General features: G+C 53.2%; 50 protein-coding genes and 1 pseudogene (2 of these 51 cut by a window edge). 23 read left to right on the top strand and 28 right to left on the bottom strand.

Translation table 11 applies throughout. The features are described 5' to 3' along the window. Together tal and tkt are read left to right on the top strand one after the other, a co-directional pair. Nucleotides 1-374, top strand: partial view of a transaldolase gene (gene tal / locus AC6EMZ_RS06665; protein ID WP_498401651.1) — the end only. It extends 577 nt beyond the left edge of the window; only the last 374 of its 951 coding nucleotides appear in the window; its start codon lies off the left edge, out of view; the stop codon is at nucleotides 372-374. A gap of 20 nt (nucleotides 375-394) precedes the next feature. Next, a complete protein-coding gene (gene tkt / locus AC6EMZ_RS06660) occupies nucleotides 395-2,383 on the top strand; it encodes a transketolase (RefSeq protein WP_498401650.1) in 1,989 nt (662 codons plus the stop codon). Here the strand turns inward: tkt and AC6EMZ_RS06655 are convergent. From AC6EMZ_RS06655 to aegA, 3 genes are all read right to left on the bottom strand, one after another. Continuing rightward, the gene (locus AC6EMZ_RS06655) at nucleotides 2,380-3,423 is read right to left on the bottom strand and encodes a DUF1176 domain-containing protein (protein WP_498401649.1); all 1,044 of its coding nucleotides are present in this window, start codon (nucleotides 3,421-3,423) and stop codon (nucleotides 2,380-2,382) included. The two genes, tkt and AC6EMZ_RS06655, sit on opposite strands and share 4 nt — an antisense overlap. Nucleotides 3,424-3,546: 123 nt before the next feature. Then, nucleotides 3,547-4,122, bottom strand: coding sequence for a GDP-mannose pyrophosphatase NudK (gene nudK, locus AC6EMZ_RS06650; RefSeq protein ID WP_498401648.1), 576 nt, complete (start codon nucleotides 4,120-4,122; stop codon nucleotides 3,547-3,549). A 66-nt stretch (nucleotides 4,123-4,188) separates the two neighbouring features. Then, nucleotides 4,189-6,168, bottom strand: coding sequence for a formate-dependent uric acid utilization protein AegA (aegA, locus tag AC6EMZ_RS06645; protein WP_498401647.1), 1,980 nt, complete (start codon nucleotides 6,166-6,168; stop codon nucleotides 4,189-4,191). Between the two features lie 184 nt (nucleotides 6,169-6,352). Between aegA and narQ the strand changes: the two genes are divergently transcribed. Both narQ and acrD read left to right on the top strand, forming a co-directional pair. Next, nucleotides 6,353-8,047, top strand: a complete 1,695-nt coding sequence (gene narQ, locus AC6EMZ_RS06640; RefSeq protein ID WP_498401646.1) for a nitrate/nitrite two-component system sensor histidine kinase NarQ — start codon at nucleotides 6,353-6,355, stop codon at nucleotides 8,045-8,047. A 108-nt stretch (nucleotides 8,048-8,155) separates the two neighbouring features. Continuing rightward, the gene (acrD, locus tag AC6EMZ_RS06635; RefSeq protein ID WP_498401645.1) at nucleotides 8,156-11,269 is read left to right on the top strand and encodes a multidrug efflux RND transporter permease AcrD; all 3,114 of its coding nucleotides are present in this window, start codon (nucleotides 8,156-8,158) and stop codon (nucleotides 11,267-11,269) included. A 103-nt stretch (nucleotides 11,270-11,372) separates the two neighbouring features. Here the strand turns inward: acrD and ypfM are convergent, their stop codons facing one another. After that, the gene (ypfM, locus tag AC6EMZ_RS06630) at nucleotides 11,373-11,432 is read right to left on the bottom strand and encodes a protein YpfM (protein ID WP_100780840.1); all 60 of its coding nucleotides are present in this window, start codon (nucleotides 11,430-11,432) and stop codon (nucleotides 11,373-11,375) included. A gap of 388 nt (nucleotides 11,433-11,820) precedes the next feature. Between ypfM and AC6EMZ_RS06625 the strand changes: the two genes are divergently transcribed. The 3 genes from AC6EMZ_RS06625 to AC6EMZ_RS06615 are packed head-to-tail and all read left to right on the top strand — an operon-like array spanning nucleotide 11,821 to nucleotide 13,529. Then, complete coding sequence (locus tag AC6EMZ_RS06625) at nucleotides 11,821-12,168, top strand: ArsC family reductase (RefSeq protein ID WP_498401644.1); 348 nt, start codon at nucleotides 11,821-11,823, stop codon at nucleotides 12,166-12,168. 10 nt (nucleotides 12,169-12,178) lie between these two features. After that, nucleotides 12,179-13,306 carry a succinyl-diaminopimelate desuccinylase gene (gene dapE, locus AC6EMZ_RS06620; protein WP_498401643.1) on the top strand — a complete coding sequence of 376 codons (1,128 nt, stop codon included), beginning with the start codon at nucleotides 12,179-12,181 and terminating at the stop codon, nucleotides 13,304-13,306. Between the two features lie 25 nt (nucleotides 13,307-13,331). Then, nucleotides 13,332-13,529 (top strand): YpfN family protein, encoded by a 198-nt coding sequence (locus AC6EMZ_RS06615; protein WP_498401642.1) that lies wholly within the window; start codon nucleotides 13,332-13,334, stop codon nucleotides 13,527-13,529. A gap of 39 nt (nucleotides 13,530-13,568) precedes the next feature. Here the strand turns inward: AC6EMZ_RS06615 and ypfH are convergent, their stop codons facing one another. The 6 genes from ypfH to dapA all read right to left on the bottom strand — a co-directional run bounded on the left by ypfH (nucleotide 13,569) and on the right by dapA (nucleotide 20,030). Continuing rightward, nucleotides 13,569-14,264, bottom strand: a complete 696-nt coding sequence (gene ypfH, locus AC6EMZ_RS06610) for an esterase (RefSeq protein WP_498401640.1) — start codon at nucleotides 14,262-14,264, stop codon at nucleotides 13,569-13,571. A gap of 73 nt (nucleotides 14,265-14,337) precedes the next feature. Next, on the bottom strand, nucleotides 14,338-16,284 hold the full coding sequence (locus tag AC6EMZ_RS06605) for a tRNA(Met) cytidine acetyltransferase TmcA (protein WP_498401639.1): 1,947 nt from the start codon (nucleotides 16,282-16,284) through the stop codon (nucleotides 14,338-14,340). Continuing rightward, nucleotides 16,284-17,156 carry a KPN_02809 family neutral zinc metallopeptidase gene (ypfJ, locus tag AC6EMZ_RS06600; protein WP_498401637.1) on the bottom strand — a complete coding sequence of 291 codons (873 nt, stop codon included), beginning with the start codon at nucleotides 17,154-17,156 and terminating at the stop codon, nucleotides 16,284-16,286. The genes AC6EMZ_RS06605 and ypfJ overlap by 1 nt, the downstream gene beginning before the upstream one ends. Nucleotides 17,157-17,277: 121 nt before the next feature. Further along, nucleotides 17,278-17,991, bottom strand: coding sequence for a phosphoribosylaminoimidazolesuccinocarboxamide synthase (gene purC / locus AC6EMZ_RS06595; RefSeq protein WP_498401636.1), 714 nt, complete (start codon nucleotides 17,989-17,991; stop codon nucleotides 17,278-17,280). A 109-nt stretch (nucleotides 17,992-18,100) separates the two neighbouring features. After that, nucleotides 18,101-19,135, bottom strand: a complete 1,035-nt coding sequence (bamC, locus tag AC6EMZ_RS06590; protein WP_498401635.1) for an outer membrane protein assembly factor BamC — start codon at nucleotides 19,133-19,135, stop codon at nucleotides 18,101-18,103. A 16-nt stretch (nucleotides 19,136-19,151) separates the two neighbouring features. After that, a complete protein-coding gene (gene dapA, locus AC6EMZ_RS06585) occupies nucleotides 19,152-20,030 on the bottom strand; it encodes a 4-hydroxy-tetrahydrodipicolinate synthase (protein WP_498401634.1) in 879 nt (292 codons plus the stop codon). A gap of 144 nt (nucleotides 20,031-20,174) precedes the next feature. On the opposite strand from dapA, the gene AC6EMZ_RS06580 reads away from it, so the two are divergent. Then, a complete protein-coding gene (locus AC6EMZ_RS06580; protein ID WP_498401633.1) occupies nucleotides 20,175-20,744 on the top strand; it encodes a glycine cleavage system transcriptional repressor in 570 nt (189 codons plus the stop codon). Next, the gene (bcp, locus tag AC6EMZ_RS06575) at nucleotides 20,744-21,214 is read left to right on the top strand and encodes a thioredoxin-dependent thiol peroxidase (RefSeq protein WP_498401631.1); all 471 of its coding nucleotides are present in this window, start codon (nucleotides 20,744-20,746) and stop codon (nucleotides 21,212-21,214) included. Before AC6EMZ_RS06580 ends, bcp begins: the two co-directional genes overlap by 1 nt. 87 nt (nucleotides 21,215-21,301) lie before the next feature. Here the strand turns inward: bcp and AC6EMZ_RS06570 are convergent, their stop codons facing one another. Next, nucleotides 21,302-22,366: an AI-2E family transporter gene (locus AC6EMZ_RS06570; RefSeq protein ID WP_498401630.1), complete on the bottom strand. Its 1,065-nt coding sequence runs from the start codon at nucleotides 22,364-22,366 to the stop codon at nucleotides 21,302-21,304. A 222-nt stretch (nucleotides 22,367-22,588) separates the two neighbouring features. On the opposite strand from AC6EMZ_RS06570, the gene bepA reads away from it, so the two are divergent. Continuing rightward, nucleotides 22,589-24,052, top strand: a complete 1,464-nt coding sequence (gene bepA, locus AC6EMZ_RS06565; RefSeq protein ID WP_498401629.1) for a beta-barrel assembly-enhancing protease — start codon at nucleotides 22,589-22,591, stop codon at nucleotides 24,050-24,052. Between the two features lie 13 nt (nucleotides 24,053-24,065). Beyond that, a complete protein-coding gene (gene arsC, locus AC6EMZ_RS06560) occupies nucleotides 24,066-24,425 on the top strand; it encodes an arsenate reductase (glutaredoxin) (RefSeq protein WP_498401628.1) in 360 nt (119 codons plus the stop codon). Here the strand turns inward: arsC and AC6EMZ_RS06555 are convergent. Then, nucleotides 24,422-25,246, bottom strand: a complete 825-nt coding sequence (locus AC6EMZ_RS06555) for a transposase family protein (protein WP_498401627.1) — start codon at nucleotides 25,244-25,246, stop codon at nucleotides 24,422-24,424. The genes arsC and AC6EMZ_RS06555 overlap by 4 nt on opposite strands. Before the next feature lie 159 nt (nucleotides 25,247-25,405). Here AC6EMZ_RS06555 and celB point away from each other — a divergent pair. The 3 genes and pseudogenes from celB to AC6EMZ_RS06540 all read left to right on the top strand — a co-directional run bounded on the left by celB (nucleotide 25,406) and on the right by AC6EMZ_RS06540 (nucleotide 29,112). Then, nucleotides 25,406-26,725, top strand: a pseudogene (gene celB, locus AC6EMZ_RS06550) (PTS cellobiose transporter subunit IIC). Nucleotides 26,726-26,728: 3 nt separating this feature from the next. Next, the gene (locus tag AC6EMZ_RS06545; protein WP_498401626.1) at nucleotides 26,729-27,685 is read left to right on the top strand and encodes a glycosylasparaginase; all 957 of its coding nucleotides are present in this window, start codon (nucleotides 26,729-26,731) and stop codon (nucleotides 27,683-27,685) included. Further along, nucleotides 27,685-29,112 (top strand): leucyl aminopeptidase family protein, encoded by a 1,428-nt coding sequence (locus tag AC6EMZ_RS06540; RefSeq protein ID WP_498401625.1) that lies wholly within the window; start codon nucleotides 27,685-27,687, stop codon nucleotides 29,110-29,112. Before AC6EMZ_RS06545 ends, AC6EMZ_RS06540 begins: the two co-directional genes overlap by 1 nt. 33 nt (nucleotides 29,113-29,145) lie before the next feature. Here AC6EMZ_RS06540 and AC6EMZ_RS06535 read toward each other — a convergent pair whose 3' ends face one another. From AC6EMZ_RS06535 to AC6EMZ_RS06520, 4 genes are all read right to left on the bottom strand, one after another. Next, complete coding sequence (locus tag AC6EMZ_RS06535) at nucleotides 29,146-29,847, bottom strand: DnaA inactivator Hda (RefSeq protein WP_498402291.1); 702 nt, start codon at nucleotides 29,845-29,847, stop codon at nucleotides 29,146-29,148. A gap of 95 nt (nucleotides 29,848-29,942) precedes the next feature. Further along, on the bottom strand, nucleotides 29,943-31,232 hold the full coding sequence (uraA, locus tag AC6EMZ_RS06530; protein ID WP_498401624.1) for a uracil permease: 1,290 nt from the start codon (nucleotides 31,230-31,232) through the stop codon (nucleotides 29,943-29,945). Between the two features lie 87 nt (nucleotides 31,233-31,319). Then, complete coding sequence (gene upp / locus AC6EMZ_RS06525) at nucleotides 31,320-31,946, bottom strand: uracil phosphoribosyltransferase (RefSeq protein WP_015959982.1); 627 nt, start codon at nucleotides 31,944-31,946, stop codon at nucleotides 31,320-31,322. Between the two features lie 227 nt (nucleotides 31,947-32,173). Beyond that, nucleotides 32,174-33,604 carry a 6-phospho-beta-glucosidase gene (locus AC6EMZ_RS06520; protein WP_498401623.1) on the bottom strand — a complete coding sequence of 477 codons (1,431 nt, stop codon included), beginning with the start codon at nucleotides 33,602-33,604 and terminating at the stop codon, nucleotides 32,174-32,176. A gap of 277 nt (nucleotides 33,605-33,881) precedes the next feature. Here AC6EMZ_RS06520 and purM point away from each other — a divergent pair, with 277 nt between their 5' ends. The 4 genes from purM to ppx all read left to right on the top strand — a co-directional run bounded on the left by purM (nucleotide 33,882) and on the right by ppx (nucleotide 39,367). Further along, entirely contained in the window at nucleotides 33,882-34,919 is a 1,038-nt protein-coding gene (purM, locus tag AC6EMZ_RS06515; protein WP_498401622.1) for a phosphoribosylformylglycinamidine cyclo-ligase, read from the top strand. Next, nucleotides 34,916-35,557 carry a phosphoribosylglycinamide formyltransferase gene (purN, locus tag AC6EMZ_RS06510; RefSeq protein WP_498401621.1) on the top strand — a complete coding sequence of 214 codons (642 nt, stop codon included), beginning with the start codon at nucleotides 34,916-34,918 and terminating at the stop codon, nucleotides 35,555-35,557. Before purM ends, purN begins: the two co-directional genes overlap by 4 nt. A gap of 207 nt (nucleotides 35,558-35,764) precedes the next feature. Further along, nucleotides 35,765-37,825, top strand: a complete 2,061-nt coding sequence (gene ppk1, locus AC6EMZ_RS06505) for a polyphosphate kinase 1 (RefSeq protein WP_498401620.1) — start codon at nucleotides 35,765-35,767, stop codon at nucleotides 37,823-37,825. 3 nt (nucleotides 37,826-37,828) lie between these two features. After that, nucleotides 37,829-39,367, top strand: coding sequence for an exopolyphosphatase (gene ppx / locus AC6EMZ_RS06500; RefSeq protein WP_498401619.1), 1,539 nt, complete (start codon nucleotides 37,829-37,831; stop codon nucleotides 39,365-39,367). Nucleotides 39,368-39,375: 8 nt separating this feature from the next. On the opposite strand, the gene AC6EMZ_RS06495 is transcribed toward ppx, so the two are convergent. Further along, nucleotides 39,376-41,616 (bottom strand): bifunctional diguanylate cyclase/phosphodiesterase, encoded by a 2,241-nt coding sequence (locus tag AC6EMZ_RS06495; RefSeq protein WP_498401618.1) that lies wholly within the window; start codon nucleotides 41,614-41,616, stop codon nucleotides 39,376-39,378. A 350-nt stretch (nucleotides 41,617-41,966) separates the two neighbouring features. Between AC6EMZ_RS06495 and AC6EMZ_RS06490 the strand changes: the two genes are divergently transcribed. Continuing rightward, nucleotides 41,967-42,155, top strand: coding sequence for a YfgG family protein (locus AC6EMZ_RS06490; RefSeq protein ID WP_498401617.1), 189 nt, complete (start codon nucleotides 41,967-41,969; stop codon nucleotides 42,153-42,155). Between the two features lie 4 nt (nucleotides 42,156-42,159). Here the strand turns inward: AC6EMZ_RS06490 and AC6EMZ_RS06485 are convergent, their stop codons facing one another. Then, nucleotides 42,160-43,041 carry a LysR family transcriptional regulator gene (locus AC6EMZ_RS06485; RefSeq protein ID WP_498401616.1) on the bottom strand — a complete coding sequence of 294 codons (882 nt, stop codon included), beginning with the start codon at nucleotides 43,039-43,041 and terminating at the stop codon, nucleotides 42,160-42,162. Between the two features lie 96 nt (nucleotides 43,042-43,137). Here AC6EMZ_RS06485 and AC6EMZ_RS06480 point away from each other — a divergent pair, with 96 nt between their 5' ends. Next, on the top strand, nucleotides 43,138-44,310 hold the full coding sequence (locus AC6EMZ_RS06480; protein ID WP_498401615.1) for an MFS transporter: 1,173 nt from the start codon (nucleotides 43,138-43,140) through the stop codon (nucleotides 44,308-44,310). A gap of 135 nt (nucleotides 44,311-44,445) precedes the next feature. Here AC6EMZ_RS06480 and AC6EMZ_RS06475 read toward each other — a convergent pair whose 3' ends face one another. From AC6EMZ_RS06475 to AC6EMZ_RS06460, 4 genes are read right to left on the bottom strand one after another with little or no spacing between them, the layout of a single operon-like run. After that, a complete protein-coding gene (locus AC6EMZ_RS06475; protein ID WP_498401614.1) occupies nucleotides 44,446-44,928 on the bottom strand; it encodes a DUF2514 family protein in 483 nt (160 codons plus the stop codon). Continuing rightward, nucleotides 44,925-45,551 (bottom strand): glycoside hydrolase family 19 protein, encoded by a 627-nt coding sequence (locus AC6EMZ_RS06470; RefSeq protein WP_498401613.1) that lies wholly within the window; start codon nucleotides 45,549-45,551, stop codon nucleotides 44,925-44,927. The genes AC6EMZ_RS06475 and AC6EMZ_RS06470 overlap by 4 nt, the downstream gene beginning before the upstream one ends. Further along, nucleotides 45,541-45,834, bottom strand: coding sequence for a phage holin family protein (locus tag AC6EMZ_RS06465; protein WP_024203029.1), 294 nt, complete (start codon nucleotides 45,832-45,834; stop codon nucleotides 45,541-45,543). Before AC6EMZ_RS06465 ends, AC6EMZ_RS06470 begins: the two co-directional genes overlap by 11 nt. Next, nucleotides 45,821-46,225: a putative holin gene (locus AC6EMZ_RS06460; RefSeq protein ID WP_047344980.1), complete on the bottom strand. Its 405-nt coding sequence runs from the start codon at nucleotides 46,223-46,225 to the stop codon at nucleotides 45,821-45,823. Before AC6EMZ_RS06460 ends, AC6EMZ_RS06465 begins: the two co-directional genes overlap by 14 nt. Nucleotides 46,226-46,385: 160 nt before the next feature. Here AC6EMZ_RS06460 and AC6EMZ_RS06455 point away from each other — a divergent pair, with 160 nt between their 5' ends. Continuing rightward, nucleotides 46,386-47,510 carry an acyltransferase family protein gene (locus AC6EMZ_RS06455; protein WP_498401612.1) on the top strand — a complete coding sequence of 375 codons (1,125 nt, stop codon included), beginning with the start codon at nucleotides 46,386-46,388 and terminating at the stop codon, nucleotides 47,508-47,510. Between the two features lie 24 nt (nucleotides 47,511-47,534). On the opposite strand, the gene AC6EMZ_RS06450 is transcribed toward AC6EMZ_RS06455, so the two are convergent. Continuing rightward, the gene (locus AC6EMZ_RS06450; protein WP_498401611.1) at nucleotides 47,535-49,760 is read right to left on the bottom strand and encodes a sialidase family protein; all 2,226 of its coding nucleotides are present in this window, start codon (nucleotides 49,758-49,760) and stop codon (nucleotides 47,535-47,537) included. 195 nt (nucleotides 49,761-49,955) lie between these two features. Here AC6EMZ_RS06450 and AC6EMZ_RS06445 point away from each other — a divergent pair, with 195 nt between their 5' ends. After that, a complete protein-coding gene (locus AC6EMZ_RS06445) occupies nucleotides 49,956-50,216 on the top strand; it encodes a hypothetical protein (RefSeq protein WP_498401610.1) in 261 nt (86 codons plus the stop codon). A 108-nt stretch (nucleotides 50,217-50,324) separates the two neighbouring features. Then, entirely contained in the window at nucleotides 50,325-50,462 is a 138-nt protein-coding gene (locus tag AC6EMZ_RS06440) for a hypothetical protein (RefSeq protein WP_498401609.1), read from the top strand. Between the two features lie 4 nt (nucleotides 50,463-50,466). Here AC6EMZ_RS06440 and AC6EMZ_RS06435 read toward each other — a convergent pair whose 3' ends face one another. The 5 genes in view from AC6EMZ_RS06435 to AC6EMZ_RS06415 are tightly spaced (at most 12 nt apart) and all read right to left on the bottom strand, a layout consistent with a single transcriptional unit that may run on beyond the window. Continuing rightward, nucleotides 50,467-50,658: a hypothetical protein gene (locus AC6EMZ_RS06435; RefSeq protein WP_498401608.1), complete on the bottom strand. Its 192-nt coding sequence runs from the start codon at nucleotides 50,656-50,658 to the stop codon at nucleotides 50,467-50,469. Next, nucleotides 50,658-53,414 carry a hypothetical protein gene (locus AC6EMZ_RS06430; RefSeq protein WP_498401607.1) on the bottom strand — a complete coding sequence of 919 codons (2,757 nt, stop codon included), beginning with the start codon at nucleotides 53,412-53,414 and terminating at the stop codon, nucleotides 50,658-50,660. The genes AC6EMZ_RS06435 and AC6EMZ_RS06430 overlap by 1 nt, the downstream gene beginning before the upstream one ends. Next, on the bottom strand, nucleotides 53,414-54,973 hold the full coding sequence (locus AC6EMZ_RS06425; protein ID WP_498401606.1) for a hypothetical protein: 1,560 nt from the start codon (nucleotides 54,971-54,973) through the stop codon (nucleotides 53,414-53,416). The genes AC6EMZ_RS06430 and AC6EMZ_RS06425 overlap by 1 nt, the downstream gene beginning before the upstream one ends. Further along, the gene (locus AC6EMZ_RS06420; protein ID WP_498401605.1) at nucleotides 54,973-57,498 is read right to left on the bottom strand and encodes a hypothetical protein; all 2,526 of its coding nucleotides are present in this window, start codon (nucleotides 57,496-57,498) and stop codon (nucleotides 54,973-54,975) included. Before AC6EMZ_RS06420 ends, AC6EMZ_RS06425 begins: the two co-directional genes overlap by 1 nt. Nucleotides 57,499-57,510: 12 nt before the next feature. Next, on the bottom strand, nucleotides 57,511-57,671 hold the 3' end of the coding sequence (locus AC6EMZ_RS06415; protein ID WP_498401604.1) for a virion core protein, T7 gp14 family. Its footprint extends 379 nt past the window's final position; only the last 161 of its 540 coding nucleotides appear in the window; its start codon lies beyond the right edge, outside the window — the gene reads right to left on this strand; its stop codon occupies nucleotides 57,511-57,513.

The following is a 57,671-nucleotide window of genomic DNA, read 5'->3' as shown; positions in this document are numbered from 1 at the left end:
CCTATGTGGTTGATGAGGATCCGGGCGTGAAATCAGTGCGTAATATCTTTGATTACTATAAGCAGCACCGCTACGACACCATCGTGATGGGGGCGAGCTTCCGCCGTATAGAGCAGATCCTGGCGCTGGCAGGCTGCGATCGTCTGACCATCTCTCCTAACCTGCTGAAAGAGCTACAGGAAAAAGAAGAGCCGGTGATGCGTAAGCTGGTTCCGACCTCCACCGTGTTGCCAAAACCCAAACCGCTCACGGAAGCCGAATTCCGCTGGGAGCACAATCAGGACCCAATGGCCGTGGATAAACTGGCTGATGGTATTCGCCTCTTCGCCGTCGACCAGCGCAAGCTTGAAGACCTGCTCGCCGCAAAACTGTAAACCTCGCCATGGAGTGAATTATGTCCCGTAAAGAACTCGCCAATGCCATTCGCGCCCTCAGCATGGATGCCGTGCAAAAAGCCAATTCCGGCCATCCTGGCGCACCGATGGGCATGGCTGATATTGCCGAAGTGCTGTGGAATGATTTCCTGAAACACAACCCGACCGATCCAACGTGGTATGACCGCGATCGTTTTATTCTCTCGAATGGCCACGCCTCGATGCTGCTGTACAGCCTGCTGCATTTGTCCGGCTATGACCTGCCGCTCTCTGAGATTAAAAACTTCCGTCAGCTGCATTCCAAAACCCCGGGACACCCGGAACTGGGCTATACGCCTGGCGTCGAAACCACTACCGGGCCGCTCGGCCAGGGGTTGGCGAACGCCGTTGGTCTGGCGATTGCCGAACGCACTTTAGGTGCGCAGTTCAACCAGCCCAATCATGACATCGTCGATCACTTCACCTACGTGTTTATGGGCGACGGCTGTCTGATGGAGGGGATTTCGCACGAGGTATGTTCGCTGGCGGGAACCCTGGGGCTTGGCAAGCTGATTGGTTTTTACGATCACAACGGCATTTCCATCGACGGTGAAACGAAGGGCTGGTTTACCGACGACACGGCGAAGCGCTTTGAGGCCTATCACTGGCACGTCGTGCATGAAATCGACGGCCACGATCCGCAAGCGATAAAACAGGCGATTGAAGAAGCGCAGAGCGTGACGGATAAACCGTCGCTGATTATCTGCCGCACCACTATCGGCTTTGGCTCCCCGAATAAAGCGGGCAAAGAAGAGGCGCACGGCGCGGCGTTAGGTGAAGAAGAAGTGGCGCTCACTCGTCAAAAACTGGGCTGGAAGTATCCCGCATTTGAGATCCCAAAAGAGATCTACAAGGCCTGGGATGCCCGCGAAGAGGGCGAAAAAGCGCAGCAGAGCTGGAATGAAAAATTCGCCGCCTATAAAAAGGATTACCCGGAACGGGCTGCGGAGTTCTCTCGCCGCATGAGCGGTGACCTGCCGGACGACTGGGAGCAAAAAACCCAGGCGCTGATCGAAAACTTGCAGGCTAATCCGGCAAAAATCGCCACCCGTAAAGCATCGCAAAATACGCTCAACGTGATTGGCCCCCTTCTGCCGGAGCTGCTGGGCGGCTCTGCGGATCTAGCCCCCAGCAACCTGACTATCTGGTCTGGATCCACGTCCCTGAAAGAAGATATCGCCGGGAATTACATCCACTACGGCGTGCGCGAGTTCGGTATGACGGCCATTGCCAACGGGCTCGCCCATCACGGTGGATTTGTGCCTTACACCGCCACCTTCCTGATGTTTGTGGAATACGCGCGTAACGCCGCACGCATGGCGGCACTGATGAAAGCGCGCCAAATCATGGTCTATACCCATGATTCGATCGGGCTTGGCGAAGATGGGCCAACGCACCAGGCGGTAGAACAGCTCGCCAGCCTGCGTCTGACGCCGAACTTCAGCACCTGGCGGCCGTGCGATCAGGTAGAAGCCGCAGTGGGCTGGAAGCTGGCAGTTGAGCGCCACACCGGCCCGACAGCGCTTATCCTGTCACGCCAGAATCTTTTGCAAATCGAGCGCAGCCCCGAGCAGGTTAAAAACATCGCTCGCGGGGGTTATATCCTGAAAGACAGCGGTGGCAAGCCCGATGTGATTCTGATTGCAACAGGTTCAGAGGTCGAGATAACCGTGCTGGCGGCAGAGAAACTGACCGCTGAAGGACACGCGGTGCGCGTGGTTTCCCTGCCTTCAACGGATATATTTGATGCACAGGACGAGGCGTATCGTGAATCGGTTCTGCCATCCGACATCGCTGCCCGTGTGGCGGTAGAAGCGGGGATTGCCGACTACTGGTACAAATATGTCGGACTGAAAGGCGCCATCGTCGGGATGACCAGCTATGGCGAATCCGCCCCAGCCGATAAGTTGTTCCCGTACTTTGGTTTCACCGTTGAGAATGTGGTCGAAAAAGCTCAAAGCGTGATTTAGCGGGTGATCCACAGCGTGGGCCAGGCGTCTGGCCCATGCCAGCTATCGCAACTGGGTTCTTCAGCATAGCGCACCAGACGAAAATGCTGACCGTCAAAACGCCAGCGCGTCTGGATGCCGCAATCTCCCAGTCCACGTCCTAATGCCAGTGTGGTCAATTCACGCGTTTTCTCATCGAAACGCGCGTTCATCAGTTCCATATCCCTGCTTTCACTGCCCGGAACAAACGGCAAGCGTAGCGTTATCAGGCGCGCGGCAAACGGCTTACTGCGTGACACCAGCCAGGCTAAATCCACGGTGTTGTAGGCCCCCGCTTCGCAGCTAACAATCAGCAACGCTTTATCATCCGTTAAGGCTGTCACCCGCACTTCGCGGCGATTAGGGTCAAGTGAACACTGGCTGTTGTTCATCCGCCAGGTGCCGTAATCCAGCAGATCGTCGAGTTCGTTATGAGTAAGCGGCGTTGGGGTGGGATTGACGACCGCCACCTTTTTGATAGCGGGCGCAGGAGGGACGCTGAGCGGCGGATCGTCACCTTTTTGAATCCACGCTGTTTCGCTGCCCACGCGTTTTTGCTGAGCGTCGATAAACAACAGAGCGGCCTTAAGGCCCGCCAGGGAAATCGTCTGGTTACCGCCACCCAGCGTGAGCGATTCCCCTTCCTGAATCGTATTCAGGAAGGTCGCAATCACCGCCGCATCGTCAGTCATCAGATGCCACGGCGTAATTTTCCAGCGCGGCGTATCCAGTGCAAGCGGCGCGTTGTCGAGCCTGAGTCGTGGGGCAAGCGGAGCTTCTTTTGCGGAAATTGACGACAGGCCGCCAAGGTCGATGCGCAACGAGGCATCCGTTTTGGCCCCTGCGCTACGGCTGAGGGTCATCACCAGACCGCCATGTTCCCCGGTATTGCGCGCAACGCAGAAGTTCTGGTTGTTACAGGTGACCTGCCAGTCGGTGAACGACTGCTGCGCAGGAGCCGCCCATACCAGAGGCACAGGCAGCACGCTGAGAAAGAGAATAAGTAAAACGCTATGGCGCATGAAAGGCACAATCCCGGAAGCAGAAACTCAAAACTGGCAGTATCTTCGTTTCCTCGCCGGGGTTGCTCAATCGGATTTATCGGATAGCTTTATTTAAAATGCAATTTATTAACGTCATTAAGATCAAGCCATTAGTCCAGACGCTAATAAATACTGTAGCAGTATCACTGATTTACCGTCGCGGATTTCTCCCGACTTGACCATGTCTAGCGCCTGTGTGAAGGGAATTTCCAGGACTTCGATATCCTCGTCTTCAACCCCACCACCCGCATTTGCACGATGCGCATCGGTATATTCCGCGATAAAGAAATGGATAAGTTCCGTTACTCCACCGGGTGACATATACAGCTCAAAGATTTTTTTGACTTCGCCTACGGCAAATCCGGTCTCTTCGACGGCTTCTTTACGGATACAGACTTCGGGCTCGTCGTCATCCAGCAGTCCCGCACAGGTTTCAATGAGGCGTCCGTCCGCATTGCCATTCACCCACGTCGCCACACGGAACTGGCGAATGAGCACCACGGTTTGTTTTTCAGGGCTATACAGCAGAATAGTCGCGCCATTGCCGCGATCGTACACTTCTCGCTTGTGACGGATGACTTCACCATTGCTGCGCGTTAAGTCGTAAGTGATGTTGCGAAGAACGAAGTAGTTTTCAGAGAGGATTTTATCTTTGATGACGTCGATTTTCAGGCTCATACGGGCTCCAGAACGTAATGAGTTATTCATAGTACGCCGTGGAACCCGCTTTGTCGCCCCGCTAATTTAATGCTTTTGCGGCTTTTTTATTTCGAGCCAATCCATCATACCTTGCGCTGCGTGACGGCCTTCTGCCATGGCGGTCACCACCAAATCGGCCCCGCGCACGGCATCTCCACCAGCAAAGATTTTCGGGTTGCTGGTCTGATAACGATAACGGGTATCGACGCTGGCAGTAATGCGCCCCCAGTCGTCGACGTTTACGCCCTGAGCCTGTAGCCACGGCATCGCATGCGGATTAAAGCCAAATGCCATAATCACCGCGTCGGCGGGCATTACAAACTCACTCCCCTCAATGGGTACCGGACGCCGCCGCCCCTGCGCGTCGGGTTCTCCCATCTGCGTTCGCAGCAGACGAATGCCGTTTACTTTGCCTTCTTCGTCAAGTGCCAACTCAACAGGCTGCACGTTAAATTCAAACTGCGCGCCCTCCTCTCTGGCATTGCTGACCTCTTTTTTTGACCCCGGCATGTTGGCTTCATCGCGACGATATGCGCAGGTCACCTTTGCAGCGCCGTGACGTAAAGCGGTGCGCACGCAATCCATCGCCGTGTCGCCCCCGCCCAGCACCACCACGTTTAACCCAGCGGTATCGATATAAGGCTCGGCGGTCGACGGCGCAATACCCATTACGTGCCGCGTATTCGCCACCAGGAACGGCAGTGCGTCATAAACGCCAGGTGCCTCTTCATGCGGGATTCCTGCCTTCATGGAACGATAAGTCCCCACGCCGATAAATACCGCATCATAGTCGGCGAGCACGGTCGACATTGGAATATCGTGGCCAATTTCGCAGTTAAGCTCAAAGCGAATGCCCATGGCGGTGAAGATTTCTCGGCGGCGCGCCAGCAATGATTTATCCAGCTTAAACGCCGGAATGCCGAAGGTCAGCAGCCCGCCGATTTCGGGATGCCGGTCGTATACCGTGACGCTTACGCCATGGCGAATAAGCACATCGGCACACGCCAGTCCTGCCGGGCCTGCGCCAATAATCGCAATATGCTTATCGACCGGATTAACTCCGCTGATATCAGGTCGCCAGCCTTTTGCCAGCGCCTGGTCAGAAATATAGCGCTCAATATTACCGATCGTCACCGATCCGGATTCGTCGCGCACCGTGCAGGCGCCTTCACACAAACGATCCTGCGGACAAACGCGCCCGGTTATCTCTGGCAGACAATTGGTCTCATGCGATAACGCCGCAGCGCCTTCGATATCTCCAGCCTTAACAAGCTCAATCCACTGCGGAATGTGGTTGTGCAATGGACAGGTCCATTCGCAAATAGAATGCTCGCCGCACTTCAGACAGCGAGACGCTTCGCGATGCGCCTGCTCCGCCCGGAAGGGTAAATAGATTTCGTCGAAGTTCTTCGCACGATCGGCAGGTTTGAGCTTGTCCGGTTCGCCACGCCCAGCCAGCGCCTGCAGCTGTTGCAGCTTGCGAGGTGCGGCGTCTTCCTGCGCGACATCGCTACTGTGCCACGGTTGGGCCTCCAGTCGGGCGGTACGCTGGCGACGTGATTTTGCCAGTTGCGTCAGGTAGTTTGGCGTCACTAGCGTTAGTGCATCGGCAGGACAGTTTTCGACACAGGCAGGACCTTGTGGCCTGTCGCGGCACAAGTCACATTTATGCGCTGTCGCTTTTGCATGCCCGTCTGCCAGCGGCGTGACGACAATCTCCATGGTGCCAAACGGGCAGGCCACCACGCAGGCTTTACAACCGATGCATTTTTGCTGATTCACCTGTACGCTGTCGTTGCTTTTCGCGATGGCACCATTTGGGCAGCTTTGTGCGCAAGGGGCATTTTCGCAATGGTGACACGTCACCGCGCTGCGTCGCTTTCCTTCTTTGAGCACGGTAATGCGGGGAATAAAACGCTGCTGATTCAGGACATGTTGCTCATTATTGTGCGCCATGACGCAAGCGACTTCGCAGGCATGGCATCCAATACATTGCAGGTTATCGGCCATAATAAAACGATTCATATAGACACCTGTTCTGGTTGCATTAACCTTATTTTTTATAAGAATATTGTATTTACCTACCCTTGTGGCCCCAGGCAATGTGCATTTGCTTAAAGATGGGGACTATTTACGACTTACCTGTGGCAGATCAATTTATTTCAGCACAGGTGAAACTGCGTTTCATTAACGCTCTGGAAGCCGCGCTGTGATCGTTAAACGTCCCGTATCAGGAAGCCTCGCCCGGGCTTTTATCTCGATTATTTTGCTCTCCGTTCTGACGAGTGGTATCGCGTTAATGACGCTTGCCAGCAGCCTGCGCGACGCCGAAGCCATTAATATCGCAGGCTCGCTGCGCATGCAGAGCTACCGTCTTGGTTACGACCTGGAACGCAACAGCGACAACTTTTCCGCACATCGCCTGCACTGGCAAAGCACCCTGAATTCGCCGGTATTGAAAGAGCTGGATCGGTGGTACGTGCCTGAATCGGTTAAAAGCGGCTATCAGCAGCTCCAGCTCGCCTGGCACGAAATGGATAGCCATCTCGAAACGGGAGATAAAGCCTGGTACCAGGATCATATTCAGCAGTATGTGGAACGTATCGACGCCTTCGTGCTGGCTCTTCAGCACTATGCCGAACACAAAATGCAGCTAGTGGTGGCCATTTCGCTGGCGGGGGGCGTGGGCATTTTATTGCTGGTGGTAATGACCTTGCGTCGTATTCGTCGCCAGGTGGTCGCGCCGCTTAACCATCTGGTGAATGCCAGTTTGCAAATGGAGCAAGGCAATTTTGATATTCACGCTGAAGGGGCTCATTTGCCAAATGAGCTGGGATTGTTGTCTCGCACCTTTAACCACATGTCATCCGAGCTGGATAAGCTGTATCGTTCGCTGGAGACAACGGTCGCAGAAAAAACTCATCATCTGAACGAAGCTCACCAGCAGCTCGAAATGCTATTTAAATGTTCCCAGGCCTTGAACACCAGTCAGATAGATGCGCACTGCTTCCGCCATATTCTCCAGATTGTTCAGGAATATTCCGGGATGAGCTATCTGGAACTCCAGGCCAGCGATAACTGGAAACTGTGCGAAGGGATAAAAAAAGAGGGCCGCCAGACAATCACACTGCCGGTCATTATGCAGGATACCCGCTTTGGCGAATTGCGTTGGCAGAGTGAAAATACCCCCGTTTCTGAACCGCTCATGAAAAGCGTCGCCACGATGCTGGGGCGCGGCCTCTACTTCAATCAGGCGCAAAAACACTACCAACAGTTGTTATTAATGGAAGAGCGCGCCACTATCGCCCGTGAATTGCACGATTCACTGGCGCAGGTGTTGTCCTATCTGCGCATTCAACTGGCGCTACTCAAGCGCGCCGTGCCGGAGGATAACCTCCCGGCACAGACCATCATTGCTGATTTTTCTCGGGAGCTAAACAACGCCTGGCGTCAGCTGCGGGAACTGCTCACGACCTTCCGGCTAACGTTGAATCATTCCAATCTACCTGCCGCGTTACAGGAGGCGCTGCAAGGGCTACAAAGTCAAACCAGCGCAACGCTCAGCCTGGACTGCCGTCTCTCGTCTCTGGCGCTTGATGCGCAAAAACAGGTGCATTTGCTGCAAATCGTTCGTGAAGCGGTGCTGAACGCCATTAAGCATGCGCAGGCGACCGAGATTATCGTCAGCTGTATCACCGCGCCGGACGGTATGCACTCGGTCTATATTCGCGACAACGGCGTTGGCATCGGTGACGCCAGCGAACCACCGGGACACTACGGGCTGAATATTATGCGCGAGCGCGCGGGACGATTGGGCGGGACGTTGAGCTTCTCACAGCCGCAAAATGGCGGAACGCAGGTGTGTATTCACTTTCGCTCAACGGGCGGTGAAGAAAGCGCATGATAATTTACACTATCTTCTTATTTTCTCCACGTTTGACATCCGCCTTGCCGCTAGAGTGATGCGGGCAATGTACAATAATGATGCGCAGCAAAACGAGGTCCTATTTTCATGGCGAATTTTTTCATCGATCGCCCCATTTTTGCCTGGGTGCTGGCAATTATTTTATGTCTGACAGGCACTCTCGCTATTCTGTCACTTCCCGTTGAGCAATACCCCGATCTGGCTCCGCCGAACGTTCGTATTACCGCCAACTATCCTGGGGCATCAGCGCAAACGCTGGAAAACACCGTCACCCAGGTTATTGAGCAAAATATGACCGGACTCGATAACCTGATGTATATGTCTTCGCAAAGCAGCGCGACAGGCCAGGCGACCGTCACCTTGAGTTTCACCGCCGGTTCCGATCCCGATGAAGCGGTACAGCAGGTGCAAAACCAGCTGCAATCAGCGATGAGAAAGCTACCTCAGGCGGTGCAGAATCAGGGCGTTACGGTGCGTAAGACTGGGGATTCCAATATCCTGACCATCGCCTTTGTCTCAACCGATGGTTCGATGGATAAGCAGGATATCTCGGATTACGTCGCCAGTAACATTCAGGACCCGCTTAGCCGTATCAACGGCGTGGGTGATATTGACGCCTATGGTTCGCAGTATTCCATGCGCATCTGGCTGGATCCGGCGAAGCTCAACGCCGTTCAGATGACGGCAACCGACGTTACCGATGCCATTAAATCCCAGAACGCGCAAATCGCCGTGGGCCAGCTTGGCGGCACGCCGTCCGTCGATAAACAGGCGCTGAATGCCACGATCAATTCGCAGTCGCTCCTTCAGACCCCGGAACAATTTCGCGATATTACGTTGCGCGTGAATCAGGACGGTTCCGAAGTCCGTCTGGGCGATGTCGCCAAAGTGGAGATGGGTGCTGAGAAATATGACTATCTAAGCCGCTTTAACGGCGATCAGGCATCTGGCCTCGGGGTGAAACTTGCCTCCGGAGCGAACGAAATGGCGACCGCAAAACTGGTCATCGACCGGCTGGACGAATTATCGCAATATTTCCCACACGGCCTGGAATATAAAGTCGCCTACGAAACCACTTCGTTCGTGAAGGCATCCATTGAAGACGTTGTGAAAACCCTGCTCGAAGCTATCGCGCTGGTGTTCCTCGTGATGTACCTGTTCCTGCAAAACTTCCGCGCGACGCTCATTCCCACTATCGCCGTTCCGGTGGTATTGCTGGGGACCTTCGCGGTGCTATACGCCTTTGGATACAGCATCAATACGCTCACCATGTTCGCAATGGTGCTGGCGATCGGCCTGCTGGTGGACGATGCCATCGTGGTGGTCGAGAACGTCGAGCGCATCATGAGCGAAGAAGGGCTCTCTCCGCGTGACGCTACGCGTAAGTCGATGGGACAAATTCAGGGGGCGCTGGTGGGGATTGCCATGGTGCTCTCGGCAGTGTTCGTGCCGATGGCCTTCTTCGGTGGCACAACCGGTGCGATTTATCGTCAGTTCTCAATCACCATTGTTTCAGCGATGGTGCTGTCAGTGCTGGTGGCGATGATCCTCACTCCCGCGCTGTGTTCAACGCTTCTTAAGCCATTACACAAGGGCGAGCAGCACGGACAGAAAGGGTTCTTCGGCTGGTTTAACCGCATGTTTAACCGCAACGCGGCGCGCTACGAAGCCGGGGTCGCAAAGATATTACACCGCAGCCTGCGCTGGATTTTAGTCTACGTGTTACTGCTCGGTGGTATGGTCTTTCTCTTCCTTCGCTTGCCTACCTCGTTCTTGCCGCTAGAAGACAGGGGCATGTTCATCACCTCGGTACAGCTACCGAGTGGCGCGACGCAACAGCAAACGCTCAAAGTCGTCGAGAATGTCGAACAGTACTTTTTCACCCAAGAAAAAGACAATATTGTGTCGGTGTTTTCTACCGTCGGCTCTGGCCCCGGCGGTAACGGCCAGAACGTCGCGCGTATGTTTGTCCGCCTGAAAGGCTGGGACGAGCGCGACAGCAAGACGGGCTCCTCATTTGCCATTATCGAACGCGCCACCAAAGCCTTTAGCCACATCAAAGAGGCGCGCGTGTTCGCCAGCAGCCCGGCGGCCATTAGCGGGCTAGGCAGTTCTGCCGGTTTTGATATGGAGCTTCAGGATCATGCGGGCGTTGGACATGATGCACTCATGGCAGCGCGCGATAAACTGCTGGAACTGGCTGGCAAAGATCCCGCGCTGACCCGTGTGCGACATAACGGCCTGGACGATAGCCCGCAGCTTCAGGTGGATATCGATCAGCGCAAAGCGCAGGCATTGGGCGTCTCCATTGACGATATCAACGATACGCTGCAAACCGCGTGGGGTTCCAGCTACGTCAATGACTTTATGGACCGGGGCCGCGTGAAGAAAGTGTATGTTCAGGCAGCAGCGCCCTATCGCATGCTGCCGGACGATATCAATCTGTGGTACGTGCGTAACAACGCGGGTGGCATGGTGCCGTTCTCGGCGTTCGCCACCTCCCATTGGGAGAGTGGTTCACCTCGTCTGGAACGCTACAATGGCTATTCCGCACTCGAAATCGTGGGTGAAGCCGCACCGGGCGTCAGTACCGGGACCGCGATGGATGTGATGGAAAAGCTGGTGCAGCAACTGCCCGCCGGTTTCGGACTGGAGTGGACGGCGATGTCCTATCAGGAACGCCTGTCGGGTGCTCAGGCCCCTGCGCTTTACGCCCTCTCGTTGCTGGTAGTCTTCCTGTGTCTGGCGGCACTGTATGAAAGCTGGTCCGTGCCGTTCTCGGTGATGCTGGTGGTTCCACTCGGCGTCATGGGTGCCCTGCTTGCCACCTGGATGCGCGGGCTTGAGAATGACGTTTACTTCCAGGTTGGCTTGCTAACCGTTATTGGATTGTCGGCAAAGAACGCCATTCTGATCGTCGAGTTTGCCAATGAGATGAATTCGAAGGGCCATGATTTGCTTTCATCAACGCTGCATGCCTGTCGTCAGCGACTGCGCCCCATTCTGATGACCTCACTGGCATTTGTCTTCGGCGTATTGCCAATGGCAACCAGTTCCGGCGCGGGCTCCAGCAGCCAGCATGCGGTGGGTACGGGGGTGATGGGCGGCATGATTTCGGCCACTATTCTGGCTATCTATTTCGTTCCGCTGTTCTTCGTACTGGTGCGTCGTCGATTCCCGTTAAAAGAACGGCCTGAATAAAAACAGCAATAAAAAAGGCGGCTCCGATGGCCGCCTTTTCATTGTGTGATTTATCACACGATTTTTTTACTTATTTATGTGCTCTTGCCATTCTTCCAGAATTTCATTTACGAAGCATGTCTTCGATAAAATCTTTCCAGTTCCCCAGTTCACGTTCAATCATAACAACCTCTCTTATTATTATGCGTATTCTATGAGAATATATCGGTAATGTGAAGATATTTTAATCAATGATGATAACCACCTGCGCCTTGCTGTAACAGGCGTGACTTAAATATGAACCTTGAACGATAAATTTTATGTGACCAATAGCAATATTTCGAAACAACCATACAAGAGGGTGATGATCTTATTATGTACTGACTTTCATAGACATTATCTTTGCTGGACATTTATGCGTAAAAAATGAAAGAATATTCAGCGTACATCTGTAGGTTGAATTAACCTGCTTATCTAATTCAGTTATAAATTGCAGGTGTTAAATTTTGCTAACGCTTATAACATCGAAAAAATTGAACATTTATCGTTAAATAACCGCAAAAGGATTCAACATGATTGTGATGTACGGCATTAAAAACTGCGACACTATCAAGAAAGCACGCCGCTTCCTTGAGGCGAATAACGTTGATTATCGCTTTCATGACTACCGCGCAGATGGCCTTGATGCCGAGTTCCTTGATTCCGCCATCGCTGAACTGGGATGGGAAGCGTTGCTCAACACCCGTGGCACGACCTGGCGCAAACTCGATGAGTCACGCCGTGACAGCATCACCGATGCCGACAGCGCGGCAAAATTAATGCTTGAAATGCCCGCTATTATCAAACGCCCATTGCTCTGCGCGCCCGGGCAGCCTATGCTGCTGGGCTTTAGTGAATCCAGTTATCAGACTTATATTTGAGGTGTAGTTTATGTCATGCCCGGTCATTGAGCTGACTCAGCAGCTTATTCGCCGTCCTTCCCTTAGCCCGGACGATGCAGGTTGTCAGGCATTAATGATTGAGCGCCTGCGCGCAATTGGCTTTACCGTTGAACGCATGGATATTGGCGATACTCAGAACTTCTGGGCATGGCGCGGTCAGGGTGAAACGTTAGCCTTTGCCGGCCATACCGACGTAGTGCCGGCTGGCGATGCCGACCGCTGGATTAACCCACCGTTTGAACCCACGATTCGTGACGGTATGCTGTTTGGCCGTGGTGCCGCAGATATGAAAGGTTCGCTGGCGGCCATGGTCGTCGCGGCAGAACGTTTCGTTGCACAGCATCCCAACCACCGCAATCGTCTCGCGTTCCTGATTACCTCCGATGAAGAAGCCAGTGCGAAAAATGGCACGGTGAAAGTCGTCGAAACGCTGATGGCGCGTCACGAACGTCTGCACTACTGCCTGGTGGGTGAACCTTCCAGCACGGAAGTGGTTGGCGATGTGGTGAAAAACGGTCGTCGCGGCTCGCTGACCTGTAACCTGACGATTCACGGCGTGCAGGGCCACGTGGCTTATCCGCATCTGGCGGACAACCCGGTACACCGTGCCGCACCGATGCTGAATGAACTGGTCAATATTGAGTGGGACAAAGGCAACGAATTCTTCCCGCCAACCAGCATGCAGATTGCTAACCTTCAGGCGGGTACCGGCAGCAACAACGTTATTCCGGGTGATTTCTCCATGCAGTTCAACTTCCGCTTTAGTACGGAATTGACTGACGAGATGATTAAAGCGCGCGTCATCGCTCTGCTGGATAAATACGAACTGCGCTACACCCTGGACTGGTGGCTTTCCGGCCAGCCGTTCCTGACCCAGCGCGGAAAACTGGTTGATGCGGTGGTTAACGCTATCGCGCACTATAATGAGATTAAACCGCAGCTGTTGACGACCGGAGGGACATCTGACGGACGCTTTATTGCCCGCATGGGCGCGCAGGTTGTCGAACTGGGACCAGTAAACGCCACCATTCATAAAATCAATGAATGTGTGAACGCGGCTGATTTGCAGCTACTGGCTCGTATGTATCAACGTATCATGGAGCAACTCGTCGCCTGACGACTGCTCTGAGAAGGAAAAGCGAATGGATTGGCTGGCTAGATATTGGTGGATTTTGGTATTGGTGTTTCTGGTAGGCGTGTTGCTTAACGTCATCAAAGATCTTAAGCGCGTTGACCACAAGAAGTTCCTTGCCAATAAGCCCGAACTTCCTCCACATCGTGACTTTAACGATAAGTGGGACGATGACGACAACTGGCCGAATAAAGACCAGAAGAAGTGATCGTCCGGTTCCCTCTCTCGCCACGAGAGAGGGACTAACTCACATAAACTCTACAATATCATCGTCGTTTGGCTTAGCGCCGCTCAGTGCCTCGTCAAAATAATGCTTCGGCACGGTAAAGCGCAGATGATCCAACGCAAGCTGCATACTGCGATCGTCAATCGCATGACCTAACTCGTCGACGATATCCAGCGTCACATCCCCACCTGCCTGAATCAACGCTTCCTGCGCGGCTACAGCATGCGAAAGCTCAATAACTCGATCCTCACCGCCGTGAATCAGATGAACCGTCGTCGCGGTGGTTGCAGCCTGCGGCAGCGTCGCAAAACGCCCGTTAAACGCAACAACGCGCGAGACCAGTCCCGGCTGCGCTTTTACGCTTTCAAGCGACATAATTGCCCCTTGAGAAAAACCAATCAACGCGGTGGCACCTGCCCCAACGCCGCTTTGCTTCTGCCAGTAGCGGACCGTTTCAATGAAGGTCGGCATAATGGCATCGATACGCGCCTGGCGATTCTCTTCCGTCACGCCCTGCACCGAGAACCATTGTCTCCCAGCGGGACCGCAAGGTTCGACGCCACCCACGCTTACGATCAGCGCGTCCGGGAAAACAGGCGCAAACCAGCTACCAATTTGTCCCATGTTGGCGGCGTTGTCGCCTACACCATGAAAGAGCAGCAGCAGTTGTTGCGCGGGTTTTTCGGGGCTTTGAACAACAAAACTTTCGTGTTTCATGGCGGTCTCCTTAATTGATGTTCAGGATTTTACGCCTGTGCCAGGTAATGACCATGCCACTTTATTGAAGAAGTCATTGAAAAAATTGCCATTGCAAAATGGCGTCTTTCAACTGCTGGCAGCGCGAATGATCAAGACGTTCAAGCGCTTGTGCCGTTTCACTGCGAAGCTTTGCCAGCAAGGATTTTCGTCCAGTGCTATCCGTTGCACCTGCCATTTTTGCGCGCAGTGCCGGAAGCGGCATGTCCACGGATAATAGCAAACGGGTTAACGCAGCAACGGAGGTCGAAAACGCCCGGTGGGCAAAGGCAAAACCCGCCAGTTCCAGCCAGTCGTCATCATTCAGGGTGGCTTCCCAGCGATCGATAACAGGGATCTTTTCGTCGTTCCATGCCGATAACACGCGCGCATCCCGGCATAAGCGCTGGTGCGCCTGTTCACAAAGCGTATGCCCCGCCTCACTGAGCGGCAACAACGCCATCGCGGTGAAGCAACCGCTGCTCGCTTCGCGGTGGCTGCCCATCCGCACCAACACAAAACCGCACTGCTGCCAGAAACGCCACAGCTCATCGGTATAGCCGAAACTCACCGACAGATAATCTTCACCGCGTGCATTGCGGATGAGCGCCTGCCCGATACCTTCCCGCTGGCGATGAGGATGTACGGCAATGCGGGTTACCCGTCGACCTTTCAGCGTCGCCGCCAGAGGCGATCCGCCGTGTGCCGCAAGAGATTGCGCCACCAGATTGCCGCGTGGACGCCTGAAGCCCGCCCAGACAGCCTGGCTGAGCGCCGCGCTTAATCCGCCCTCATCCACCAGCCAAAGTGCCCCCGCAATATCGGAGCCTGCCAGTGCGACAGAAAAGTGCTGACCGGGTGCGTCCATCATGCGGCGTAAATCGAGTGGTGAAGTGCGGTAGTGCGCGGCACACAACAATTCATATACGCCTGCCACCCGTGTCGGGTCGCTTTCCCACGCCTGCGGCTCAAGCGACGTTAAACACACGTCACCTTCGGGTTTGCGATCGATAAGCGCATCGTCAAACAGAAGGGCATTCGCTACCAGCCGCTCAAGTGGACACCCGATGGCCCAACGAACGGGCGTTGATAAGGTATAACGCTGCAACCCGGTAAACCGGGCGCAGAACTTCAGCAGAAAACCCCGCCCCGTGCCTTCATAGCCCTGCACGGTAGTGGTCAGCAGCACGCGAGGAAAGCGCTGAACCAGCCTTTCCAGTAGCGGGCCAGGGATGGCTGCCGCTTCATCGACAATCAGCCATTCCGCCCGCTGCGTTGACGCCAGCAGTACGTCCGGAGCCATAAAATGGAAATGCGCCCCGGCAAAACGGGCAATAACATCCGTTGCCCCTTTCGCAGGCGCAGTCACTATGGCGTTTTGTGAAAACGTATTGAGCAACATTCCCGCCAGCGCGGACTTTCCGCGTCCGCGCGGCGCCGTCACGGCGGCCACGCCATGTTTCATGGACAAAAGGGATACAAGAATATCGGCTTGTTCGCGTTGCGGCTCACCGTTTGCTGGCTGCCAGTCAGGCGCATCCGAAAGACAAGGAACTGAGAGAGGAACAGATTGCTGCCAGACAATCACATCAGGATCGGCGGCAATCGTCCGGCAAAAATGGCGAATAAAGTGCGGAGTGGCAATCGGTTCGGGACTGTCGCTCCAGCGTACGGAATCAAAGTCAGGTTTTTCTGCCCATTCTGAGAGTGACGGAACCCGCAGCACCAGCAGGCTACCGGCACGCAACGTCCCACTCAGTGCAGCAAAGGCCGAAACGTCAAATCCGTGCTGGGCATCGAAGATGGCATGCAGGAACTCACGACCCAGCAGACCACTGATGGCCTGTGAGTGATTATCCTGTAGCCACAGCCAGTCTCCGGTAAAGGCATCACGCAGGGCTGTCGCCTGCGTCAATGTCCATTGTTCATCACCGCTGAGGACAACCAGCCGACGATGGCCTTGACGCTGGAGCTGGCTAATCAGATGTGCAAACGGCAACATCACATGGCTTTGCCGAAGGTATTACACTGCGCCGGATCGCCGCTGGTGAAGCCGCGTTTAAACCAGCTGTAGCGTTCTTCTGACGTGCCGTGCGTAAAGCTATCGGGTACGACGCGCCCCTGGCTTTGCTGCTGAAGGCGATCGTCACCAATAGCCTGGGCCGCGTTTAACGCCTCTTCCAGGTCACCGGCTTCCAGTACGCCCTGCTGCTGCATGCTGTGGCCCCAGACGCCTGCGAAGCAATCCGCCTGAAGCTCCATGCGCACGGACAGACGGTTCACTTCCGTCTGGCTGGCGTTTTGCTGGAGCTGACGCACTTTGGGTTCGATACCGAGCAGTTTTTGCACGTGATGACCCACTTCATGGGCAATGACGTAGCCCTGGGCAAAATCGCCGTCGGCGCCGAGCTTACGCTTCATGTCATCATAGAAAGAGAGATCGATATAAACGGTGCTATCGGCCGGGCAATAAAATGGCCCCATAACCGATTGGCCTGTGCCGCATCCGGTGCGGGTTGCACCACGATACATGACGAGTTTGGGCTGCTGATAGGTGCGTCCCATTTTATCGAAAAGCTGACCCCAGGTATCTTCAGTGGTGGCGAGTATCACGGAGGTGAATTTTGCGGCTTCATCTTCGTTCGGGCTGATGGAGCGCTGAGATTGCTGCTGCTGTTGTTGTACAGGTTCACCGGTCATTAACCCGGTCAGATCGACACCGTAGTAGCCAGCCACCAGAACGATAATCAGCAGAACGATTCCGCCTTTACCACGCGGGAGCCGCATGCCAGGACCGCCCATAGAGGGCCCACCGCCGCCACTGCTGCGTCTGTCATCTACATTGTCACTTTCACGACGCCCTTGCCAGCGCATAACCACCTCGAATCAATACCATCAGTAATAGATAGATCGTAGGCGGTTAGCGTCAGGATTACCATAAGAAACAAGGGTAAGAAGCCAAAGGATGTCCTCATCCTCTGGCAAAGGTGCGAAATTAGTCGAGTTTTACGCCAAGACGATGTGCAACGGCTTCATAGGCTTCGATCAGGCCACCCAGACTCTGGCGGAAACGGTCTTTATCCATTTTATCCAGCGTTTCTTTATCCCACAGGCGGCTACCGTCCGGTGAGAACTCATCGCCCAGCACCACTTCACCCTTGTAAAGACCGAACTCAAGCTTGAAATCGACCAGAATCAGACCCGCGTCATCAAACAGCTTTTTCAGGACGTCGTTCGCTTTGTAGGTCAGTTCCTGCATGCGCGCCAGATTCTCTTTGCTAACCCAGTTGAAGGTTTCACAGTAAGATTCATTGATCATCGGGTCGTGCATTTCGTCGTTTTTCAGGAACAGATCAAACAGCGGCGGGTTGAGTTCAATGCCTTCTTCAATGCCAAGACGCTTCACCAGGGAGCCTGCTGCACGGTTACGGATCACGCATTCAACCGGAACCATATCCAGTTTTTTCACCAGACATTCCGTATCAGACAACAACGCTTCCATCTGAGTCGGGATACCCGCTTCTGCCAGCTTGCTCATAATGAAGTGGTTGAACTTATTGTTCACCATGCCTTTACGATCGAACTGCTCAATGCGTGCGCCATCCCCTGCTGACGTATCATTGCGGAACTCGAGCACCAACAGATCCGGGTTTTCGGTGCTGTATACGGTCTTCGCTTTGCCACGATACAACTCAGCTTGCTTCTGCATCTTCATTACTCCTGGTGTGATGATTTGTGTTCAAAACTAGGGATATTATGCCACGCACACGTTTGCGTAGCACGAAAATAAAAAGGGCTGGATTTACCAGCCCTCTTATTTATTTGCTGAATGCAGCCTGGAAGACCGCGACCAGCGCATCGTTCTGCGACTGGGTCAGCGTGTGACCTTTAGGATCGATAAACTGCAGACTGCTGCGGTTATCGAGGTCACCGACCTGAATTTTATAATCGCCCGAGGTCAGACCCGGGTCAGCAGCACCCAGTTCTTGCCATGCACTATCAGACAGCGGTTTGTAGGTGGCCGTGATGCTGCCCGTAGAACGGGTGCTGTCGGTCACTTTCATGCCCGCTTTTTCAAGCGTTGCTGGCAAACGCTGCCAGGTCTGGTTGAACGGTGCGCGCACCACCAGCATTGGCAAACCGGTATCGTCAGCGGCGGTTTGTACGTCAAAGGTGACGCCGCTACGATTTTGGGTGGCATTCGCCGCGTCGGTCGCATTTTTATCGAGACCCGCTGCCAGCACGTTCAGCATTTCGGTGCTGTAGCGCTGTAACGAGGAAGCATCCGCGACAGGCTTGCCAGCTTGTTCCAGGTTCAGCAGTTTAACGCTCACCGCCTGCTGATAACCCTGCGGTTTCACAGAGACTTGATAACGACCACGGTACTGCTGATCTTCATCCAGACGGTTCCATTCAATCCAGTCGGTTGTTAACGTCTGGCTAGCGTCGTCGCGCTTATCAATCGTGTAATTCTTAGACTGAATCACGCTCACGACCTGTGGCCACAGGGTATTGTTGCGGCCGTTTTCAACCAGCAGCGTTGCAGTGTCACCCGTGAACTGAGTACGAGCACCGCTAACCAGCGCCAGAGGCTGAGCCGGTGGGCGAATATCAAGTGCCTTACCCACGGAGCCACTGCCATTGGTGACAGGAATGTTGTAATCGCCGTTTTGAATCGGCAGGATCATGCCAGCTGGCGCATGAAGTTCAGCAAGCGGGGTGGCATCCAGATAGGATTCATCACCGCTCACCTGGCGCTTGTAGCGCGAGTCTGAACTACAGGCAGCGAGCATCATAATAAGCGAAACACCCGCAACCTTCGCCAGGTGCGACTTCTGTACTGAGTAAGCCATCAAATCTCCCTAAACTCTACAGCAAACCGGCATGCTTCAGCGCCCCGGCAACCACATCACGACCATGGTCGGTAATCGGGGTCATCGGCAGACGCAGCGTATCGGTTGCTACAAGTCCCAACTCCATACATGCCCATTTCACTGGGATCGGATTGGGTTCGACAAATAATTTATTGTGCAGCGGCATCAGACGCTGGTTAATCACGCGAGCTTCGTCGAAATGACCCGCCGCCGCCAGTTTGCACATTTCAGCCATATCACGCGCCGCAACGTTTGAGGTGACGGAAATCACCCCATGGCCACCAAGCTGCATAAAGTCCAGCGAGGTCGCATCATCGCCGCTCAGCAGGATAAAGTCATCTGAAACCAGCTCTTTGATCTGATGAACACGACTTAAGTTCCCGGTCGCCTCTTTAATCCCGATAATATTTTTAACTTTCGAGAGACGGCCTACGGTTTCCGGCAGCATATCGCAGCCGGTACGCGACGGCACATTATACAGAATTTGAGGCAAGTCAGTATGTTCTGCGATGGCTTTGAAATGCTGGAACAGACCTTCCTGCGTCGGACGGTTGTAGTAAGGCGTTACCGTCAGGCAACCGACAATCCCGCTATTATTGAAACGCTGCGTCAGGCTGATGGCTTCTGCGGTAGCATTTGCACCCGTACCGGCAATGACAGGAATGCGTCCGTCAGCCAGTTCCACGGTCATCATCACAACGTCGCCGTGTTCGTCGTGGCTCAGTGTGGCAGATTCTCCGGTAGTCCCTACCGAAACGATCGCCGCAGTCCCGTTGGCGACATGGTAATCAATCAGTTTTTTCAGGCTTGACCGGCAGATATTACCTTTCTCATCCATCGGCGTAACAAGCGCAACAATACTTCCCGTGAACATGGGCCATCCTCTGTGCAAACAAGATTCTCAATGGTACGTTTGGAACTGTAATAAAAGCAAGCGACGTAAGGCGTCCAGGCTGTTGTATGCCGGTTTTTTTTATGCTTTCCTTAGAACACTTAACCACGCAAAGGAAGAACAGGTTTGATAACCTCATCACAACATTACCTGGTAATCACTGCGCTGGGTGCCGACAGAGCCGGTATTGTGAACACTATCACCCGCCACGTCAGCAGTTGCGGCTGCAATATCGAAGACAGCCGACTGGCGATGCTGGGCGATGAGTTCACGTTTATCATGCTACTTTCCGGGACATGGAATGCGATCACGCTCATCGAATCGACCTTGCCGCTAAAAGGCGCAGAGCTGGATTTGCTGATCGTGATGAAACGCACGACGGCCCACCCGCGCCCGCCTATGCCGGTCACGGTTTGGGTGCAGGTAGAAGTCACCGACTCCCCGCATTTGATTGAACGTTTTACCGCTCTTTTTGATAGTCACGAAATGAATATTGCGGAGCTGGTCTCCCGCACACAGCCAGGCGATGGTGAAATTACCCCTAAACTTTTTATTCAGATAACCGCCCACAGTCCGGCTTCGCGCGATCCGTCAATTATTGAACAAGCGTTCAAAGCCCTATGTACAGAACTGAATGCACAAGGCAGTATAAACGTCGTAAATTATTCGCAGCATGAACAGGATGGAGTTGAGTAATGAATCCACTGAAAGCCGGTGACATCGCACCGAAATTTAGCCTGCCGGATCAAGACGGCGAGCAAGTAAATTTGGCCGACTTCCAGGGACAGCGTGTACTGGTCTATTTCTACCCGAAAGCCATGACGCCAGGCTGTACCGTACAAGCTTGCGGTTTACGCGATAACATGGACGATTTGAAAAAAGCGGGCGTTGACGTGCTGGGTATCAGCACCGACAAGTCAGAAAAACTGTCTCGTTTCTCTGAGAAAGAGGTGCTGAACTTTACGCTGCTCTCGGATGAGGACCATCAGGTCTGTGAGCAATTTGGCGTCTGGGGCGAAAAGTCCTTTATGGGCAAAACCTACGACGGCATCCACCGTATCAGCTTCCTGATTGATGCGGAGGGTAAAATTGAACACGTCTTTGATGATTTCAAAACCAGCAATCACCACGACGTGGTGCTGAACTGGCTGAAAGAGAACGCCTGATAAAAAGCAAAACGGCAACATCGGTTGCCGTTTTGGTCTTTGCGCCCTCTCCCGTGGGAAAGGGTTAGCGCATCAGTCCACGCAAATCTACTTCTCTTCGACCGCTGGCACGTCCGGCCAGGCGTGAACCACTGCTTTGATAAGCGTCGCAAGCGGAATCGCAAAGAACACGCCCCAAAAGCCCCACAGCCCACCAAAAATCACCACCGACAGAATAATCACCAGCGGATGTAAATTCACCGCTTCAGAAAACAGTACCGGCACCAGGAGGTTGCCATCCAGCCCCTGAATAATCAGGTACACCGCAAAGCAGCTCCAGAACTCCGTTCCCAGGCCAAACTGGAACAGCGCCACCCCAATCACCGGAATCGTCACCACAAACGCGCCGATATACGGGATCAATACTGAGAAGCCCACCAGTACCGCCAGCAGCAGTGAATAATTCAGCCCGAAAATCAGGAAGCCAATCCAGGTCGCAACACCCACCACGATCATCTCCAGCACCTTGCCGCGGATGTAGTTGGTAATCTGCTGGTTCATCTCTTTCCAGACCTGCCCTGCCAGACCGCGATTACGCGGCAAAATACGGCGAACCGCATTTAGCATCTGCTCTTTATCCTTCACCAGGAAGAAGACCATTAGCGGAACCAGTACCAGGTAAACGGCCAGCGTCAGTAACCCAACGAGCGAGGCGAGGGAGTATTTCACCACCGAGTCGCCCATCGTCATGATGCGAGCGCGCATGTTCTCCGCCATTGCATCAATGATGCCTGCATCCATCAATGCCGGATAACGACGGGGCAACGTGGCAGCAAAATCGGACAGTTTATTCAACATGCCGGGCATATCGCGGATCAGGTAAATCCCCTGCTGCCAGGCAACGGGCATGACGACGAATGACATGAGCAGCAAAATGCCGACAAACAGCACCAGCACAATACTGGTTGCCCAGCGTCGTGAGCAGCCGATATTTTCGAGCCGTACGGTCGGCCATTCAAGAAGGTAAGCCAGAACAATCGCCACCAGCAGCGGGGCTAACAGGCCACTGAAGAAGAACAGGATACAGAATACCGCGACCAGAATGACCAGCAAAGCAATGGCCTCGGGATCGCTGAAGCGTCGCCGATACCACTGCATTAACATTTCGAGCATGTAACCCTTCCCTGAAGAGGATGACGGGACTAAGGGGGTGAAGTGTATCTAACTGTCACACAAAAGACTTTCGCTTTTTGTCTCTCTGTAACGTTTCGCAAAAGCCAGATGAATGGGATTTTCTTCGCGCCTCAACACAGCTACACTCCGAGAGCAGGAGAAGATGAACGATATGCGGGTACGTTGGTCAAATTAGCACATCCAAAATACAGGGCAGAGGCTATGTTCAGGCAGTTGAAAAAAACTCTGATGGCGACGCTTATCGCCGCGCTGACCGTGGGTCAGGTCTTGCCAGCTTTCGCTGACTCGGCGGATACCTTGCCTGATATGGGCACCTCAGCAGGAAGCACGCTCTCCATCGGACAAGAAATGCAGATGGGTGATTTCTACGTTCGCCAGCTTCGCGGTAGCGCACCGTTGATTAACGATCCCCTTCTGGTGCAATACATTAATGCTCTTGGGATGCGCCTCGTCGCTCACGCCGATTCGGTAAAGACCCCTTTCCATTTCTTTTTAATCAACAACGACGAAATCAACGCCTTCGCCTTCTTTGGCGGTAACGTCGTGCTGCATTCGGCGCTATTCCGCTATTCCGATAACGAAAGCCAGCTGGCCTCGGTGATGGCGCACGAAATATCCCACGTTACCCAGCGCCATCTGGCACGTGCGATGGAAGATCAAAAACGCAATGCGCCGCTCACCTGGGTGGGTGCTTTGGGCTCCATTTTGCTGGCGATGGCGAGCCCGCAGGCTGGTATGGCGGCCCTCACCGGTACGCTGGCGGGCACGCGTCAGGGCATGATCAGCTTTACCCAGCAGAACGAACAGGAAGCAGACCGTATCGGTATTCAGGTTCTTCAGCGCTCCGGATTTGACCCGCAGGCGATGCCGACCTTCCTGGAGAAACTCCTCGACCAGGCGCGCTACTCAACGCGTCCACCGGAAATCCTGTTAACCCACCCCTTGCCAGAAAGCCGTCTCTCGGATGCGCGTAACCGTGCCAACCAGATGCGTCCGGTGGTAGTGCAATCTTCGCAGGATTTCTACATGGCGAAGGTCAGAACGCTCGGCATGTACAACTCTGGGCGTAATCAGCTCACCAACGATCTGCTCGACGGTCTGGCGAAAGGCAACATTCGCGAGCAGAACGCAGCGCAGTATGGCCGCGCGCTACAGGCGATGGAAGCCAGCAAATATGATGAGGCGCGCAAAGCGCTGCAACCGCTGCTGACTGCTGATGCCAATAACCCGTGGTATCTGGATTTATTTACCGATATCGATCTGGGTCAGAAAAAGACAACCGAGGCAATCAATCGTCTGAAAGGGGCAAAAGATCTGCGCACCAACCCGGTGTTGCAGCTCAACCTGGCGAATGCTTACTTACAAGGCGGTCAGCCAAGAGACGCCGCGAACATTCTTAATCGTTATACCTTCGACCATAAAGACGATCCTAACGGGTGGGATTTACTGGCTCAGACCGAAGCTCAACTCGGCAATCGCGATCAGGAACTTGCCGCGCGTGCGGAAGGTTACGCCCTGGTGGGTCGTCTGGATCAGTCCATTTCACTGTTGAGTAGCGCCAGTTCGCAGGTGAAACTGGGCAGCCTGCAACAGGCCCGATACGATGCGCGTATCGATCAGCTGCGTTCCATGCAGCAGCGGTTCAAGCCGTACGAAAAGATGTAACAAGGAGATAGTCATGTCAGATGCGGTAAAAATTTATCACAACCCTCGCTGCTCCAAGAGCCGCGACACGCTTAGCCTGCTGAAATCAAACGGCATCGAACCGGAAGTGGTGCTGTATCTTGAAACCCCGCCGGATGCGCCAACGCTTCGCCAGCTTCTGAGCATGTTAGGCATGGTCAGCGCACGCGAACTGATGCGCCAGAAAGAAGAGCTGTATACCTCACTCAATCTTGACGACAGCCATCTGACGGAAGATGAGCTGATTCAGGCAATGGTTGAAAATCCCAAGCTGATTGAACGCCCGATCGTGGTGGCTTACGGTCAGGCACGCATTGGCCGCCCGCCGGAAGACGTGCTCGACATTCTGAACTAATCTTTACGCCGCAGCGCCTCCAAAAAGGCCTGCGGCGTGCTGCCTCCCAGTTTTTTTTGCGTTTTCCCCTGGTTGAACATATCGCATATCTTCTCAATGACCTTACCGACAGGCTCAGACTTCATCCGTGGAATGATTTCCGCCAGCGGTACGACGACCTGCATCACGAGTGGCTTTATCTGATTCGTTTTCAAAACGATGCCGGCCCCAACATATGGCAGCTCAAAGCCGAAAGTCTCAATAGATTGTATATCGACAGGACACGCATTTAGCAGTTCATCCGTCCAGTTCACCACCAGTTGCGGTGATATCCCCGCGTAAAGCCGGGCAAAGCACCAGCCGCTGACAGGCTCACGCGCCCACAGAAAATGTTGCTGACCGCCGTCGTCCATGTGCAGCGAAAGCGGAAGGTGGTGCAACTCAAGATGAGTCGGTTGCAGGCCCGCCTTTAACGCTTTAACCCCAGTTATCGGCGCGCCCTGCCGCTGCGTCACGGCCGTTTTCAGATAACGGTTTAACGTGGCGCGAGAGACGTTAATGCCTAAGCCTTCATTGACCAGCAGCAAGAGTTCATCCAGCGGTGCGCCAGTGGTGTCACGCAGCGCATTGATTAGCGCCACCTGTTCTTGTCTCATCGCTTTGTGTATCACCTTCGGCGTGGTGTGGTTATCCGAAACCTGCACACGATGACGCCAGCGCCTGACGGTGGTTACCGATATCCCTAGCTCCAGCGCAAGCTCTCTGTCGCTTTTATCAGACTGCTGAAGGTAGCGACGTACGCGCGGTGTGGTGGTGGCGTTAGCATGCAGTTTAATTTCCATCGCAAGGTTTCCCGATCGTTTTCTTATAACCAATCTGATGAGATTTATATTCACACCGTGAGTGCATTGTGACCTGTTTCACCTTTCAGTCGTCACGCTTCACTGATAATCCACACTCATAACATAAACAACGTCACTCAATCTTGTACGGAGTTCACAATGAACAATGTTCTGGGATTTCTTGAAGCAAAACTGATGCCTCTGGCGGCCAAAACGGCTCAACAGCGTCATCTGGGCGCCATCCGTGGGGCGTACGTCTCATTCATGCCGTTTATTATCGTCGGCTCGATCCTGCTGGTTATCTCCTCGTTCCCTAATCAGACCTACCAGCAGTTTATGTCTCAGGCTTTTGGTGAGAGCTGGAGCGCGATTATCGAGATCCCGTTCAATGCGGTGTTCTCAACAATGTCTCTGTTCATTAGTTTCCTGGTGGCATTCCGGCTGGCGGAGCATTACGGCGAGGATCGCATCTCGTGCGGGATTCTGTCGCTGGTGAGCTTCCTGATCCTGACACCCTTTATCAAGGTCGCCGAGAACGGCGGTATCACGGTAATACCGGTGGAATGGATTGGCAGTAAAGGACTGTTTGTGGCGATGATTGGCTCATTGTTGTGGACGGAATTATTCTGCTGGCTGAAGCGCAAAAAACTGGTGATCAAGATGCCTGAAGGCGTGCCTCCGGCGGTACAGGAATCCTTTGCCGCGCTGATCCCCGCTCTGCTAATTATGATTCTGGTGCTGGCAATCCGTATCGCATTTGAAAATACCCAATACCACACCATTCATCAGTTCATTTATGAAGTGGTCGCCACTCCGGTACGTCATTACGGCACCTCCTATTTCGGCGCGCTGATGACGGTCTTCAGCATCACCATTTTGTGGTCAGTGGGTATTAACTCCGGTTCAATGATTAACGGCATTATTCGTCCGCTGTGGATGGAAAACTAGACCGACAACATTGCCGCTATCCAGGCCGGTGTGACGCCGCCCCACATTATTACCGAGCAGTTTTTTGACATGATCTGGATGGGCGGCGCGGGGGCGACGTTGTCGCTGGTGATTGCGATGCTGATTTTTGCCCGCAGCAAGAACATGCGTGAAGTAGCACGACTCGGCGCGGGGGCTTCGGTGTTTAACATCAATGAACCGATTCTGTTTGGTCTGCCGGTTATTATGAATCCGATCATGCTGATCCCGTTCAACCTCGTGCCGCTGGTGCTGGTAACGGTACAGTACGCGGCGATGAAACTGGGTGCCGTTGCGGTGACAACGGGCGTATTTATTCCCTGGACGTTACCGCCGGTTATCAGCGGCTTTATCGTGACCGGGCACATTAGCGGCAGCGTCATGCAACTTCTTAACCTGCTGATCGGCGCAATGCTTTATCTGCCCTTCATGCGCATTCTCGATAAACAGTATCGCGCCGCGGAGATTGCCACCGCGACACCAACCCAAACCACGCTGGCAAAACAGGAGTAAACCATGTGGGGAATTATCGCAACCTGGCGAATGGCGCTGGAAGGCGTGACCGAGTCCGCGTCCGCGTTAGACGCAGGGAAGCCGGTTTCATCGGCGGTGGTCGATGCTGTCGCCACCGTAGAAGACTTCCCGTTTTATAAGTCGGTCGGCTACGGTGGGCTGCCCACCGAAAATGGCGAGGTGGAGCTGGATGCCGCCTATATGGATGGCGACACGCTGGCCTTTGGCGCAGTGGGCAATCTGGTGGACATTGCAAACCCTGTGCGCGTGGCGCATGCGCTCAGCCGCCAGCGTTACAACAGCCTGCTGGTCGGCCAGGGCGCACGAGAATGGGCGCTGAGCCAAGGCTTTGAAGACAAAGCGATGCTCACGGAGCGCGCCCTACAGTATTACCGCAAGCGCTGTCGCGAGACGCTGGATAGAGGCCTAAGCCCTTATGACGGGCACGACACCGTCGGTGTCATTGGGCTTGATAAGCAGGGGTCAATGAGCGTGGCGACCTCCACCAGCGGCCTGTTTATGAAAAAGCGCGGGCGCATTGGCGATTCACCGATTATCGGTTCCGGCTTTTACTGCGACAGCGAAACCGGTGCCGCCACCGCAACCGGCGTAGGTGAAGACCTGATGAAAGGCTGCACCAGCTATGAGATTGTACGCCGCATGGCTCAGGGCATGACGCCGCAGCAGGCGGCAGATTCCGTGGTATTTGAGCTGGAAGACAAGCTCATGTCGCGCTTTGGACGCGTGGGCGATCTCTCCGTCGTGTGTATGAATAACAAAGGCGAGTTTGGCGCAGCAACCAATATCAAAACCTTCTCGTTCGTGGTGGCTACCGCACGCCAGCCGCTTACCGTTTATCGTACGGAACGCCTGCGGGAGAAAACCCACTATCACGCCGTCGATGAAGCGTGGATGCAGGCCTACGCCGCACGGATCCGCGCGCCGATAGAGGAACAATAATGATCGCGTATCAGCTTATTACCGCCCTTTCGAAGGCCAATGCAAACAGCCATTTAATTGCTCGGCCCTCCTGCGCCCAGTTGCCGGATACCGCATTAATCAGCGAAATGCGCCAGCTGAACGGCGTGGCGGACACCCGCTTCGGCTGCGCGCCATTTGCTCGCATCACCTTGCTGCCAGACGTGCTCTGGCAGGACAGTCTGACCGATGATGTCGTCAATGCCATCCGCCCGCTTCTTGCCTCACCGGCCAGCGAGGAAGTGGTGATTGATATCACTCATATCACGGACACCGTCGTTTTTCAGGTACTGCGTTTTCTGTTTAATCAGGCCTGGCAACTCAGTGACTTACAGTTGAAAAAAACCGACGAGAGTGCCATTCGTCTTCGCCGCATCACCGCGCTGTGCCTGCCTGAGGAGGTCGATCGGTTAGAGACAATCTTCCGCCAACAGCAGGCGATCGCTAATGGGATGATTGCCGCACGGCGTCTGGCCGATCTCCCTTCCGATCGTTGTACGCCGCAGTTTGTGGTCGAAGCGGCGCAGACAATGTGTGCCGCCTTCCCCGCCCTGCGCTGCGAAATCCTTGATGAGCAGCAGATCGTTGAGCAAGGATTGGGGCTACTCCACGCCGTTGGCAAAGGCGCCACCTGTCCACCGCGCCTGCTGGCGATTCATTACGATGGAATTCTCGACGGTCCGGTGCGTTGCTACGTCGGTAAAGGCATAACGTTTGATACTGGCGGCCTGTGGCTAAAAGAAGGCGCGGGTATGTACACCATGAAATACGATATGTGTGGTGCCGCTAACGTGCTGGGAATGTTGTTGACCGTGGCAGAGCTGGGTCTGCCGGTGCGGATAATGGGTGTGCTGGCGCTGGCTGAAAATGCCATCGGCCCCGATGCCATGCAGCCGGGAACGGTCGCGCGCGCCTGCAATGGCCTGACGGTAGAAATCAATAATACCGATGCAGAAGGACGACTGGTGCTGGCCGACGCGATTGCCTGGACCAGCCAGCGTCATCCGCAGGCGCGTTACATTATCGATATGGCGACGCTTACCGGGGCGGTAGTAAAAGCTTTAGGCTATGAGCTGAGCGGATTAATGACGCAAAATGAACCACTGCGTCAGGCCTTAACCGATGCAGGAAAACAAAGCGGTGACGAAGTGTGGTCGCTGCCGCTTGACGTAAGGCTAAAAAAACAGACCCATAGCGCAATTGCCGATTTGTGTAATACACCGACGAATAACGCCGCAATCAGCGCCTCTGCGGCCTGGCTGCTACACCATTTCTGCCCGCCTTCCATTCCCTGGGCGCACCTGGATATTAGCGGGACGGCGTTATGGCGCGAAAATGGCAGAAGCGTGGCGTCGGGCAGGCCGATTCCGCTTTTGGTTGAACATTTGCTGGGTGAACTGGCGCGATGACGGACATTTCCTCTCCTGACCGGAGAGGAAAGATTATAGCTTCAGCGTATCTTTAACGAATGGGATCGTCAGCTTGCGCTGGGCGGTAATAGACGCGTGATCGAGATGATCGAGCGTATCGAAGAGTGTGCGCATTTCACGATCTAAACGCTTTAACAGAAAACGGCCCACGTCCTCTGGCAGTTCAAATCCTCGCAACCGTGAGCGCAGCTGCAATGCCTGGAGTTTATCTTCGTCAGACAACGGCTGTAACTTGTAGATTTGTCCCCAGTCGAGACGAGAAGCCAGGTCGGGCAAACCGAGATTAAGCTGGCGCGGAGGACGATCGCCGGTGATCAGCAGACGGGTTTTGCCCGATTCCAGAATCCGGTTATACAGGTTAAACATCGCCATTTCCCACAGCTCATCTCCGGCGATACATTCAATGTTATCGATGCAGACCAGCGAGAGATGCTCCATACCGTCGAGCACTTCTGGTACGAACCAGGTGCGCTTATCGAGCGGCACGTAACCTACCGCGTCACCACGTTGCGAAAGTTCCGCACAGGCGGCATGCAGCAGATGACTGCGCCCCGCGCCTTCGCGTGACCAGATATAAATGTATCCGCTATGCTCCTGACGCAGCACGTTTTGTAGTGCGGCCAGTAAAGAGGGGTTATCGCCCGGCCAGAAACTCGCGAAAGTTTCGTCGTCAGGAAGATAGAGTGGCAGAGAGAGCTGTGCCGGTCCGTTCAGAAATACCTCGATCAAGGTCTCACATAAAATCGGCAATGAGTTTATCACGGAACCTGCAAGGAGAGAACCGGGCGATCCCTCGCCCGACTTTTCGATCAATGTGGTGCTTTTTCGCTATCGTCTGCATCCAGAATTTCTTCTTCCGGGCGAAGCACAGAGATCAGCTTGAAGATCAGGCTCAGACCCACGCCGACGATGGTCGCCAGCGCCATGCCTTTCAGCTCTGCGGCACCGATATGCACCTTCGCGCCGCTCACGCCGATGATCAGGATAACGGAGGTCAGGATCAGGTTCTGCGTTTTGTTGTAATCCACTTTGGATTCAATCAGCACGCGAATACCGGACGCACCGATTACGCCGTACAGCAGCAGAGAAACGCCGCCAATCACCGGAACCGGGATAATCTGGATTGCCGCCGCCAGCTTGCCGACGCAGGAGAGCAGAATCGCAAAGATAGCCGCCCCGCCGATTACCCAGGTACTGTAGACGCGGGTAATTGCCATCACGCCGATGTTCTCACCGTAGGTGGTGTTTGGCGTGGAGCCAAAGAAACCGGAGATCATGGTCGACAGCCCGTTGGCAAACATCGAGCGATGCAGGCCAGGGTCACGGATCAGATCTTTTTTGACGATATTCGCCGTCACTACCAGGTGCCCAACGTGCTCGGCAATGACCACCAGCGCCGCGGGCAGAATGGTCAAAATAGCAAACCACTCAAAGCGCGGCGTGTAGAAGGTTGGCAGTGCGAACCAGTGCGCCTGCGCAATCGGAGAGGTATCCACCACGCCCATCACGAAGGAGAGCGCGTAGCCCGCCAGCACCCCAATCAGAATCGGGATAATCGCCATAAAGCCGCGGAACAGCACGGAACCAAAAACGGTAACGCCCAGCGTGACCAACGAAATGATAATGGTTTTGGAATCAGCCGATTGCCCGTCAGGAGGTAACAGTCCCGCCATATTTGCAGCAACACCCGCCAGTTCCAGACCGATGACGGCAACGATTGCGCCCATCGCGGCCGGTGGGAACATCACGTCCAGCCAGCCGGTACCGGCTTTTTTGACAATGAAAGCAACGATGCAGAAAAGCACACCACACATAATAAAGCCACCCAGCGCCACCTCATATCCCAGCGGCAGCAGTAACAGCACCGGCGAGATAAACGCAAAGCTTGAACCCAGATAGGCCGGGATTTTGCCTTTACAGATGAAGAGGTACAGCAACGTCCCGACGCCGTTAAACAGCAATACGGTAGCCGGGTTGATGTGAAACAGGATTGGCACCAGCACGGTTGCGCCAAACATGGCGAACAGGTGCTGCAAACTAAGCGGGATCGTCTGCAAAAGCGGCGGTCTTTCACTCACCCCGATAGTACGGCGCGTCATAGTGTTTTCCTTAAAGTTTGTGGGTTGGTTGTGTTTTTATTCAAAAAAAAGCCGACTATCAAAGTCGGCTTCTTATTCGTTATTCGATTATTTCGTACCAAAAATCTTATCGCCGGCATCACCCAGCCCCGGGATAATGTACCCGTGCTCGTTGAGCCCCTGGTCGATAGAAGCGGTATACAGCTCCACGTCCGGGTGCGCTTTTTCCAGCGCCGCGATACCTTCCGGTGCAGCCACCAGAACCAGCACCTTAATGCTGTTGCAGCCTGCGTTTTTCAGCAGGTCGATGGTCGCGATCATAGACCCGCCGGTTGCCAGCATAGGGTCAACCACCAGCGCCATACGCTCGTCGATGTTAGAAACCAGTTTCTGGAAGTAAGGAACAGGCTCCAGAGTTTCTTCGTTACGGTAGATACCGACAACGCTGATACGTGCGCTCGGCACGTGCTCCAGGACGCCTTCCATCATGCCCAGACCTGCGCGCAGGATTGGCACAACGGTAATTTTTTTGCCCTTAATTTGCTCAACCTGTACCGGGCCGTTCCAGCCTTCGATGGTCACTTTTTCAGTCGCAAGATCGGACGTTGCTTCGTAGGTCAATAAGCTTCCAACTTCAGAGGCCAGTTCGCGAAAACGCTTAGTGCTGATGTCATGCTCACGCATCAGGCCCAGCTTGTGTTTAACGAGTGGGTGCTTCACTTCCACAATCTTCATTTTCATTCTCCTCTGAGGTGGCTACCGCAAAAAAATCGCCGGATTATACCGCTTTTTACGAAGTGCGCCATACCCATCTTGTTTGACGTACATCAAGCAAAGTGGTTTAGAGACAAAAAAAGCCGGAGGGAAGCTCCGGCTTTAGTGCGGGGTTCTGCCCGGTGGCGCGGCGCTTATGCGGGCCTACGAGTAGTGTAGGACGCGTAAGCGTAAGCGCCACCCGACAACTAAAGGTTATCGCCGTTGCTGGCAATCACCTTCTTATACCAGTCGAATGACTTTTTCTTGCTGCGGTTGAGCGTGCCCTGACCTTCGTTATCTTTATCCACAAAGATAAAGCCATAACGCTTTTTCATTTCGCCCGTTCCGGCAGAAACCAGGTCGATACAGCCCCACGGGGTGTACCCCATCAGATCGACACCGTCCTCAACGACGGCTTTTTTCATCTCAGCGATATGCGCCGCAAGGTAATCAATACGATACTGGTCATTCACCGTACCGTCGCTTTCCTGAACGTCGATCGCGCCAAAACCGTTCTCAACAATAAACAGCGGCAGCTGATAATGATCCCAGAACCAGTTCATGGAATAGCGCAGGCCCACCGGGTCAATCTGCCAGCCCCAGTCAGATTTCTCCACATACGGGTTGGATACCAGGCTTTTACTTTCGTCGTAGTCCAGCTGCGGGTTATCCGGCATCGCTTTGGTGGCGAACGACATGTAATAGCTAAAACCGATGTAATCGACACAGCCCTGCTTCAGCGCGGCGATATCTTCTGCGGTGATATCCAGTTCAAAACCACGACGCTCAAAGTAGTTAAGCAGGTGCTGCGGATACTTGCCGCGCACGTGAACATCGGTGAACCAGTAGCGACGATGCATGGCGTTCATCGCCATCATGATATCGTTTGGCGCGCAGCTGAGCGGATAAATAGGACACATGGCAATCATGCAGCCGATCTGCAGCGAGGGGTTAATTTCACGCCCGGCCTTGACTGCCAGAGCGCTCGCCACCAGCTCATAGTGCGCCGCCTGGAACATGACCGGCTCGCGATCTTCACCTGGCTCATACTTCAGGCCAGAGTTGGTGAACGGGGCGAAATCTTCGTGGAAGTTAGCCTGGTTATTGATCTCGTTAAAGGTCATCCAGTACTTCACTTTGTGCTGGTAACGTTCGAACGCCACGGTCGCAAAGCGCACGAAGAAATCGATCAGCTTACGGTTACGCCAGCCGCCGTATTCGGTGACCAGATGGAAAGGCATTTCGAAGTGCGACAGGGTAATGACCGGCTCGATACCGTATTTCAGGCATTCGTCGAACAGGTCGTCATAGAATTGCAGGCCGGCTTCATTGGGCTCAAGCTCATCTCCTTTCGGGAAGAGGCGCGTCCAGGCAATAGAGGTACGGAAACATTTGAATCCCATTTCGGCAAAGAGTTTGATGTCCTCTTTGTAGCGATGGTAGAAGTCGATAGCCTCATGGTTCGGGTAGTTTTTACCCTGCAAGACGCCGCTGGTGATTTCTCGCGGCACGCCATGCGCCCCCACAGTCATCACATCTGCCACGCTAACGCCCTTACCTCCTTCTTTCCAGCCGCCTTCCAGTTGATGCGCTGCGACCGCGCCGCCCCACAGAAAACCTTCTTTGAATCCTGACATGCCTTTTCCCTCATTCTGCGTTATTTTCTGCAAAAACAGTTACAGAAACCGGTTTCAGTGAAATCATGTGCAATGGCTTAACGGGTTGCAAGCACATTACCGAAACCGGTTTCATTTTCGTGAACGGAGTCAAACTTGAGCACGCGCACTGTCAATCTGGGTAAATTTTCAGCGACACAGTAGGTTCGCAGATTAGGCTCGCAAACGTTTGCCTGGACTGTTAGAATTGCGCCGATTTTTCTTACTATCGCAATGCAATCGCGTGGGGACTTGAGCCGTGACCAACAAAACTTCTCTCAGCTATAAAGATGCCGGTGTTGATATTGACGCAGGTAATGCGCTGGTTGACCGAATCAAAGGTGAGGTAAAAAAAACCCGCCGTCCTGAAGTCATGGGTGGCCTGGGTGGATTCGGCGCACTGTGTGCACTGCCACAAAAATATCGCGAACCTGTTCTGGTTTCTGGCACTGACGGCGTGGGAACGAAACTTCGTCTGGCGATGGATCTTAAACGTCACGACACCATCGGTATCGACCTGGTCGCCATGTGTGTGAATGACCTCATCGTGCAGGGTGCAGAACCGCTCTTCTTCCTCGACTATTATGCGACGGGCAAGCTGGATGTTGATACTGCGGCAAGCGTCATTAGCGGTATCGCAGAGGGCTGTGTACAGTCTGGCTGTGCGCTGGTGGGTGGCGAAACGGCAGAAATGCCTGGGATGTACCACGGTGAAGATTATGACGTCGCGGGCTTCTGCGTCGGCGTGGTAGAAAAATCAGAAATTATCGACGGTAGCAAAGTCACCGATGGCGATGTGCTGATTGCACTAGCCTCCAGCGGCCCGCATTCGAACGGCTATTCGCTGGTGCGTAAAATTCTCGAAGTGAGCGGCTCTGACCCAGAAACCACTCAGCTCGAAGGCAAGTCCCTTGCCGATCATCTGTTGGCTCCCACCCGCATTTACGTGAAAAATATTCTTGAGCTGATTCAGAATGTGGACGTTCATGCGATCGCCCACCTGACCGGCGGCGGCTTCTGGGAAAACATTCCGCGCGTACTGCCTGACAATACGCAGGCAGTGATTGACGAAGCCTCCTGGCAGTGGCCAGCCGTGTTTAACTGGCTGCAAACGGCGGGCAATGTGAGTCAACATGAGATGTACCGCACCTTTAACTGCGGCGTGGGCATGCTGATTGCGCTGCCTGCGAGTGAAGCGGATAAAGCCATCGAACTGATGCAGGCAAAAGGTGAAAACGCGTGGAAAATCGGTATCATTAAAGCGTCCGATTCCGAACAGCGTGTGGTCATTGAATGAAAAATATTGTGGTGCTCATTTCCGGTAACGGAAGCAATTTGCAGGCCATCATCGACGCCTGTAAACAGAAACAGATCAAGGGCACCATACGGGCAGTTTTCAGCAACAAGGCCGACGCGTTCGGCCTTGAGCGAGCGCGCGAAGCCAGCATTGCCGCGCACGCGCTGGAAGCGAGTCAGTTCTCAAGCCGAGAAGCTTTTGACCGTGAGTTGATGCAGGAAATCGATGCCTATGCCCCAGATGTCGTCGTACTGGCCGGCTATATGCGCATTCTTAGCCCCGCGTTTGTTTCTCATTATTCTGGTCGCCTGCTGAATATCCACCCTTCTCTACTGCCAAAATATCCGGGTCTGCATACCCATCGCCAGGTGCTTGAAAACGGCGACGAGGAGCATGGCACGTCTGTGCATTTCGTTACCGACGAACTCGACGGCGGCCCGGTGATTCTGCAAGCTAAAATTCCGGTCTTTGAGGGCGATGATGAAGATGACATCACCGACCGCGTTCAGGCACAGGAGCATGCTATTTATCCGCTCGTGGTAGGCTGGTTTATTGATGGCCGACTTGAGATGCGCGAAAATGCCGCGTGGCTGGATGGCACGCTCTTATCGCCGCAGGGTCATGCCTGCGACGAATAAATAATGAAGCCGGCAATTGCCGGCTTTTTGTTGCCCGCTAAACCAAAACCGCTTAAAAACCAGTGCATTCAGCGCTGATTTTCCCTCTGTGCAGTCGGTTTACTGTCATACTTTTCTGGCACAGTTGGACATATCGTGGAAAAGCTCGCCATAATAAGGCGAGACGGATTTACCACGTCCTGTGATTGAACTGGAGTGTGAGTTGTAATGGGTCAGGAAAAGTTATACATCGAGAAAGAGCTAAGCTGGTTAGCATTCAATGAGCGCGTGCTTCAGGAAGCGGCTGACAAGAGTAATCCGCTGATTGAGCGTATGCGTTTTTTGGGTATTTATTCAAACAACCTGGATGAATTCTACAAGGTTCGATTTGCCGAACTCAAACGTCGAATCATCATCAGCGAAGAACAAGGCTTAAACTCGCATTCGCGTCATTTGCTTGGCAAAATTCAGGCACGCGTGCTGAAAGCCGACCAGGAATTTGATGGTCTGTATAATGAGCTGCTGTTAGAAATGGCGCGCAATCAGATCTTCCTGATCAATGAACGTCAGCTTTCTGCCAATCAGCAAACCTGGCTGCGTCACTATTTCAAACATTATCTGCGCCAGCACATCACCCCTATTCTGATTAATCGCGAAACCGATCTGGTGCAGTTCCTGAAAGATGACTACACCTATCTTGCGGTTGAGATTATCCGTGGCGATGCCATTCGTTACGCGCTGCTGGAAATTCCATCAGATAAAGTCCCGCGTTTTGTTAATCTGCCACCGGAAACTCCGCGCAGACGCAAGCCGATGATCTTGCTTGATAACATTCTTCGCTACTGTCTTGACGACATTTTCAAAGGCTTCTTCGATTACGATGCTCTGAACGCCTATTCCATGAAAATGACCCGTGACGCCGAGTACGACCTGGTGCACGAGATGGAAGCAAGCTTGATGGAGCTGATGTCTTCGAGCCTGAAACAGCGCCTGACCGCAGAGCCGGTACGTTTTGTGTATCAGCGCGATATGCCAGACGCCATGGTGGAAATGCTGCGCGACAAGCTCACTATCTCCCGCTATGACTCCATCGTACCGGGCGGTCGGTACCACAACTTTAAAGACTTTATTGGTTTCCCGAACGTCGGCAAAGCCAATCTGGTCAACAAGCCTCTGCCGCGCCTGCGCCATATTTGGTTCGATAAGTTCCGTAACGGATTCGACGCCATTCGCGAGCGCGACGTGCTGCTCTATTATCCTTACCACACGTTTGAACACGTGCTGGAACTGCTGCGTCAGGCTTCATTCGATCCGAACGTGCTGGCAATTAAAATCAACATCTACCGCGTGGCAAAAGATTCGCGCATTATCGATGCGATGATTCATGCCGCGCACAACGGCAAAAAAGTGACCGTGGTGGTTGAGTTGCAGGCACGCTTTGACGAAGCCGCCAACATTCATTGGGCGCGTCGTCTGACGGAAGCCGGTGTGCATGTTATCTTCTCGGCACCAGGGCTGAAAATTCACGCCAAGCTGTTCCTGATTTCGCGTAAAGAAGGCGAAGACGTTGTGCGCTACGCCCACATCGGAACCGGTAACTTTAACGAGAAAACCGCGCGGCTTTATACTGACTACTCGCTGCTGACCGCCGATGCGCGCATCACCAACGAAGTCCGCCGGGTGTTTAACTTTATCGAGAACCCCTATCGTCCTGTGAACTTCGACTATCTGCTGGTTTCCCCGCAGAACTCTCGCCGCCTGCTGTATGCCATGATCGACAAAGAGATCGCCGCCGCACAAAAAGGCGAGCCGTCCGGTATCACGCTGAAACTCAACAACCTGGTGGATAAAGGTTTGGTCGATCGCCTTTATGCTGCATCCAGCTCCGGCGTTCCGGTGAACCTGCTGATCCGCGGGATGTGCTCACTGATCCCAGAACTGGAAGGCATCAGTGAAAACATTCGCGTTATTAGTATTGTTGACCGATACCTGGAACATGACCGTATCTATATTTTTGAAAATGGCGGCGAAAAGCAGGTTTACCTTTCTTCTGCCGACTGGATGACGCGTAACATTGATTACCGAATTGAAGTTGCCACACCGCTGCTCGACCCGCGCCTGAAGCAGCAGATCCTGAATATTATTGATTTGCAATTAAGCGACACCGTTAAGGCGCGGTATATCGACAAAGAACTGAGTAACCGCTATGTGCAGCGCGGCAATCGCCGTAAAGTGCGCTCACAGCTGGCGATTTACGACTATATCAAATCACTCGAGCAACCTGATTAACCTATGCCGATAAATGATAAGACCCCACGACCGCAAGAATTTGCTGCCGTCGATTTAGGTTCTAACAGCTTCCATATGGTCATCGCCCGCGAGGTCGATGGCGCCATGCAGATCATCGGTCGCCTGAAGCAGCGCGTCCATTTGGCCGATGGTCTGGACGATAAGAACATGCTCAGCGAGGAAGCGATGGAGCGAGGCTTAGCCTGCCTGTCGCTGTTCGCTGAACGCCTGCAGGGATTCTCTGCGTCGAGCGTCTGTATTGTTGGAACACATACGCTGCGCCAGGCGTTGAACGCGCCCGAGTTTCTTAAGCGCGCCGAAAAAGTGATCCCCTACCCGATTGAAATCATCTCTGGCAATGAAGAAGCGCGTCTGATCTTTATGGGCGTTGAGCATACTCAGCCGGAGAAAGGCCGTAAGCTGGTGATCGACATTGGTGGTGGTTCAACGGAGCTGGTGATCGGCGAAGATTTTGAACCTAAGCTGGTTGAAAGCCGACGCATGGGCTGCGTTAGCTTCGCGCAGATCTACTTCCCGGGCGGCACCATTACCCGCGAGAACTTCCAGCGCGCGCGCATGGCTGCCGTGCAAAAACTGGAATCGCTCGCCTGGCAGTATCGTATTCAGGGCTGGAACGTGGCACTGGGCGCATCAGGCAGCATTAAAGCGGCGCATGAAGTGCTGCTGGAGATGGGCGAAAAAGACGGATTTATTACGCCGGAACGCCTGGACATGCTTCGCGACGAGGTGCTGAAACACAAAAGCTTTGATGCGCTGAGCTTGCCGGGCCTGTCTGACGATCGTAAAGCCGTTTTCGTACCTGGCCTCGCCATTCTGTGCGGCGTGTTCGATGCGCTGGCCATCCGCGAGCTTCGTCTTTCCGACGGCGCACTGCGTGAAGGCGTGCTGTATGAAATGGAAGGTCGATTCCGTCATCAGGACATCCGCAGCCGTACCGCGCAAAGCCTGGCGAACCAATACAATATCGATCGCGAGCAGGCCAAACGAGTCCTGGAGACCACCACCCACATTTACGAACAGTGGGAAGTACAGAACCCAAAGCTGGCACATCCGCAACTGGCTGCACTGCTAAAATGGGCGGCGATGCTGCATGAAGTCGGCCTGAATATCAATCACAGCGGCATGCACCGTCACTCAGCTTATATTCTGCAAAACAGCGACCTGCCGGGCTTTAATCAGGAACAGCAGACGATGATGGCCACGCTGGTGCGTTATCATCGCAAAGCCATTAAGATCGACGATCTGCCACGCTTTGCGCTATTCAAGAAAAAGCAGTTCCTGCCGCTTATCCAACTGCTTCGCTTAGGCGTACTGCTGAACAATCAGCGTCAGGCAACGACCACACCGCCGACGCTGACGTTGAAAACGGACGATCACCACTGGACGTTAAGCTTCCCGCACGACTGGTTTAACCAAAATGCGCTGGTTCTGCTCGATCTGGAAAAAGAGCAAGAATACTGGGAAGCGGTGACTGGCTGGCTGCTGAAAATCGAAGAAGATCAGGCCGAAGCCGCTGCGTGATGTCGTTCTCAGGCGTCCTTCAGTGACGCCTGGAGCGGCAGTAAAGATTCAAGCGGTTCAGGTTTACCAATCAAATACCCCTGAAGATAATCGATACCTAGCGCGTCAACCGCGCTGCGTATCGCTTCGGTTTCCACATACTCGGCTACCACCAGCATTCTCTTCATCCGCGCAAGATGACAAATCGACGCGACAATCTGGTAATCCAGGCTGTTGTGGACAATGTTGCGAATAAAGCTGCCATCGATTTTCAGGATATCCGCATCGACACTTTTCAGCCGCGCGTAGCTCGCATATCCGGTACCAAAATCGTCGATGGCGATGCGACAACCCATGCTTTGAAGCTGTTTCAGGTTTTGATTTGCCAGCTCCGCGTTGCCAAAACTACTGCTTTCGGTGATTTCAAAAATCAGCTGCCACGCTTCGATAGCGTATTGCTTTAAGAGCCGTCCTGCCTCAAGCGGAAAAGGTGAACGACAAACCGTCGAAGGCGCTAAGTTAATGGCAAAACGCTGACCCGGAAGCTTGTCGCGATGGGCCGACATGAATTGCAACGTCCTTTCCAGCACCCATAAATCGACGCGTGAAGACAGCCCAAACTCCTGCGCTACCGGCAGGAATCGATCCGGGGAGAGGAGAACGCCATTCTCATCCGGCATTCGCAGCAGTACCTCATGATAACTATCGCCGCGAATCCCCTTCACCAGTTGCACCATCAGCGTAAACTCACTTTGCTCAAGCGCACGCTGCAGGCGGTTCATCATCGCCACTTTGTCTTTCAGGCTCCGCTGCAAATGAACGGCACCGCGCTGCTGCAAGCTCTCAGGGTGATTGGTGGAAATCGATAAATCCGCAATAATACTGAGCTCGCCGAGCAGCAGATAAAGATGATTTACCGGCGATCGCACGTAGCAGTAACTGATGCCGACCTGCGGCTGCAGCGGCATGCCATCCCAGATAAAACGAAACTGCTTAATGTGCTCATCCAGCGCTTCAATGCGCTGCTGATGCGACTCGGTGTTAAGTCGAATGGCCAGGTCGTTCCCCGACATCTGATAAACACATTCATTGTGCTGTAGGGTGCTGTTAATCCACTCTGCAAGCTTCTGCTTGTATTGAATACGCAGCAGCACGCCGTAGTTGCGGCCAAGCACCTCTAGCTCTGGGATGCGTAATAGACACAGCGCAGACCAGGGTGATTTTGCGAGCGCTCGTGACAGAGCGCGCAGGTTTGGCATATGTACAATAGGATCGAGAAAAGCTAAACGTCGGGCGCGTATATTGATCGCACGCTGGCGGGTCGCGAGCATGGCCATATAAACCAGCACGAACGAGAACACCAGATAGCTCGACGACGTGATGGCCAGCTGGATGTCATAACCTGGATACAGGGGAATGTAGCGGTAAAAATAGTGAATCGACACGATCAGTACCGGCGTCCAGATAAGCGACATAAGCGTGTAACCGTAGCGCATTGAGCCCCAGAGCATCACCGGCATCAGCAAGGAGAGCGTATAGTTAGTGCTGAATATTGAGCTATTTTCACTGATGGGCATTATCAGCAATGACAGCATGCCGCATAGCACAGCAATCCAAATGAAGAACTCAGGCAGCGTGACCTTATTATCAACCTGCGCGCGAATCTGCGAAATTAACCCTTTGATATAGCGAGGATGGCGAATAAGGCGAATAAGCAGATAGCTAAGGGGTACGCCCGTAAGGCAGCCCACCAGTACCGACTGATAGTTAATCAGGGTACGAATGGTGAAGGGATTCAGGCCTGCAAGGCTATGCCTGCTTTCGTATATACCGACATAAACGGCAAACTGAAATAGCAGCAAAAACAGCGTCGACGGGAAGAACATCTGCCAGAACAGCCGCTGCGCCATGAGCCGCGGGTCGCCATAGGCAACGCTGCTACGCCGTGGCGCAAAGATACGATAACCGCCCCAGCTTAACGTCAGGGGAACCACAAAATGGATAACCGCCGCTACCGTTTCAAACGGGCTAACCGACGGATAATAACGGTAAACTAACGCCAGTATAATTCCCGGCAGAGCTGCCAGGCCGTAAAAAAGCGTCATGGCCAGCAGGAACGCCAGAGGCATGTAGTAGAGAACGGTAATTTTGCCGTCCAGCTGAGTATACGTACTCGCGCAGCTGAGTAGCGGAAGCAAGATGACAGGCATGACAAGCGGAAGTGCCCACCAGCGATCTTTATGTTGCCTCAGGAATGTCAGAAATTTCATAGATGACCTGTTCAAACCCTAATTGTCCGGAGGGTAAATTCAGACAGGCATCCAACCTGACGGTAATGTCCCGCAATAAAAACGCTGATGACGGGTGGAGGAAGGATTTTAGAGACCAATGAAGAACTGCAGTTGACCTACATCAAACTATTTTATCTGAATAACCGTTTTTTACGATTTCATCTTGAATTTTTCTCTTTTCTATCAAAGCGGTAAATAACTTTACGTGTTTCTATAACATTATTTAATTTATACATTGACGGATTTTTACACATTGCGTAATTGACCCCACCTTTACGCTGTGCCTTAATATCCGTATCGCCCAAAAGGGCTTGCCCAGGAAAACAACAGTGAGTCAGGTTACGCGTATGCACAAACGACATCGATTTAACACTCGAATGACCCGCATCATACTGCTTATCAGCTTCCTGTTCTTCTTTGGCCGCTTTGTTTATTCCTCAATTGGTGCATGGTATCACCATCAGGATAAAATCCAGTCGCAGCAGGTCACTCAGCCTCTGGATACGACAATCCGCTAGCGCCTTACCTCAGCAATCGAATCACTTCTGAAATGCCTTTACTGAGGATTTTATCCTGACGCATCACAATCCCAAGCTGCCTGTGCAGCACAGGGGTTAGCGAGCGTACATTTAATCCTTCGCGATCTGCCGGATGCTCAACCGCCATCCGCGGAATAATGCTGTAACCAAGCCCTGCGCGAACCATACGTTTTATCGCCTCAATGCTGCCAAGCTGCATGACGGGGGATATCTGCAAACCGCTGGTGTGAAACCACATATCAATCAGCGTGCGCGTTCCGCTACCCGATTCAAATGCGATGAGCGGCAAGGCATGTAATGCCTGCGGCGTTAGCGCCGAAAAAGCCTCACTCTGACTCTGCTCGCTGGCAATAACATAGACAAACTCTTCATCCATGACCGGCATGATATCAAGCGCTCGCCCACTGGCCGGTAACGTCACCAGCCCGAGATCCAGACGATTTTCTTCCACGCCGCGGACAATATCCATGGTGTTCCCCGTGGTAACGCCTACGCGCAGCAGCGGGTGTTTCTCACGTAGCTGCTGCAATAACGGCGGCAAAAGATGGATACAGGCCGTTGCCCCCGTACCCAAGGTGAGCGAGCCCGTTACCTCGTGGCGATACTCGCTGACTGAACGAATCGTCTCTTCAACCGCCCGCTCTACCCGCTCCCCGTTTTCTAATAGCGCCAGCCCTGCGGCAGTCGCTTTGATCCCTCGCCCGGTACGCTCGATGAGCCGCGTCTGGAGAAACTGCTCAAGCTGGCGAACTTGCAGGCTGACGGCAGGTTGAGACAGCCCTAGCAGATCCGCAGCGGCTGAAAAGCTCCCCCGCTGGACCACCAGACGAAAGGTAACCAGATTTCCCAGATTCAGCGTTGTCATTCAAAGTTTCTCTTATGCAGGTCATAAGGTTGCGGTCCTGCCAGCAACATACCGCGCGCAGTATGCTAAGGACAACTCCCCGACGGAATGAATACCATGAAAACGCCTGCTATCCCCCGCTTTCTCGCCCTGACCGCCGGGTGCAATCAGCTGATTAACTGGGGGATTTCGTTCTACATGCCGGGCACTTTTGCGCGCGCCATTGCGACCGACCGAGGATGGTCATCACCGCAGATTTACCTTGGGCTAACCCTCGCGATGCTGGTGATGGCGGTCGTATCGCCGTTTGTCGCGACCTTGCTGGCAAGATGGGGCGGAAAACGAGTCGTGATGAGCGGTACTTTGATGATAGCGGTTAGCTGCGTAGTGATGGCTTACACACAAACGCCTTTTGGCTGGTGTGTCGCATGGCTATTGACCGGCGTAGGGATGCGACTCTCGTTATACGATGCGCTGTTCGCCTCGCTGGTGAATCTCTACGGCCAACAGGCGCGACGCACGATTTCACGCGTCACGCTGGCTGGCGGCCTCGCATCCACGATATTTTGGCCATTAGGCTCTTTGCTTCTCACCTTTATCAGTTGGCGAGATGCATTGCTGATTTACGCGGTTTTCGGGGTATTAAGTGCATTTTTAATTCTGCCGATGCCTAATCAAACGCTGCCCCGGCTGGTAAAGCGCAAATCCGCCGAACGAGATAACCACCGGCGTAATGGTATGCTGTATGCGGCGTTTATTGCACTGATCACCTTTGTCTCTAATGGTACCTCCACGCACCTGCCAGAATTTATTGCAAGCTTCGGTCTGCCAATAGCGGTGGGCATGCTGTGGGGAATTGGGCAGACTGGCGCACGATTTATGGAAGTGATCGCTGGATCGCAACTCACCCCCTTAAAATTAATGTTGATAACAGCGCTGGCGATGCCGGTGTGCTTTCTGATCGGGATAAGTGGAACCCTTTATCTATGGTGTGCCGCGGGGTTTGTGCTTGGATATGGCGCCATTAACGGGCTGGTGACGATCGTGAAAGCGACGCTACCCCTGGAACTCTTTGCCGCAGAGGACTACTCGCGAAGGACAGGCGTGTTGTTGATACCCGCTCAGCTTATGGCAGCCGTATCGCCATTTGCCTATGCATGGATGAATAAGGCGCTGGGTGTGATGGGAACGATGTGGGTGTCGTGGGGTTTAACGCTGATCGTTGGGGTATTAGCAGTGGGAATAGCAGCCAATAAAAAACCCTCTGCACTGGCAGAGGGTCTTGTTTAAGCGGGGAGAGTTATTCCCACTCAATTATTTACGACGCACATAACCAATTGACTGATAACAACTTTATGAAACATCATTTTCGCCGTACCGTTTTATATACCGTCACCGGATATCAGTACCATGAAAAATACCATGTCACCTGGTCAGGGAATCGTACTGCTTTTCACAGGTGATTCCTGCATCCCGATATCGCTCAGCCTCTTCTGCTGTTGCGACGTAAGCTCGGTTGCTTTCTTCAAGCATGTCGGCGAGCACACGGATGACCGTACCGGCTGACGTGCTAGCGGGGAAAGTTCCGGTATAGTGTTCGGCGAATCGCTTGATCTTGTCAAGTTCGGCGCGCAGGCTGCCAGCAGCGGCAACAGCATGCTCAGCATCAACACGCGCCACATCGATACGAGATTGAGCTTCACGTTCAATTTGTGTTTTCTCCTGATCGCGTTGCGACCTGGCTTTATCATCAGCCAGTTTCTGGTCGGTCTGAGCCTTCGCATACCCGGATGCGTACTGCGTTTCACCATGTTGCACCCAGGCGACACGGCAGCCAGCAGCCAGAGCAGCAAGCATCACTAATATAAGCAACTGTTTCCAGTACGCTTTAACGAATGCCAAGATCATAAAAGCGCCTTACAGGCAGCACCATAGCGCGCGCGCCTGTCGTCGATTCCGTTCTGCCCGCCATTGATGATCTGCGTGACGCGCACCAGGTCACCAGTAAACTTCATGCAACCTTTACTGGCGAAGAACCACGCTGCGCTGCGGGCCGCGTATTCATCCTGTGCCAGCATCTCTGGCTGCTTAACCAGATCCACCTTCAGACCGTTGCCACAGTCGCGGTAGTTGTTCAGGCCGGTGATCTGAATAAGTCCACGCCCGCGGTAAAACCAGCCGTCAGTCGGCCCGTTGTTCCCCATGCGTTTGCTGTATACCAGGTTAGCGATAGCGCGCTGTCGTTCGAGCGGTAACGATGGCTCACCAGCACGACGACCAAGAGCATTAGCCTGTCCTTGCGTTAGCCGCCCGGCGCGGACGAAGTTAGCCAGCCCCGTTACGCTGTAGTTGAAGTTCTCCTGCAACCTGGTGAAGCCGCCGGACTCATGGCCAACCTGCGCGATAAACATCGCCTGGTGTGCCGGAACCTCGATACCAAACTCTTTCATGGCAGTAGTGATATGCAGATACCAGCGCGTGGCCAGCACGTCACTGATGCCAGCTGCACGCTGGAATTGTTTAATGTCCATGCTGGGACCTCGTTATCTTGAAAATTTGCACCACGTTCCCTTTTGTCTTGATGAGCGCAGCCAGGAACACGGCTTTGATGATGACTTCTGACCAGTCGGCGCTGACGTAGTACCCGTAGAAGGTCCGGATAGGTACGCTGGCAGCCACGACAATCAGCAGGTAGGCGAGCCACCCTCCCCACCAGCGATGGCGTGACCCGTCCCGGCGGAACAGAAGCACTCGGATAGCAATGCCGCCGCAGATAGCGGCGTTCAGGATCAGAAGCAGCTCAGGACTGGTCATCGTCTTTTCTCCCCGGGATCAGGTCGCGCGGATTTTCAGAACGGTGATACAGCCAGATGCCAATGCGGACAGCGACGATTGCCGACACGAAAGCCCCGGCAGAAAACACAATACCCTTCTCGAATGAGTCCTGCGTTATCGTGGGGATCAGGCTGGCAACGCCTATAAGAATGGATGCTGTCGCTTTGTAGAAGAGAACGCCGCAGAGGAAGCTGAGGAGTGCCAGGAGTAACCTGCGCTTTATCGGATACTCAACCGCTGAGGTAACGAAAATTACCGCACCAGCAAGTGCCCCTAACGCAACCTCCGGCGGTATACCAACGAACACGGACGCCAGTGCCGTCAGGCTTAACCCCTGATTTACTGACTCCGTTGTCAGCACATGCGCCATAGTGACCACCGTTTAATGTGCATAAAGAACCCCCTTAGTTGGTGAGTTCATCATACACAATAAACCATATGTGGATTAAATTTGATCGGAATGCTCTTAACGAAATTACCTTTTGGGTATACAATGCAATCTATCTGATGCCAACAAAATTAATTAACTCATGAATAATAACAAGCTAGGAGCAGTGGAAGGCGTTCGTGGATGGGCTTGCCTTGTCGCCTTTATGTCTCACGTCATGTTTACCTTTTACCCATATGTGCATGGGCTAAGGCCAAGAGGCTACCAACCAAGCTCCAATGAGGAGTTTCTATTTAATTCTCCGTTCTCTTTTTTCTTTTCCGGGAGCGCGGCGGTCTTTGTATTCTTTGTATTGAGCGGATACATCCTTACGTATGTAATTTGCAAAGGTGAACAGCCAAGACGAGTGGCGGAGTTGTCTATAAAGAGATATCCTCGCTTGGTTATTCCGGCAATTGCATCATGTATATTTTCATTATTTATAATTGAGTTCGCAAAGCCTGATGCTTCTTCTGTAAGTGGATTTGCGCAGGGATATGGAAACTTCGAAACATCATTGTTATCAACAATAATAGATGGCGGATATACGACCTTCTTTGTCGGCGGGCATGGACTATACAACTGGGTTTTATGGACTATGAAGATTGAACTAATAGGCTCGTTCATCCTGTTCTTTACATGTCTATTAGCAAGTTACTCCAGATACAGGATCATTGCAGCTGTAATAGCTATAGCCGCAATATATTCGCTTGTAAATAATGTCACAGAAAAATTTGGATATATAGCGTTTATTATCGGATTTCTCATCCACGACCACGGCAAAAGAATAACAGGAGCATCACAGTTTATTGTTTTGATTGCAGGACTCTATCTTGCAGGTTTCCATGCAAACAGTAATTCTTATTCATTTATTAGCACATTTTTCGGCGTTAATGCAGGGTTGATTAGTTATACTATTTCCGCATCACTTATTGTTTATGGCGTTTTAATGGGTGATTCATTGAATTCGGCTCTATCAAATAAACTTTCACTGCTTTTAGGAAAGTTATCATTTTCTATATATTTAACACATTTACCGATTCTCTTCTCTGTAGGTGTGTATGTGTTCAACGTGACAAGTGTTAGCCTTGGCCGTTTTGAATCCGCAGTCTTAGCAACAATAGCATCACTTACTGCAACATTACTTGTATCCATTGTATTCCAGAAAACAGTTGATACCACATCCATGAAATTTTCAGGTTACTTAGCAAAAGCTGTCATAAAATAGAAAAGGGCCGAAAGGCCCTTTGTTTTATTTCCATGCTACTAACCTTGCAAATCCTGAAGTTCTGTTAGGTCCGACTGTGCTACCGAAAACCCCCTGAAAAGTTAGGTATGCCCCCGTCCTGATGGTATAGCCTGTAAGATTCACCTGCCATTCAATACCAGCACCCTGAGTTGTTGTGCCGTTATAGTAAAGTCTTGGGCTACAGTTATACACAGGACTTCTACCATCATCACCGTCAGAAAACATGATGATTGTGTTGGAGGGTGTTGCAGCGAATCCGTGGTTGTATGTGTAATTCTGTAGGGCAGAGACAGGGAACCATCCAGTATCATAATCAGGTAATGCAGGGGTCATTACTTGAGATTGCGATGCTGTACTTACTGTATCGTTCGTTGTAGTGCGAAATACATTTATATAAAGCAAGCCATCTTGAATAAACTGACTTTGATATCCAGATTCAAATGTTTCTACAGGACTCATCAGGTTGACGGCTGTAATATATTCAGACCAGAACGTAGTTGAGGCTGTGCTTTGCGTAAATTGATCAACAGAGATAGTTCTATACCTAACCCCAGATCTGCGTGCGGTATAGGTACAAAGGATATAAGGTTTTCCACCTGCGCTGTGCATTAACGACAATTGAGGTGTAACGAGTTGCCAGTCTAGTTCGGATGAAGAGTCGCTATCAGCCCAGTCAGGACCTCTCATTTCTCCGATTGATGCCCACGTCACACCGCCATCACTACTTCGATATACCAATGGCCTGTGAGTTCCGTCCATCGCTACCGTACCATCGCCATTCCTGGCAACGCAGATGCAAATTCCATCACCGCAATCAAGAACAGCAGCTTCATTAGCATCAACGCCTGCCGCAGACTGTATGGTTGCCCCTAATGCCCAGGTTGCCCCATTATCGGTACTCTCAAGTAATTGAAGCTTGTTATCTGTACCCGCGGTTGATGAGTAACATGGTATGCACCAGCGGTTTCCTAACACCTCTAGCTTCCCAAACGGAAGGAGATAAGTATATGCAATCCCAGGGCTTGGTATATCAGCCACCTTATTAAACGTAACGCCGTCATCTCTGGAAATGTATACTTCCACCCCTAAAAATATTTGAGGCGTCGAGTTAGGTTGCATTTTCACAAGCGCTATAACGATGTCACCGGTAGGGGCGGTTCCGCCTGACGAACCACGCATGTCAATACCAGGCTGTTGAATGATGGTTCTAGTGCTCCATGTTCCATCATTCGCAAGCTCAGAGAAAATAACATAACCTTCGCTTAGGTGATTCAGAGCGCGGCGGCACGACATATATATCTGACCATTTGCCTTTCGGTCCATGATGCCAAAATGGTCGTACTTTAATGTTGCGTGATTGGGAACTGATTTGTTTACCAGCCGGTGAGGCCTTTGAAATCTTTTTGCAAGTTCAGAGTTTTTTGCTCGAGTAACAATTCCAGTCGTTTTGAGAGGGTCACCAAGGGTATTGTTAATACCCTCTATATCGCCCTGGTGCTCGTCGAGGATATCCTGAACAGTGGACGGGTTTCCGTTCTCATCAGTTGCGCCAATAAGTCCGGCACCGGTCGGCTTGGCCAGCTCGATAAGAACGTCAGAAGCTGATCCTGAAGGCGGTATAACTACAATCGGATTACCAGCACTGTCGAACGCAGGCATTTTGTTTGCGCGTGTCGCTGCATCAGGAAGTTGCGGAATGGGCTCAGGAACGCGCAGCGTACGGCTAAAGTTTCCACTAGCCAGCGTATCAACGTAGTTTTTGGTGGCCGCGTCCTGAGGGTCTCGCGGGTCGCGCAAATTCCTGATGTAGTTGTTCAGCGCGTCGTACCAGTTTGCGATATTGGAAGGCTTGCGCAGCGCCAGGCGGAACATACTGCCTACCTGCTGGATCAGCATCGTCAGCTTATCAAACGCGTCTTCATGCACCTCAGCGAAGAACTTCCCCTGGTTGCGCAGGTCTGTTTCCTGTGTTGGCTCCAGCTCGCGCGCAATGGAGATCTGCCAGCCTGTAGCCAGCGGCGCGGTTAGAACCACGTTACCGCCGTTATAACCACCAGCATTTGTAACGGTGTAGTCAGTGTCCAGCACCAGCTCTGTGATGTTTTCGTTAAGGTCTACAACCGACACCGCCAGATCTGTTTTCTTGAATATGCGGAAGGTGTACGGGAAGGATGTCGTAACGCCGTTCCCAGTGTAATCGTTATGGTCAACTACGGTTGATACCGTCATGGCCTGTCTCCAGTAAAGCAGCGCCCGGCGCGCGTGCATCATCAGGACAGTTTATTACCCAATAAACCTTATATGAATTGAATGAATAACAATCAGAGAAGTTATTACCTTACAGGTAATCATCAAATCGCACTGGATAGTCTTTAGGACTTTTGCTACTGTACATATATACAGTGAATGCATGGAGATTATCAGATGCAACGTCAGTATCATCACCCGCTGGAAAAAGGATTTGCCGAACGAATACACACGCCGGGAGGCGTCCGCTCCCTTGTTGAAGATTCTCACCTGATGACGTTGCTGCGCCAGTTGGGTGAAGATGGTTTTAATGTTGATGGCCCTATGGCAGAGCTGACTGCCCTGGTGAACTATGTCACCAGCTCGCAGATGTCCATGAATGATCTGCAGATGCATCTTGATTACTGTGCAGAACAATTACGAAAACAAACCAGATAGAATTTACGTTTGGGGTATAAAATGTATTTGCCACGATCTGTGGCCTACACATGGATATGCTCATAATGAAAAAAATCTTTGCAGTTTTATTTGTTCTCTTGTCACTTGGTGCAGCAACACAGGCGTACGCCGGAAATTGCCAGCATTCTGATGATACTGCTTCAGATGGATCCCGCTGCGGTGGTCGCTCTGCCGATGCACGACCTGGCGGGAAGTAAAAATAAGGCCGCTCCGGCGGCCTTGTGACATGTCACAGCAATGGTAGTTTAAATACTATTGCAGCCAGAATAACGAAGGTCGCGAAGTAAACGACCTTCGCGGATGTCTCCCCAAGCCATCCTTTCCTGATAGCGAAAATTATCGCCCAAAGATACGCCGTGCCGCAGACAACAACGGCAGCAAACCAGAACAGAATCAACCCTATCTTGATCAAGATATCCATTATTGCCCCACTGCCTTTCCGAGATCTGGAGCGCGGCGCGGCGAAGTTTCTCCAGGCTCCCACCAGCTCGTTGTATTGAATTCCCGCTGCGCGCGATCTCTTACCCGGTCGTTGTACCCTGGGTTTGCCATCTCCTGAAGCTGTTGCAGGATCAAGTGATTGGTGATGGCTTTTGCATACCATAGGTTTGCGAATGGGGTGATCATGCGGGCCGTCTTCAGCGCGTCGGCACCGAAAGAAGTTTCTTCCCCCTGCAATGCCTTCTGCGGGTTAGTGATCAGCAGCTTGGTTAACTGCTCTGCAAAGCTGAGAACTGGCCCGCCAATGGTGGCCGCGATACTTGAGCCATATTGCGTATGGTCCTGGAAAAGGAAATCGCCGTAGATACCGAACGAGCCCCCCTTCAGCAGCGCTTGCACCCATGTCGTTGCCTTTGTCATATCCAGAGGATCATTACCGGTCAGCAGGCTATTCATCTGGTTGGCGAACATCCCGGCCAGAGTTGTGCCTGCAATGTATGAAGCAAGGAATTTAAGCGCCGGTACCGTGTCCAGATCATTAGCCCTGTTTACCAACTGGCGGAACCCGGCGAAAGGTGTGGTTTTGAAGAGCATGAAGCTTTTTATTAACTGGCCAGCATCGTCACGGGCGTATGTGTCCAGCCCTGTCGCTGTCGTAACTGCACTGGTCATTTCTCCGTGGGTAATGCCAAGCAGCTTCTGCGCGGCTTCAGCGCGGGCATTGCGAATCATACGAGTGATAGTCTGCTCAGCCTCCGCATCGAATGCCTCCTTCATGCGCTTCAGGCGCTCAGGAGGCAAATCGCCAAGTGCTGCCAGTGCTGTATCGCTACCGGCCCTAACCTGGGCGATGCGGTCTGCCATGATGTTGGTGATCACCTCATCAGGAACGGCATATATCCCGTCTGGCGTCATACCCATATGACCGCTGGTTGTCATGGGGCGCAAGTCGGCCGCCGCCATGATGGACCAGTCCTCATTGCTCCAGCCTTTGTTCGCCAGGATTGTTTTGTCAGAACCTTTGACTTCATCCAGCGTCTTGAATTTACGCGTCAACTCGCCGATATTTTTGTACATCAGCAGGCCAAACGATGCTTTGTTGGCGCGGTCCATAGCGATCAGACCGGACCACTTCAATGTCTTCTCAGCGAACCAACCGGTGATGCCGCGCGACAGGTCAAAGCCCCCCATCTTGGATACGACAGCAGCATGCGAATCCACCAGTAGGCCAAGCTCTGCGTTAGCGCGTTTGGCATCGCCGCTGAACAGGTTTTTAATGGTGTTGGAGGACAGTCTCATTCCGTCTCGTGTGAACCCTAATGCCTGGGCGTTTGCGCGCATTATCGCCTGATCGCTTGTGGCAGTGAGTACGCTGGTTCCGAGCATTGCGCTGGTCATCAGGTTTCTGAGTCCACCCACGCCGGATGCGAATACGCTCGATGTTGCCGCACCATTTAACCCGGCTTGAGAGTTAAACATACGCTCGACCATTTGCCGCTCGTCATTCATCTTGCCGACTGGCTTTCCTTCCGTTACAGCGCGCTGGTATACGCGGTCCAGAATCAGAGAGAAGTTGCGCGGTGCATCAGGGCCGAATGCTTTCACGACGCCAAGATCTCTGGATGATGATTGCAGGTGCGACATCATGACGCCAGCCACCGGTTGCTGAGTGTAACGCTCCATATAAGCATAATGGGATTGGGCATCTTTGAACGCCATCACCCTGCTCTGAGAGCCGCGATTCTTTATCCCACCCGTACCCATGAAAGCGCCAGGATCAATTTTGTTGGCACCATCTGTGGCCTTCGTCTCGAAGATGATTTCCAGAGACTGGCGATATTCGATGTCGTTCATCGGACTACCGTCCGGATTGACGTAGTTGCTGCGATCCTGCGTGTTGTAGACATCATCCACCCAAGCCTGACGAGCAAACTCAATCGGAGGCTGACGCCCTGACAGGCGCGCTTTTGCCTGCTCTGCAACCGGCAATGATGCCAGCCACTCGTCTCGCCCGGCGTTGCGGATGAAATCAGCGTCATCAACATATGGAAGATGCCAGTCATCACGCAGGCCAATATCAAAACCGTTGTCGTTCATCTCCTGACGGGCCCGACTGGTAACGTCATTCCAGACTTTGGCTATTTTCTTCGCCTGCGGGTTGCCTGTGTCCTCGCCATACAGTTCTTTCAGGATCTGGAACTGCGCAGACTTTGCGGCCTGCTGGTCAAACAGGCTTCGGAATCGCTGCTCGCCAAGCGCTTTGCTCTGCTCGAAGAATTTCTGAACATCTTCACCAGCATTCAACAACTCAGCGCTAAGCTGTCGGGACCAGTCCTGATATGCGCCGGTTGCAAGTTCTTCGGCTGATGTGACGGCTATATCGGTTCCATCAGTAGTGCGGCGACCAGAGAAGATGAACTGCTGCAAGTTGGCAGGCGTTTGCTGTTCAGGAGGTATATTAGCGTCGAGGGTATTAGTCACTTTGCTGATGGCGATCGCATTCTGTGCGACACGCTGGCGCTTCTTATAAATGTCATGCACTACACGCTGGCGAACCAGTTCGGCGGCTTCCATGTAAGTTTGCGCATCGGGTATTCCCGTTTTTCCTTCGCGGGCATTCTTCCTGCTCACCTGCCGTACGGATTCCTTAATACGATCTTCAATATTCTTTAGCTCATCAGCTTTAGGCTGGCGGCCCAGCGTCTGCGCAATAGCTTCAACACATGCCTGTTTCATTATGGATTCCTCAGGAAGCACGCCGCAGCGACGGAATATACTTTTGATTCTTTCTGCACGGTCTGAATTTGCTCATCGAAATCAGCCAGCACATCGGAAAGTTTCGCCGGCTGCCCGGTATCAGGGTGCGTAATCGTCAGATCTGGATTGGTGGTTGCCATATCTCGCGCCGCCATCAGGTCATAACTGTTGGATGAAATAGCCTGCCCGGTGTCGGGGTCGATGCTTGCCTGGCTACCGGTTTCGTCTGCTGCCGTGAATGCACTTTCTGCGCGTGGAGCCGATGCCTCTCCATTCAGTTCAGCAGGCGTTTCATACCTGACGCCATTTTCCTGGAAAACCTGTTCCATTGCATTGTACTGATCGGTAGCGGCATCCAGCATGCCTGGCCTTGATGGGCCGTCGAGCCCGCGCGCCATCATCCCGACGTTAACAGGCTGGCCGTCATTCAGTTGCCTGTACGCTTCATCCATTGCCGCCACATGGCTATTTATGCTCTCATTGCTGGCGTGAAGAACCGGGGAGGATTCCAGATCGTAATACAAGCCCTCGTTTAGAGTGTGGGCTGCATCGATATCACTGGGCTTAATGGCAGGAATATCTGCTGTAGCAGCAGTCTCTTTCACTGGTGTCTGAGTATCAGATCGCACTGGTGCGCCAGGTGCATCCGTTACTGGCGAAACTTCGGCCACAGGTGACGGCTCTGCGGTTGCGTCAGGAACGCTCTGCACCTCTGCCGCCGGGATGGGCTCCTCAGGCGATGGGATATCAGCAGCATTGCGTGACGCAAGATGATGAGCTCCACCGAAGGCACCACCCAGCACGGCATCAACCAACATGGCCTGACCGTCGAATACCCGGTACTGTTTCGCCATCTCGGTGTAGCCTTTTTCCTCCAGCGTTTCGCTTACTGAATAACGGTTAAGGCCACCAAATCCGGTGTTGATAGCCACGCCTGAAGCGATGCGCGTAACCAACGTCGTACCGACAGCAGCGGGAAGCGCCATTCCAGCGGCGTTGAAAGAGCTTTGCTGTGCCGCCAAATTTCGCGCCGTCGCCTCATCAACGCCTTTGCTGCGAAAATCCTGATAAGATTGCTCATACGTTGAGCTAAACGCGGTGGAAGCGCCAACAACAGGGCCACCGACGATAGTTCCTGCGATGGCAGGTGCGAACTGACCAAGACCATAGAGCACTTCGGCAGCGGTTCCCTGGCTTCCGGCATCCGGTTTAACGTAGCCGCGAGCATCCTGTAACTGTTTGCCGATCGTGTCGTAGGTATCATTCAGGGTTTTGTCTGCATCAGGGAACATCACACGGAATATGTTTACTGTTGGGGCCACGTCAGCGGTAAATGCAGGATCGCTTATCAGACGCTTGCTGAATCCTACAGCTGATTGAGCCAGGCCAATTGTTCCTTCTGCCGCGCCTCGCACTGGAGCCGCAATTGAACCCTGGAAGAATGTCGGCTCATAGTCTTCAGGCCGTGCCGGATTGGCCGCAGTTTTATCGTCTGTCCACGCCTGGCCTTCTGGTGCAAGAGAGAATACATCAGACATTATTCAACCCTCACGACAATAGCTTCATTGGTTTTCGGATCCGTCGCCCAGCGCCCGCTACCGCTGACCAGGCGATACTGGTTGTTGCCGATATTAACCGGCGTGAAGTTGGAGGCGGCGTTAACATTAAGCCCCGCGTCTTTTAATGATTTCTGCGCTGACACGGTGTAACGGTCTTTAAAAGTGGACTTATCCATACCGAATGGCATGACAACATCACCGCCGTTGAAGCCCTTATACACTCCGCCAGTGGCATACTGCGCTGCCTTCTCGGCTACATCAGAATTGGCCGCGTCGGTGCGCGTCATGGAGGCATCACCTGACTGATAGGCGATCCCAGCATAAGCAGCTTTGAACAGGTTGTAACTGAGCTGGCGCGCCTGCGGGTTGTTAGCAAATGAGCTGCCCACCTGATCGTCAAATGCACGTTTCATCTTGTCTTCGCTGGGAAGTTGGACCGGAGTTATGCCAGCGTCTTTCATCGCCTTCGTTGGGTTAAGTAGTTGATCGCCTGCCAGCACCACCTTCGACACATCGTATTTGTTCATGGTTGGCTTGTATCCTACAAACTGGCTATAGGCGATCGATGGTTTATTATTGTCGTACTGATTATCAGGAGTACCCAGCAGCAGCGCAGAGTAGGCGGTAGCCGCGTTATTCGGCGCAATGGCAGAAGCAACCTGGCGCATCGCCGGAGCCGACAGGGTTTCACCCATGCTCTGCAACAGGCTGATAGTCTGGTTTACATCTTTGGTGCCGCGAACCTGTTCAGACAGTGTTGCAGCCTCTTCACTGGACAGGATCGGCGCATTGATGCCAATAGCGCGTAGACTTTCCTGTGACGAGAACCGGTTAGCTACTTCAGCAGTAATATCATTCGGATTGTTGCTGGCAATCGGCTTATATGCCCCGATCTCCACTGCGGCATTAAACGGATTATTCTGCCGCTGGCTGATTACCTTCGTGGCCGCAGCCGATACATGGTCGAAAGTCTCAGCGCGAGATGCGTAACCCTCTCCTGTTTCATCCGCTCCTGGCTTCAGTTGTTCGACGTATGCCTGAATGCTGCTGGTAGGCATATTCCGGAACGAGCCGATGTACTGCCCGGCGATCTGCGTATTACGAAATTCGGTATATTTCAGGTTTCCTTCGCGCACGCCGTAGGCAGCGAGGAAGTCGGTCTGCGTTGGAGCATCAGGGAAATCCACACCGCGCATGTATGCAGCACTGGCATCGCGCACGCGCCCATCGATATTGGTACGATACTCCGCCTGCTGCTGGTTGCGGATCTGATCTGCCTGCCGCATAAATGTCGCCTGCGCCTCTGGAGACGCAGCGTCGAATGCCGCATTACCTGTGTAGCGTTTGGTGCTGGTTGGCAACTGGGATAGCCCGATAGCCGCGCTTACGCCAGATGCCATCTGCTGATCGCTGTATGGCTGACTTCCATTCTCATGGTGAATAATGGCGGCACACAGCGCCTTCAGCGTGTCAGGATTTGATGCATCCAGTTGCTGATCGGCGGTTACGCCAAGTTGCTGACACACCGCTTTGATGTAGGCGTCGGTGTTATTGTTGTCCGATGGTGGTGCCCATCGATTAATGATGTCGCTGACCGTATCAATCCCCTGCCGCTGGTACGAAAGGAGGTTGCGACCCAGCGCTCGAATCCCATGCTCAGGCGTTTCGAACTTGGCAAAGCGCCCATCGTCACCGGTCTGACCTGACCACGGATTGCTTTTGCTGAATTCCAGATTGCCTGGGTTATTGTTGCGGATGCCGCGAGCATCATCAGGAGCGCCATCAGAAACAGCCCGACGAGAACCGGCAACTGTATCGCTTAGTTCGCCATTGCTCTGAATGAATTCGATAGAGTTATTGGCTGACCATTGTGAGAGAGAGGCGTCTGCCACTTTCTCTTTGAACTCGACTTTCTTCGCCTGAATCTGCTCTGCGCTCCATCCATGCGCTGCACCGTAATCATCTATCTGCTGAAAGGTCTGCTGGTTGTACAGCACATAGTTCGCGTTATCACCATATGCTGACGCCGCCAGCTTCCCGTTATTCAGCAACGTTGCCTGGAACTGCCCTTCTTCGTAGGCATTGATTTGCCCGATCTCATGGCGGCCAGCCTGCGTAGTGAACTGAATGCGCTGCTGCTCAGCGTTCTGCATAAACCCGGCGCGGGCTCCTTCCGGGAGTGTCATTGCAATTTGCTCGGCCTGAGAATCAAATTGCTGGGTATACTCATCGCGTTTCCCGATCGCATTCTTGCCCTGCATGTTGAGCAGGCCAGTGTCAGGATTATTCAGGAGTTCGCTTGATACCTGGCTGAGCTGAAGAGAAGCGTCCTGTGATTGCGCCACGTCAGCACGCTGCTTGGCCTGAGCAAAAACATCAATTGCCTTTGGCCCAGCCTGGGTGAGCGCATCACCGATGTTTGGTTGTGGTAGTGCCTGAACGCCGGGAGACTGGAATCCTCGACTCTCAACCTGACGCCCGCTAACTGTAGGTACGACTGGCATGTCTGTATCTCCTTATCGACCGGTTGGAGTGCCGACGGCTGCACTGATTGGCGCTGCCTTCTGAGTGAATGGAGACCAGGTTCCGCCGCCCATTTGATAAGCGCCGTATGCCTGTAGAGGTGCGGTTAGAAGCGTAGTTAACGCACCCATATTCCCCTGCTTACGCGAGGAGC

The organism is Enterobacter sp. SCRI0065 (assembly GCF_059766475.1).
The sequence above is the reverse complement of the archived record's forward strand: the minus strand, read 5'-3'. Positions and strand labels throughout refer to the sequence as shown.

Coding starts and splice junctions, on each gene's coding strand:
- AC6EMZ_RS06655 (WP_498401649.1), bottom strand. CDS start 3,423: ATGCGCCATAGCGTTTTACTTATTCTCTTTCTCAGCGTGCTGCCTGTG.
- AC6EMZ_RS06445 (WP_498401610.1), top strand. CDS start 49,956: ATGCAACGTCAGTATCATCACCCGCTGGAAAAAGGATTTGCCGAACGA.
- AC6EMZ_RS06420 (WP_498401605.1), bottom strand. CDS start 57,498: ATGCCAGTCGTACCTACAGTTAGCGGGCGTCAGGTTGAGAGTCGAGGA.
- AC6EMZ_RS06435 (WP_498401608.1), bottom strand. CDS start 50,658: ATGGATATCTTGATCAAGATAGGGTTGATTCTGTTCTGGTTTGCTGCC.
- AC6EMZ_RS06430 (WP_498401607.1), bottom strand. CDS start 53,414: ATGAAACAGGCATGTGTTGAAGCTATTGCGCAGACGCTGGGCCGCCAG.
- purN (WP_498401621.1), top strand. CDS start 34,916: ATGAAAAATATTGTGGTGCTCATTTCCGGTAACGGAAGCAATTTGCAG.
- AC6EMZ_RS06450 (WP_498401611.1), bottom strand. CDS start 49,760: ATGACGGTATCAACCGTAGTTGACCATAACGATTACACTGGGAACGGC.
- AC6EMZ_RS06495 (WP_498401618.1), bottom strand. CDS start 41,616: ATGAAATTTCTGACATTCCTGAGGCAACATAAAGATCGCTGGTGGGCA.
- AC6EMZ_RS06520 (WP_498401623.1), bottom strand. CDS start 33,604: ATGTCAGGATTCAAAGAAGGTTTTCTGTGGGGCGGCGCGGTCGCAGCG.
- AC6EMZ_RS06465 (WP_024203029.1), bottom strand. CDS start 45,834: ATGACCAGTCCTGAGCTGCTTCTGATCCTGAACGCCGCTATCTGCGGC.
- ppk1 (WP_498401620.1), top strand. CDS start 35,765: ATGGGTCAGGAAAAGTTATACATCGAGAAAGAGCTAAGCTGGTTAGCA.
- bamC (WP_498401635.1), bottom strand. CDS start 19,135: ATGGCTTACTCAGTACAGAAGTCGCACCTGGCGAAGGTTGCGGGTGTT.
- upp (WP_015959982.1), bottom strand. CDS start 31,946: ATGAAGATTGTGGAAGTGAAGCACCCACTCGTTAAACACAAGCTGGGC.
- dapE (WP_498401643.1), top strand. CDS start 12,179: ATGTCATGCCCGGTCATTGAGCTGACTCAGCAGCTTATTCGCCGTCCT.
- dapA (WP_498401634.1), bottom strand. CDS start 20,030: ATGTTCACGGGAAGTATTGTTGCGCTTGTTACGCCGATGGATGAGAAA.
- ppx (WP_498401619.1), top strand. CDS start 37,829: ATGCCGATAAATGATAAGACCCCACGACCGCAAGAATTTGCTGCCGTC.
- AC6EMZ_RS06480 (WP_498401615.1), top strand. CDS start 43,138: ATGAAAACGCCTGCTATCCCCCGCTTTCTCGCCCTGACCGCCGGGTGC.
- tkt (WP_498401650.1), top strand. CDS start 395: ATGTCCCGTAAAGAACTCGCCAATGCCATTCGCGCCCTCAGCATGGAT.
- AC6EMZ_RS06485 (WP_498401616.1), bottom strand. CDS start 43,041: ATGACAACGCTGAATCTGGGAAATCTGGTTACCTTTCGTCTGGTGGTC.
- AC6EMZ_RS06545 (WP_498401626.1), top strand. CDS start 26,729: ATGTGGGGAATTATCGCAACCTGGCGAATGGCGCTGGAAGGCGTGACC.
- AC6EMZ_RS06555 (WP_498401627.1), bottom strand. CDS start 25,246: ATGGAAATTAAACTGCATGCTAACGCCACCACCACACCGCGCGTACGT.
- AC6EMZ_RS06470 (WP_498401613.1), bottom strand. CDS start 45,551: ATGGACATTAAACAATTCCAGCGTGCAGCTGGCATCAGTGACGTGCTG.
- ypfH (WP_498401640.1), bottom strand. CDS start 14,264: ATGAAACACGAAAGTTTTGTTGTTCAAAGCCCCGAAAAACCCGCGCAA.
- acrD (WP_498401645.1), top strand. CDS start 8,156: ATGGCGAATTTTTTCATCGATCGCCCCATTTTTGCCTGGGTGCTGGCA.
- bcp (WP_498401631.1), top strand. CDS start 20,744: ATGAATCCACTGAAAGCCGGTGACATCGCACCGAAATTTAGCCTGCCG.
- AC6EMZ_RS06570 (WP_498401630.1), bottom strand. CDS start 22,366: ATGCTCGAAATGTTAATGCAGTGGTATCGGCGACGCTTCAGCGATCCC.
- AC6EMZ_RS06540 (WP_498401625.1), top strand. CDS start 27,685: ATGATCGCGTATCAGCTTATTACCGCCCTTTCGAAGGCCAATGCAAAC.
- aegA (WP_498401647.1), bottom strand. CDS start 6,168: ATGAATCGTTTTATTATGGCCGATAACCTGCAATGTATTGGATGCCAT.
- uraA (WP_498401624.1), bottom strand. CDS start 31,232: ATGACGCGCCGTACTATCGGGGTGAGTGAAAGACCGCCGCTTTTGCAG.
- nudK (WP_498401648.1), bottom strand. CDS start 4,122: ATGAGCCTGAAAATCGACGTCATCAAAGATAAAATCCTCTCTGAAAAC.
- AC6EMZ_RS06425 (WP_498401606.1), bottom strand. CDS start 54,973: ATGTCTGATGTATTCTCTCTTGCACCAGAAGGCCAGGCGTGGACAGAC.
- ypfJ (WP_498401637.1), bottom strand. CDS start 17,156: ATGCGCTGGCAAGGGCGTCGTGAAAGTGACAATGTAGATGACAGACGC.
- purC (WP_498401636.1), bottom strand. CDS start 17,991: ATGCAGAAGCAAGCTGAGTTGTATCGTGGCAAAGCGAAGACCGTATAC.
- AC6EMZ_RS06625 (WP_498401644.1), top strand. CDS start 11,821: ATGATTGTGATGTACGGCATTAAAAACTGCGACACTATCAAGAAAGCA.
- AC6EMZ_RS06455 (WP_498401612.1), top strand. CDS start 46,386: ATGAATAATAACAAGCTAGGAGCAGTGGAAGGCGTTCGTGGATGGGCT.
- arsC (WP_498401628.1), top strand. CDS start 24,066: ATGTCAGATGCGGTAAAAATTTATCACAACCCTCGCTGCTCCAAGAGC.
- AC6EMZ_RS06605 (WP_498401639.1), bottom strand. CDS start 16,284: ATGTTGCCGTTTGCACATCTGATTAGCCAGCTCCAGCGTCAAGGCCAT.
- AC6EMZ_RS06475 (WP_498401614.1), bottom strand. CDS start 44,928: ATGATCTTGGCATTCGTTAAAGCGTACTGGAAACAGTTGCTTATATTA.
- bepA (WP_498401629.1), top strand. CDS start 22,589: ATGTTCAGGCAGTTGAAAAAAACTCTGATGGCGACGCTTATCGCCGCG.
- AC6EMZ_RS06460 (WP_047344980.1), bottom strand. CDS start 46,225: ATGGCGCATGTGCTGACAACGGAGTCAGTAAATCAGGGGTTAAGCCTG.
- AC6EMZ_RS06615 (WP_498401642.1), top strand. CDS start 13,332: ATGGATTGGCTGGCTAGATATTGGTGGATTTTGGTATTGGTGTTTCTG.